The sequence below is a fragment of the Petrotoga sp. DB-2 genome, from assembly GCF_054051725.1.
Genome location: NZ_JBSVZD010000012.1, coordinates 1 through 49,343, shown reverse-complemented (window position 1 = coordinate 49,343; position 49,343 = coordinate 1). Strand labels below are relative to the sequence as shown.

The window sequence follows — 49,343 nt, the reverse complement described above, 5'->3', positions numbered from 1 at the left end:
GAACAAGTAAAACAAGCGGTAGGGATAAACGAAGAAGCGAAAGAGTTGAGTGAGTTAGCCACAGAGTTAAAAGGATTAGTTGGAAGTTTTAAAATATAAAATTTTGCTGGGTTGTGCAAAAAGATTTTTAATTGAACAAAGATTTTGGATTTGGGGATCTTAAGGGGTTTACCCCTTAATGCTAACAAATAAAGTGAAAAGGTTGAAAAGTGATTGTTCCTAATATTAGTTGATTGGATAAACTTACTATTGACAATGCTGAATAGAATATTTTAAAATGGATGTAGTTAGATGTGGATTTTACCATTAGTACTAATGGTAAAAAAACAAAAAAGAGGAGGTTAGTAAAATGAAGAAAGTTCTTTTGGTTTTTCTGGTGTTTTTATTGACATTTGGTGGTGCTGTACTCGCGAAGGATGAGGTATTGATAGGGCTTTCTGTTGCTAATTTGCAACTTGAAAGGTGGCAAAAAGATAGAGATATTTTTGTCGATACCGCCGAAAAACTTGGTGCAAAGGTTATTGTACAATCGGCCAATAACGATGATTTACTACAAGTTTCTCAGGTAGAAAATATGATGAATCAGGGAGCTGATGTATTAGTTATTATTGCACATGATGGTTATATTATGGGAAGTGTGGTTGAAGAGGCTCATGCCAATGGAATTCCAGTGATTGCGTATGATCGTCTTTTAATGGAATGTGATTTGGATTATTACATTACTTTCGATCCAATAAGAATCGGAGAAATTCAAGCACAATATTTGGTTGATAAGAAACCAAAAGGTAATTATTTCCTACTCGGAGGATCTCCAACCGATATGAATGCACATTTTGTTAGGGAAGGTCAAATGAAGGTTCTTCAGCCTTATATTGATAGTGGAGCAATAGAAATAGTAGGAGACCAATGGGCAAAAGACTGGTCAGCACAAGAAGCTATGAAAATTGTGGAAAATGCATTAACCGCAACTCAAAATCAAATTGATGCTATTGTTGCTTCCAATGATAGTACAGCTGGAGGAGCGGTAGAAGCATTAAAGGAACAGGGACTAGCAGGAAAAGTTTTAGTATCTGGTCAAGATGCAGATTTGGTTGCCTGCCAGAGAGTAGTTGAAGGTACACAAACAGTGACTGTCTATAAACCTATAAAGGATATCGCTACTATGGCTGCTATTATGGCTGTTTCAGCGGCTAAGGATATTCATATTCCAACAAATGGAACAATTAACAATGAGTATAAAGAGGTATCTACTTTCTTCTTGGAACCTATTCCTGTTGATAAGACTAACATTGTAGAAACAGTTGTAAAAGATGGTTTTCATAAGTTAGAAGATGTATATAAAAATGTTCCCAGATCTCAATGGCCGAAAGTAGATTAAACAAAATTTTGAATATTTGGGTTAGGGGTCAATCCCTAACCCTCTCAGTCTAATTTCTATGACGTATAACAATTGAGGTGATTAAATGGCCACTCTTTTAGAATTGAAAAACATATCAAAAGAGTTTCCTGGAGTAAAAGCTCTTGAAAATATCAATTTAAAAATAGAAGAAAATACGATCCATGCTCTTTGTGGCGAAAATGGAGCAGGGAAGTCTACTTTGATAAGTATTTTAGGTGGAATATATCCATTAGGAACATATGAAGGTGAAATTTATTTACATGGTGAAAGAGTGAAATTTAGAAATCCTAAAGAGGCTGAAGAAGCTGGGATAGCTGTTGTTCACCAAGAATTGAGTCTATTTGATGAATTAAATATCGTTGAAAACATCTTTATGGGAAAAGCTATTGTAAAAGGTGTTTCGATAGATTGGAATGAAATGATCAAGGAAACTCAGAAATGGTTAAAAAAATTGAAGATGGAGAATGAAAATGTTCTTACTAAAGTAAAATACTTAGGTTCCGCAAAACAACAGTTAATTGAAATTGCTAAAGCGTTAGTTAAAAATTGCAACATTTTAATTTTGGATGAACCAACTTCCTCTTTAACAGAAAATGAAACAAAGATATTATTTGATATTTTGAAAGAGTTGAAATCTGAAGGGATCACCTCTATTTATATTTCACATAAGCTTGACGAAATTTTTGAGTTAGCTGACACAGTCAGCGTTTTAAGAGATGGTAAATTAATTGACACAAAGCCGATTAGTGAAGTAAAAGAAAGTGATCTCATAAAAATGATGGTGGGGAGAGAAATAAATCAAATGTTCCCCAAAAGGAGTTATATTCCCAACGAAATAGTATTTGAAGTGAGTAATTATACACTTTATGAGAAATATGATCCTCAAAGAAAAGTCGTTGAAGATGTTAGTTTTAACCTTAGAAAAGGAGAAATATTAGGTCTTTTCGGATTAGTTGGTGCCGGTAGGACAGAATTAATGACTAGTATAATAGGATTCAATTCGAGTAATAAAAGAGGAAAGATATTTTTGAACGCTAAAGAATTAGAAATAAGTTCACCAAGGCAAGCGTTAGAACTAGGAATAGCTTATTTATCCGAAAATAGGAAAAATTTGGGGATATTTCCCAATTTATCTGTAAGGCAAAACCTTTCAATTACTTTTATTAAAGAGTTCGGTAGTTATTTTAAAATATCTGAAGAAGACGAAATAGTAGAAGCTCTTAGAATGATCAAACAATTAAATATTAAAGCTTCTTCTCCAGAAGCGAATATCACTACTTTAAGTGGGGGAAATCAACAAAAAGTTTTACTTGGTAGAAATTTGATAAGGACACCAAAAATATTGATTATGGATGAACCTACAAAAGGAATAGACGTTGGGGCTAAACAAGAAATATATTCATTAATGAATGATTTAACATCTCAAGGTATATCAATAATTATGATTTCTTCTGAATTACCAGAAATAATAGGTATGAGCGATAGGGTAATAGTTATGCATGAAGGTAAATTTATGGGAGAATTAGAAAATATTAATCACGATTTAACCCAAGAAGAAGTTATGTACCTTGCAACTGCGACTGAAGGAGGAGGGGTATTTTGAAAAAGAAAAAGATTAATTTAAATTTAAGATCATACATGATGATAATAGCTTTAATAGTAATTTGGGTTTTTTTTGCCATCTTGACCGAAGGTTCTTTTTTAAGCGCTAGGAATATTTCTAATTTGTTTAGACAATCAGTGTTTCTATCGGTATTAGCAATGGGGATGGTATTTGTTATAATATTAGGGCAAATAGATCTTTCGGTTGGTTCTATTGTAGGACTAACAGGAGGCATTGTAGCAATTTTGCATGTATGGTTCGGAATGGATCCCTTAATTTCTATCCTCATTACTTTAGGTATTGGACTTTTGATAGGTTTATGGAATGGATATTGGGTAGCTTATCGAGGAGTTCCAGCCTTTGTTGTTACATTAGGTGGTATGCTCATTTTCAGAGGAATACTATTAGGAATTACAAAAGGTACTACTATTGGTCCAATGAGAGGTTTTTTTGAGTTTCTAGGGAAGGGCTATCTGTCCAATATTATAGGGATAATAATAGGAGTTATCGGTGCTATTTTTATAATTTTAGCAGAACTTAATTCATGGAAAAAGAAAAAATCTCATGGATTAAATGCTCCTTCTTTAAAAGTGGAATTTTTAAAGTTATTAGCTTATACTTTATTAATAGCTATTTTTATTCTAATTTTTAATTCTTATCGAGGAGTTCCTTTTCCCGTATTAATAACTCTTATTCTTTTAATATTTTTTACTTATATTTCTCAAAATACAGTTTTTGGAAGATATATATATGCAATTGGTGGTAATAGTCAGGCGGCAACTTTGTCTGGGATAGACGTAAAAAAGATTACACTTATAGTTTTTATGATTAATGGATTGTTAGCAGCTTTTGGAGGTATTTTTTTAACTTCTCGACTTAATGCTGCATCAGTTTCAGGCGGAGAAGGAGCGGAGTTAGATACAATAGCTGCGTGTGTTATAGGTGGTACAAGCTTAATGGGTGGAATTGGTACTGTTGTTGGTGCAGTAATTGGAGCGATTGTTATGGCAAGTTTAGACAATGGAATGAGTCTTATGAATGTCCCTGTGTTTTGGCAGTCTATTATAAAAGGGTTAGTATTAATATTTGCAGTATGGTTTGATGTTGCAAGTAAAAAGAAAGAGGCATAACTATTTGCAAAATAACATATAGGAGGTCTTAAAATGGCAGAATACTTCAAAGATATTAAAAAGGTTGAGTATGTAGGTAAGGAATCAAAGGATCCACTAGCTTTTCATTATTATGATCCCGAGAGAAAAATTGGTAATAAAACTATGGAAGAACACTTGAGATTTTCTGTGGCATATTGGCACACTTTCACTGCAGAAGGAAGGGACATGTTCGGGGTCGAAAGTGCCAACAGAGAATGGAACAAATTTTCGGATCCGTTAGATAAAGCTTACGCAAGATGTGATGCAGCATTTGAGTTCATGAGCAAATTAGGGGTTAAGTATTTTTGTACCCATGACAGAGACTTAGTTGATGAACAAGAAACGTTGAGAGAAACAAATAAGTTATTAGATAAAGTAGTAGAAAGAATAAAGGAGAGAATGAAAGAAACAGGTATAAAGCTTCTTTGGGGAACGTCAAATCTTTTCACTCATCCAAGGTTTATGCAGGGTGCAGCTACATCTTGTGATGCAGATATATATGCATATGCCGCTGCACAGGTGAAAAAAGCACTTGAAATAACTAAGGAATTAAATGGTGAAAATTACGTTTTCTGGGGTGGAAGAGAAGGATATGAAACCCTTTTAAACACTAATATGGAGTTGGAATTGAACAATTTGGCTAATTTTTTACACATGGCTGTAGATTACGCCAAAGAAATTGGTTTTGATGGCCAATTTTTGATAGAACCCAAACCAAAAGAGCCCACAAAACATCAATATGATTTTGATGTTGCGAACTCTTATGCATTTTTACAAAAGTACGATCTTGATAAGTATTTCAAGTTCAATATAGAAGCAAATCATGCCACTCTTGCTGGTCATACTTTTCAACATGAATTAAGGTATGCAAGGATAAATAATATATTGGGAAGCGTTGATGCTAACATGGGTGATCTATTGTTGGGATGGGATACAGATCAATTCCCAACAAACGTATTTGAAAACGTTTTGGCAATGTATGAAATACTTAAGAATGGAGGAATAGCTCCGGGTGGTTTGAACTTTGACTCACATGTTAGAAGACCTTCTTACGAAAATATTGATCTGTTTTACGCTCATATAGCAGGAATGGATGCATTTGCGTTAGGATTGATATTAGCCAATAAGATTTTAGAAGACAAAGTTTTGGAAGACTTTGTAGAAAAAAGGTATAATAGTTTTAATGAAGGAATGGGTAAAAAGATAGTAGATGGACGAACTAATTTCAAAGAACTCGAAGAGTATGTACTAGATAAAAAAGTGGGAGTACCAAAATCGGGAAGACAAGAATATTTGGAAAACTTATTAAATTTGTATATCTACGAATAGACAATAAATCAGGAGGCTTTGTTTTGAAGATAAAGAAAATCAATGCAGAAAGAATGGGATATTCAAACAAATTAATGGTTTTCAATTTAATCAGATATTATTCTGGAATTTCAAGAAATGAGATTTCTAAGCTTACAGGTTTGGATAAAAGTACTGTGACAAAGATAACGTATGATTTAATTTCTAAAAAATTAATAGAAGAAGGAGATAGAAAATCTTCTAAAGGGGTTGGAAGGAAACCTATAAAACTGGAAGCAGCAAAAGGTGTTGCTGCTTCCATTATCGTTAAGGTTGGAGTTGAAAAAACAGTCGTAGGTCTTGGATATATGAACAATTCAATAAATAAGATTGTTGAATTTGAAACCCCAAAAAATTTTAATGTTTTTATTGGTAAATTAGCTGTTGAGATAAAAAGAATATATGAAAATGCTAATGGGAATAATATAGTAGGCCTTTCTTTTTCTCTTCCAGGAATGATCGATAGGAAAAACTTGATTATCGAATACGTACCCCATTTTAATTGGAGTGAGATCGATCTTAGAGGAGCAATTTTGAAAGAACTACCTCAATGTGACAAACCAATTTTCGCTGCAAATGAGGCAAAGTTAGCTCTACAAGCAGAGATGTATTTTAACAAAAATATCGCAAACCTAAACAATGGAGTCTATGTTTTCATATCTCAGGGAATAGGAGGAGCTTTGCTTATAGATGGTCAAATTCATTTGGGACCTAATTACACAGCGGGTGAATTTGGTCACATGAGCATCGATGAAGATGGAGAAAAATGTTTTTGCAATAATCAAGGATGTTGGGAAACGTTTGCCTCAATTGATACCGTTTCTAAGATATACGAATACAGCAATGGACGATTGGAAGGCAACAATTACGAAGAAAAATTCAGGAATCTTCTTTTAAAAGCCGAAAAGAAGGAAGGAAACGCCAATGAAATAATTAAACAGATGTTGTATTATTTAGGAGTAGGAACAGTTAATTTAATAAATATCTTGAATCCTGAGTTTGTAATTTTTGGGGGGTATGGGTATCTTTTTCCTGATGATTATTTCACAGAGATTGAAAATATTATAAGGACGCGAACTCTGAAACCAGCATTAAAATCTTTTAAAAAACCTTTGAGACCATTTTTTGATATAGATACAGCATGTCTAACGGGAGCAAATTTAAGGGTAATGGATGATTTTGCAGAAAAAGCTGTTATTTAGAATGAGGTGATCAGTTTGCACAAATATTTAGGAATAGATGTTGGAACAACCGGATTGAAGGGTTTAGTTGTATCTGAAGAAGGAGAAGTTTTGGATAGTTATTCCTATCCATTAGAAATGAAAGTTCCCAAACCCGCATGGGCTGAACAAGACCCTGAAGATTGGTGGATTGGTGTATACGAAATATTAAAAAAAGTGTCCAGAACGCATCAAATAGATGTAATAGGGTTTTCCGGACAAATGCATAGCTTAGTGGTTTTGGATGAAAATAATAAACCTATTAGGCCCGCAATCCTTTGGTGTGATCAAAGAACCACTCCCCAATGCAAAGAAGCTACAGAAGCTTTTGGTGGTGAAGAAAAGGTTATCTCCAAAATAGGCAATCCCTTTTTGGAGGGTTTCACTTTCCCAAAAATACTGTGGTTAAAAGAAAATGAAACAGATAATTTTAAAAAAATAAAGAAGATTCTTCTACCTAAGGATTATATAGTTTTTAAGCTAACAGGAACCATTGGTATAGACTACTCCGATGCATCTGGAACAGCTTGTTTTAATGTAAAAACAAATTATTGGGATGAAGAGATATTTGAAACTTTTGGTATTAATATGGATATAATGCCTGAATTGTATCCTTCCTATGGGATTCGAGGTGAAATAAAAGAAAACCTACAAAAAGAATTAGGATGGAAGAACACAAAAGTTGTTTCAGGAGGAGCAGATAATGCATCAGCTGCGTTTGGAATAGGTATATCGAAAGCAGGAGAGTCGATGGTTAGTATTGGAACTTCGGGTACTGTTCTAACTCTTACTGATAAAAAGGAACCTGATTTATCAGGAAAAATACATTACTTTAACTATGTAATAAAAGATAAATATTATTACATGGGTGTAACGCTTTCAGCTGCTCATTCTCTAAATTGGGTAAAAAATCGATTTTTTCCCAGTTCGGATTGGGCAGAAATAGAAGAAAGAATAAACCAATCAGTACCAGGTTCAAACGGTGTTATTTTTCTTCCTTACTTAAACGGAGAAAGAACCCCACATAGAGACCCTAATGCAAGAGGTGTGTTCTTTGGAATTTCTTCTTTGAATACTGAAAACGACATACTAAGGGCAACGATGGAAGGTATAACCTTTGGCCTTAGGGATTCCTTTGAACTTATAAAAGAAAAAACCGAGATAAAAGATATTAGAATAGTTGGGGGAGGAGCCAAAAATAAAAGTTGGGCAAAGATTGTTGCAACAAATTTCAAAATACCCGTTAAAATGCCTAAAATTGATGAAGGCGGTGCGTATGGAGCAGCTATGTTGGCTGCAGTAGGAGATGGCCAAAAGCTTGAAGATGTTTTAAAATGGGTAAAATTCAAAGAAATTATTGAACCTAATTATCAAGATACAAAGGTTTACGATGATTATTATGGGATTTATAAGAATTTGTATAAATCGTTGAAAGGAAATTTCGAAGAGTTGGTAAAAATTCAAAAATGATATATAAAAGAGCGGCTTTAGCCGCTTTTAAAATTTTTAGTTTAATTCCGACTTTTTTTGTGATATAATTATTGTTGATTATTAAACAGTAAGGGGTACATGGCGAAGCCCGTTTCGATTCAGCTAGGTAAAGGATTATAACTTTCTTCCTTAGATGGGTGGGCTGCGGGGCGAAGGGGCGCTATGTATAAAGTTTTAGAATCTCTAAAGACTGTAAAATTAATCACTTTGAGGGGGCATTAGAAAAAATTGAAAGTATTATTTATGAACAAGTTAAATTCGTACTGGAAAGAAAAGATTAGTGAATTGAAGAAATTATTTCCCAACGATGAATTTCTAGATAGTGAAGAAATCAGCAATGTAGAAAATGCTATGGAAGTTACAGATGCAATAGTGTTTGGTGGAGACTTGGATGAGAATATATTGGAGAAGTCAAAGAATTTGAAAATGATTTTTGTTCCATATGCTGGGGTGAACCAATTACCCTTAGAAATACTAAAAGAAAAAGGCATTAGCGTTGCAAATAGTCATGGTAACGCTAGAATAGTGGCAGAAAGGGCATTTGCCCTTGCTTTAGCTCTTCTTGGGAAAGTTGTGCCTTATCATAACGATTTAAAAGAAGGAATTTGGCATGGATTTAGTGCTGGAGAAAGTGTTAAAGATTCATGGGTATCTATTCAGAACAAAAGTTGTGCAATATTGGGATTAGGCAATATAGGGAAAAATCTTGCACAAATGCTTAAAACTTTTGACTGTAAAATTGTGGGCTATAAAAGAAATGCAAATATAGATATTGAAAATGTGGATGAGATTAGTTCTGATTTAGATTATGTAATAGAAGAAAGTGAAATTGTATTCGTAACTCTACCTTTGACGAAATATACAAAAGGGCTTATCGATGAAAAGGTGTTTAATAAAATGACTGGCAAGTACATAATAAACGTTGGAAGAGGTGATGTTATAGATCAAAGGGCACTATACGAAGCTTTGAAATCTAAAAAATTAGCTGGAGCCGCTATAGATGTTTGGTATAATTATCCCTCCAAAGAAAAACCATCAATTTTGCCAGCCAATTACCCAATTCATACCTTTGATAACGTTGTTTTGTCTCCACATGTTGGAGGCTATAACACTGAAGCTACAAGGTATAGTATCGATGAAACCATAGAAAATATAAAAGGCTTTCTAAAAGGTGGTACGGCAAAAGACTTAATTGATTTAGAATTTGGATATTGAATTTAAAGCATAAGTGTTGAACGCAGGTACTTTATAGAATGGCAAGCAAAAGGGCTCCGATAAAAAATAAGATTTTTAATATGTCTGAAGCCTTAGAGTAAAACGAGATATTATCGTTTGGGTTGACAAAAAAGATCCCCGTTTTTTCCTCTTTGGCTTCAAATATGTTGGTGATTCTTCCATATTTATCGATTGAGCCGGTTAAGCCAGTATTTGAAACTTGAATGAAATCTCTTCTCGTTTCTACTGCTCTAAAAACGCCCTGACTGAAGTGTTGAAACAGGCCGGTTTTTGAATTAAACCAACCGTCGTTAGATATTGCAACCAATAAATTTGCTCCATTCTTAGCTTGATTAATTGAAACTTCAGGAAAATAAGTTTCAAAACATATTTGTACACCAAAATTAGTTCCGTCTAATGAAAAGGTTGAGTATTCTTCCCCAGGAGTATAATAGTTTAATAATCTAAAAACATCAAAGTTTCCAAATATAGTTTCATATGGTAAAAATTCGGCAAATGGTGTTAATTTAACCTTATCGTAGATACCCTCAATACTCCCATGTTGGTTATATACCCAGGCAGAGTTAAAATGGTTATCGTTTTCTATCCTTGGGTGTCCTAATATTACAGGTTTGTATAAGTTTTGAATGTCTCTTACCATTTGACTTTCTATTTCTGATTTTGAGATGTCTTCAAGAAAAGTTGATTCTGGAAAAACTACTACATCCACATCCCTATTTTTAAATTCGTCGATATTCTTAGAAAAAGTTGAATAATCTTGTATTGGATTTGAGGAGTACTTGATCTCTTGAGGAACATCCGTTTGAACGACTCCAACCTTTATGGAATCGTTTGTGCCATTGATAGGAGGTAGATACCTCACTATAGCAAAGTTAGAAATGTATATAGTAGTAAATATGGCAAGAATTTTAAATACCTTGTCACGTGAATTATCGAAAGCTATCAAGGCATTGACGAAAACTACGATAAAAGTGAGACCAAAAGACCCTATAATAGAGGCGATTTGTATTATTCCAGTATGATCGTAAAGGGCGTATGATAAATTTCCTCCCATAAAAGCCAAATCTCCAAAACCCCTCAAAATTTCCGCAACAGTGTAGGCAAAAGAATAGAAAAAGACCAATGAAAGATAATTGTATTGTCTATCTTTTCGATGATAAAGTTCTGATAAAAGCCAAATGATGAGATAAGGTATCATTAAAAGTACTATCATTCCAACGTATCCAAAAAAACCAACGATTGGAGAATAATTTTTTAAAATTTGGGGTATATTTTTGGATAAAGTAGGAAGCAGCCACCAAAGAGTAGTTACAAGCATGGAAGAGGAATATATTATCGTATGGAGTAATCTTTCATAGTGAGTTTTTGATCTGGTCATATTCCTCAGAAAGAAAACCAATGAAAACCAAATGAAAAAAGAAAATAAATTACCTGGCATAGCCAAACCGGTTAAAACACCTGAAATTAAAGTAAGTAGATAATTCATAACTACCCCCTGAATTATATTTTGAAAATCTTGTTTCTTGTATAATTATGCTGTCGTTACAATATTATACAGCAAACTTTGTGATAGTTCAAGAAATCTGATATAATTAGGATAACTAACAAAATCTGTATAGCTGCTTTATCCTTAGAGGGTGGGGAGCGGGGCAAAAGGTAAAGAATTTTTATCCTTATGGGCGCTATATATAAAGTTTTAGAATTTCTAAAGATAGAAAAATCTGTATAAGAGGGGGTAAAAAAGATGTCTAAATTGGAAGAATTTAAAGAATTTCAAGCCAAAATTTCAAGATACAGTCAAGCTATTGCACTAATGCACTGGGATTTAGAAACTAACGCTCCAAACAATGCTTTTGAGTATCGTTCTAAAGCTTTAGGAGAACTTATGGAGTCACTGTTTAGAATGTCCGTTTCCGATCAGATGGGTGAATTTTTGGATTATTTTTCAAAGAAGGAAAATTATGATGAATTAAGTGATATTGATCAAGCAATGGTAAGGGTAACCAAGAAAGATTTCGATAAGTTTAAAAAGTTGCCTCCACAACTTATCCGACAATTAGCCGAAACGACTTCAAAAGCAGGTCATTTTTGGAAAAAAGCCAGGGAAGAAAATAACTTTTCTTTGTTTGAACCTTATTTGCAAGAAGTCGTATCTTTAGAAAAAGAACAAGCAGAGGCTTTAGGATATGAAAAAAATAGATATGATGCTCTTTTAGACTTATTCGAGCCTGGAATGAAAACAGAAACGTTGAAAGGCACAATAAATTACTTAAAAGAGCATCTCCTACCCTTTATGAAAGAGCTTTTAGAAAAGGGAAAAGAACCAAGGTGCGATTTTTTTGAAGGTGATTTCGACGTAAATAAGCAGAAAGAGTTATCTCTGGAAGCGTTAAAATTTATGAATTTCGATTTCGATTCTGGACGTATGGACATGTCTGCTCATCCTTTCACTACAAAAATTGGTCCAAAAGACGTTAGAATTACAACAAGATACAACAATAAAGATTTGAGATATTCTTTATTTTCAACTATGCACGAAGGTGGACACGCTTTATACGAACTTCATATCCCTGAAGAATTTTTTGAAACTTCTTTGGATGAAGGTGCTTCTATGGCTGTGCATGAATCCCAATCAAGATTTTGGGAAAATATTATAGGAAGAGGTCCTCATTTTTGGGTGTTCTTTTCTAAAAAGTTGAAAGATATTTTCCCATCTTTTGAGGGAATAAGCAGTGATGAACTTTATAAAGGTGTCAATATAGTTAAAAAAGATTTCATCAGGACTGAGGCAGATGAAGTAACTTACAACTTTCATATTATGTTGAGATTTGAAATCGAAGAAGCACTGATCAACGATAGAATAAAGGTAAATGAATTACCAACCGTCTGGAACGATAAAATGAAAGAATATTTAGGTATCGTGCCACCAAACAACGCCGTAGGTGTTTTGCAAGATGTTCATTGGTCAAATGGGCAATTTGGTTATTTTCCTTCATACATGTTGGGCAATCTTTATAGTGCTCAATTGTTCTCAAAATTGAAAAAAGATTTAAAAGATTATCCATCTCAAATAGAAAAAGGAGATTCAAAAGAAGTTTTGAACTGGATGGTTGAGAATGTCCATAAGTACGGTAAAATGTACGAACCAGAAGAACTTTTGAAAAAGGTTACAGGTGAGACTCTTAATCCCAAATATTTTGTTGACTATATAAAAGAGAAGTTTTCTGCAATTTATGGATTATAATTAAAATCCCCCATCTATATACGATGGGGGTTTTAAAATTGATCTGGCTTATTTGTTATTTTTTTTCGTCTTTTTCTTTTTTCTCTTCCTTTGATAATTTCTTGAGGTTTTTACTCACATAATAATAAAATGTGCCTTCTTCGTATTCTCCATTTTCATTTGGTATACCTGCTTTGTAATCTGTCATTAGTTCGATCGCTTCGTCTATATTATCAATAGCCCAAATATGGAACTTTCCATTTTGTATATCTTCGTTTATTTCATCTTTTAATACAATATTATCGATATTCTTATTTGGAATAATTACCCCTTGGTCTCCTGTAAAATTGAGATTTTTACAAGCGTCGTAAAATCCTTCTATTTTTTCGATTATTCCTCCAACTGGTAAAACCTCTCCACTTTGATTCATAGATCCGGTGATGGCAATATTTTGTTTCAATGGAATGTTAGCTATAGAAGACATTAAAGCCAGAGTTTCTGCTATTGTAGCGCTGTCTCCTTCAATGATAGAGTAAACTTGTTCAAAATTTAAAGAAACGCCGAAGCCTGTTTCTATGAAAGAAGAAAATTTATGTTTGAAATAGTTTTCTATTATCAATGAAGATTTTTTGTATATTTTCCCGCTTAAATCAATATCCCTGTGTATATTTATGATTTTTTCAGAAGAGGATCTGTAACTTTTTGCTGTTATTTTCACTGGATGCCCAAAGGTGAAATCTCCTGTATCCAAAACAGTTAATCCATTTATTTGTCCGACTTCAGAGCCTTCAGTTCTTATGTCAATCTTTTGTTCTTTAATTGCATTAAATAATTTTTTCTTATGAAAGGAAAACATTTTTTCTCTAAACTTTATAGTATCTTTTATATCTTTGGAGGTTATATATGGGCTTGTTCCATTTTTTCTAGAAATGTTGCAAGAGTCTATTAGTAGATTCTTAATTTCCCCCAATTTTAAAGAGAACCTTTTGTTATTTCCATTCATCCTACAACTGTACTTGATTATCTCTTCAATCGCATCTTTTGTAAAATGTGAGATATCGTTTTCTTCCACTGTGTTGCTTAAGAAAGCTAAAAATTTATTTAAATTCTCGTTACTTAACGCTGCCTCATAGTCAAATTGTGATTTTATAGGAAAAAGTTTTTCGAATTCGCTATCGTAAACTCTTAATAAATCGTACACCCATTCTTCTCCAATGAGTACTACTTTAACGGTTAAAGATAAAGGTTCTGGTTCCAAACTTTCAACGTTCGAATAGCCTTCAGCAGTTTGAATATTTTCAATTTTTACTTCTTTTTCAGATAAAACCCTTTTAATTACCTCCCAAGCGTAAGGTTTTCTTAAAACTTTTTCCGCTTCCATGATTAAATAACCACCATTTGCCCTGTGGAAAGCCCCCGATTTTATCATTGTAAAATCAGTTTGGAGAAGTCCCATTTGGGAATAATACTCTATTCTACCAACCAAATTTGAAAAAGTGGGGTTATCTTCTTCTATCACAGGAGCACCTTGTAGATAAGAATTATCTACTACAATGTTGACATTGTATCTTTTTTCTTTAAGATAAGTTATTAGGTTTTGATTTTCAGAAGTTAATTGGGATAAATGAGAAGCTATGTCTTCTTTTAAGTTTTGAAGGTATTCAAAAACATCTGAATATTTGAGATATTTCTTTTCAAGGGGTTCAAAAAGCTTAGCTAAGCTAAATGCAGCCCAATAGCGTCGTAAGTTTTTAACTTCTTCCCAGTATTCTTTATCCATCTCCGTGATCTTTACCATAGTTTTTTCAATTAATTCTCGCAACTTCTCTGAATTTTTTCTAAAATACTCCTTTATCTCTTCGGGAAGATTTTCAAACTCAGAGCTGCTTATTTTTTTGCCATCGTAAACAGGAACACTCACTATACCTTTTTCAGAAGCCTCAAGTATAAAGCCAAGAGTTTGAGCCTGTTTTCTTAGATCGGACCACAATTTTTCCCTCTGCTCGTTGTATTCTTTTTCTAATGAACTTAATCTTTGTTGGAATTCTTCCGTCTGCATAGTTTTATTTAAAACTTGTACAGACGAATTAATAATAGATTGCAATTCAGATTTGAAATTTTTGGCCTCTCCGGCGGGTAGTTTCAACAGCTTGGGTTTCTTTTCTTCTTTGAAATTAAAAACATACAGAAGATCTTGAGGAGCTTTTTGAGTTAATGAAATTCTTTCGATGATCTTTCGAGTCATACCTCTTCTACCACTACGATTTGGACCAACAATGAAAACATTGTTTGAATCGTTACTGCTTTCCAAGGCAAATTGTAGGATTTCACAGGCATCCGTTTGTATGGTGTAATCTTGATAAGAACCAATTTTTATTTCTGAAGTGTTATCGATGTTGATATCTGGGATTTTAATTTCAAAATCACTTAAAGTAAGTTTCATGATTCATGCCTCCTTTATTTGCACTTTTACCACTTTTAGAAATTCTAAAAACTTGATTAATAGCGCCCCTTCGCCCCGCTCCCCACCCATAAGGATAAAAGTTCTTTGTCCTTCGCTCCGCTCTCCACCTATAAGGATAAAAGTTCTTTGCCTTTTGCCCCGCTCCCCACCCTTAAAGTTCAAACCTTTCGTAAATTTTGTTTATATTTTTTAGATAATAATCAGGCGAAAATATATCTTCAAAGGCTTCTTTTTCAGAAAATTTTGTATTTACTCTGTTATCTTCCAATAAAATTGCTTTAAAATCACGCCTTTCATTCCAAGCTTTCATAGCGTTTTCTTGAACTATTTTATAAGCTTCCTCCCTACTTACCCCTAATTCAACTAATTTCAGCAACACCCGTTGAGAATAAATTAAATTATACGATTTTTCTATGTTTTCTTTCATTCTATCTTTGTGAACAACTAAGTTTTCAACTAAGTAATTTGCTTTATTCAACATGTAGTAAGTAAGCATTGTTGCATCCGGTATAAACACTCTTTCTACAGACGAATGAGAAATATCTCTTTCGTGCCATAAGGAGATATTTTCATAAGCAGAAGATAAGTAAGATCTTAGCATTCTTGACATCCCCGTCAACCTTTCACACAATATGGGGTTTTTCTTATGGGGCATCGCTGAAGAACCCCGTTGCCCTTTTTTAAAAGGTTCTTCTATTTCCAGGACCTCTGTTTTTTGAAGGTGCCTGATTTCTATAGCAAGTCTTTCTATACCGCTTCCTATCATAGCTAAAACACTGAAAAATTCAGCGTGAAGATCCCTTGGTAAAACTTGAGTAGATACTTTACAAGGTCTGAGGTTGAGTTTTTTCAAAGCGATTTCCTCTACTTTTGGTTCTATGTTAGCATAATTTCCAACCGCTCCGCTGAGTTTTCCTTGGGAAATGTTATCTATAGCCTTTTCTAATCTTTCTTTGTTTCTTTCTTCTTCCGCAACAAATCCTAAAATTTTTAATCCAAAAGATGTTGGCTCAGCGTGCACCCCATGGGTTCTTCCAACTATAATAGTATACTTGTGATCTACAGCTAGTTTTTTGAGATTAGCTATGTATTTAGTTAGCTCATCAAGAATAATCTCTCCCGCTCTTTTTATAGCTAACGATAAAGCTGTATCGACAACATCCGACGATGTTAAGCCTTTGTGAAAGTATCTTGCCTCATCTCCCATATCTTCAGTTACCACTTTTATAAAGGCTATCACGTCATGATCCACTATTTTTTCTGTGTTTAATATTTTTTGAACGTCTAATTTTGCTTTTTGTCGAATATTTTGGGATGTACCTTTGGGAGCAAGGTTCAGTTCTTCAAAGGCTTCTGTTACAGCTACTTCTACTTCAAGCCATCTTTCGTATTGGGCATCTAAAGTCCAAATGTCTTTAATTGGAGAAAGAGAGTACCTTTCAATCAATATCAACACCTCTTTGTGAATTCAGTTCTTTTGACCGTATAGTTGCTTCTTTTACAGCGTCCATAAGGATGCCTCGTAAACCATGAGATTCTAAAACTTCTATTCCTCTTATTGATGTACCTCCTGGGGAAGTAACCATATCTTTTAATTCTCCAGGGTGTTTCTGTGTTTCTAAAACCATTCTTGCAGCGCCAAGTAAAGTTCTTGCGGCAAATTCAGTGGAAAGCTCTCTAGGTAAACCCATTAGAACACCACCGTCGGATAAAGCCTCTATCATAATATAGACATATGCCGGTCCGCTCCCACTTAAAGCTGTTATCGCGTCCATCATATATTCTTCAACCAAATATACCTTTCCAACACTTTCCAAAATCTTCTTAACCGTTCTCAAATCATTTTCGTCAACGTTCTTCTTTTTACTTATAGCAATAACGCCTTCACCAACTAAAATAGGGGTGTTGGGCATGGCTCTTATTATCTTTGATGAAACTGGTAAAGCTTTATCCAAATGGCGCAAACTTACTCCTGCAGCTATTGATATAACTATCTTGTTTTCACAAAAAGGACTTATTTCTTCCAATACTTTATCTATTACTTGCGGTTTCACAGCTAAAAGAACGATGTCAGATTCTTTCACCGCTTTTGCATTATCGGACATAGTTTTTATGTCACAGTAATTAGAATTTCTTTCAGAATCGTATTCAAAGACATCTGTTCCGATTATTTGTTCTCTTTTAAGTGTTTTTGTTTGGATTAAACCTTTTACTAACGTGCTTCCCATTTTTCCCAAACCTATCACACACAGTTTTTCATCCATACTATCTAACCTGCCCGTTTCCCAAGATAATGTATTTGGTGGTTGTTAACTCGTTGATTCCAATCGGTCCTCGAACATGCAATTTTTGTGTACTTATCCCCATTTCCGCGCCGAAGCCGAACTCTTCACCATCGGTAAATCTCGTTGAAGCATTGACGTAAACGGCTGCAGAATCTATTTCGTTTAGGAATTTTTGCGCGGTAGTATAATTCTCGGTTATAATTGCTTCAGAATGCTTCGTGCTGTACTTGTTTATTTGATTTATGGCTTCTTCAGTACTATCAACTATTTTAACTGCCATTATGTAATCTAAATATTCAGTTGACCAATCTTCTTCTTGTGCCGGTTTCATTTGAGGTATTATTTTCAAGGTTTTTTCGCAGCCTCTTAATTCTACTTTCTTTTCAAAGATTGAGTATATTTTTGGTAGAAACTCTTCTGCGATATCTTTGTGGACCAATAATTTTTCTGCTGCGTTACAGACGGAGGGTCTGCTCATTTTAGCGTTTTCAACGATTTTAAGTGCCTTTTCAAGATCGGCTTGTTTATCAACATACACGTGACAGTTCCCCGCCCCCGTTTGTATAACAGGGATCATAGAATTTTCAACCGTATTTTTAATTAAAGATGGACCGCCTCGAGGTATCAGCACATCGATGTATTCGTATAGCTTCATCAATTCATCAACAGCTTTTCTATCTATAATCTCAATGAACTGCACTATATCCTTTGAAAAACCGGCTTTTTCAATAGCTTGATGGATAATCTTCACCAAAGCGTTGTTAGAATGAATCGCTTCAGAACCACCTCTTAATACCACACAGTTACCCGATTTTATACATAATGCTGCTGCATCTACTGTTACATTTGGCCTGCTTTCATATATGATGGCGATTACCCCTAAAGGGACTACCATCTTTCCAATCATCAATCCGTTTGGCCTTTTCCACATTTGAGAGATGTTACCAACACTACTTTGAAGTTGTGCCACTTTTTGCACACCTTTAGCCATTTTGGTGATTCTTTCCTCGTTCAGTAACAGCCTATCTAAAAGACTGCTTGACATCCCAGTGTTTTTAGCAACTTCGACATCCTTTTGGTTTTCTGATATTATATAGTTTTTATTGGCCATTAGCTCTTCCGAAATATAGTTAAGAATTTTGATCTTATCCGTTTCAGAAGTTGAGCTAAAGTTTCTTGAAGTATCTTTAGCCTTTTTTGCCTTGCTTAAAACATACTCCTGTAAATTCACAATTTTGCCCTCCCTCTCTTGATTTTCTCCCCGTTTTTTTTTATGTTTTTTAATTATATCATAACTTTTTGACTGTGAACGTAAAGGCAAAGCTCACCTTTTTTATATAATTATATTATTTCATGAAATAGTTCTTTTACTTTTGCTTTTAATTCCTTTAATAGGTTTTCTCCTTGGCTTGTAATAGAGTAATATATCCTTTTTTTACCTTCTACTATTTCAGTTCTTTTAGTGAGAAGATTTTCTTTTTCCATCTTGTGTAGTAAGGGATACAAAGTACCTGGGCTTATATTGTAACCGTGCCTTTTTAACTCAGAAATCATCCAGCTTCCATAGATTGGAGATTTTTGTGCATGGTGCAATATATGTATTTGAATTAAACCATTCAAGATTTTATTTAAATATTTATTCATTTTAATACGATCGTTTGATTCTTTTATGACTATTTTCCTCCTTTCGTTTTATTTAACTGCATTACCAAGTTTTGATTTGAGAAGGAAAAGGGTAAAAACAGCGGCACTTTCTACTATCATGGAAAAGATAACCAAACTAACGATTGTATGATCATACAAGACCCCCATAATCGCACTACCTATGAACCAAAAAAAGCCGAAGATAGCGTTAAAAAAACCATATGCGGTTCCTCTTTTCTCAGGGGTGACAATATCGGCTACAACAGATTTTAAAATCGATTCTTGGGCTCCCATTCCGATTCCCCACAAAATAACGCCTAAGATCACTACCAATGAAGAGTTAGATAAAAATGAAAAGGGAGAAAAAAATATTGAGAGACTGGAAGCAATTATGAGGCTGGTAACTCCTACTTTATCGTAAAACAAACCAAAGATCAATGCAGAAACAGCATCAACTCCCATAGCTATCGCATACATAAAAGGTATCATAGTTGGGCTGAAAATATCAATTCTTTGAAAATGGAACGCCAACAAAGGAAAATCTGCGAAACCTGCTGCAATTAAGGAGATGGCTACTAAGTACAACCAGTACGATTTTGAGATCCCCTCAAAGTTAATCGTCTCCTCTTTCACTTCAAATTTCTCGGGTTGTGGAAAGTTCAATCTACTAATTAACAGCAAGATTAAAGTAATCAATGCAGGTATCAATAATATTGCAAATGCGAATCGGTAGTTTGCTAACTCATCCCCTGACTTGAATAATAGAATCAAACTTAAAATAACAGGTCCTGAGACAGCTCCAATTTGATCAAGGACCTCTGCTATGGCAAATCCTTTACCACTTCCCACATTTCGCGCTGCATAAGACATAAGGGTATCTTTCGAAGGCTTTCTTATAGCTTTTCCTGTTCTTTCCATAATTATTAGCATAGCTGCTATTTCCCATCTTCCGGCAAGAGCCAATAAAGGAACCGCGAATAAATCCATCCCATACCCTAAAAAAGTGAAAAGCCAATATCTACGAGTTTTATCACTTAAATAACCAGTTAACAACCTCAAACCGTAACCTATGAACTCGCCTAAACCTGAAATGATTCCCACCGCAGTTGCACTCGCTCCTAATAAACCTAAATACGGACCGATTAAACTTCTTGCCCCTTCATGTGTGATATCTGCAAATAAACTCACAATTCCCATAGCAACTATAAAACCGATAGCCGTTTTTTTCGTTTTAGAGCACCTTCCTTTGTTTATTTTTTAAAGATATCTTCGCGAAGTATCCCATACTCATCGAAGCTACTTTTCATTGTGAATAATATTGTTAGGGTTACGGAAAGAGAGACCGACGTTAAAATAGCTACATATATGGCGATTTGGTATTTTATAGCTGTTTGTGGAGACGCCCCTCCCAAAATCTGACCTGTCATCATTCCAGGTAGATACACGATTCCAACTGTAGCCATGCTTGCTATGGTTGGTCTAAGAGCAGATATCAATGCGTTCCTTAAATATGGAAGTGTGGCTTCATAAACGGTAGCCCCATTTCCCAAAGCAAAAAAATATCTCTGTTTATTTCTTTCTATATCTTTGTAAAAATTACTAATTCCAATAATATCTCCTGTTAAAGCGTTACCTAAGAGCATTCCGCCAAGGACAACGAAATATCTTGCTGTGAAAATGTTGTCCAATCTTAAAATTATAAAATCAAAGTAAAAAAGTACAATAAAATTTGAAATAGCAAGGGCAAAGAATACAGGCCAAATGAACCTTTTGAAATTTAAACCACTACTACCAATCACTCGAAATACAGCAAAAGAGATCATAAAAAATAGCCAACCTATATTCAACCATGTATAATCAAATTGGAAAAGATATACTAAAATTAAAGACATGATGAAAAGCTGGATGCTCATCCTGATCGTTGAAATTAAAGTATCTCGAGTTATTTTTAAATTAAAAATATAACTCAAGATAATGGGGAAAAATATTAATAAATAAGCCATTGCAAGTGAAAATAAAGAAATATCAGTTGTAGGTTCCATTATTATTCCCTCCCATCTCTATTATATTCAAACCTTCTTTATTTAACCATTCTTGATCATGAGATATTGCAATCAAAGTCCACTCTTTTTTTGATAGTAAATATTCTATGACTTTATTTTTCATCTCTCTATCCAGAGAAGAGGTAATCTCATCTAGTAAGTATAACTTTTTGTTTAAAAATGTAAAGATAGATATCAAAACTCTTTGTTTTTCTCCACCTGAAAGTGATTGGAAATCTTTATCTAAAATATTTTCGTGTAGTTCAAAAAAATCGAATAATTTTAGTAATTCTGATTCATTGAAAGATTTTTTAAGATTTATTTTATAATTCAATATAGTACGAATTATTTCTCTTACGGTTCCATCAGCGATATCTAATTCCTGCCCAATATACACAGCATCTCTTCTTAAATCCCATACATTTTTACCATTCAACTCTTCATTTTTGTATAGTAATTGTCCTTCGTCTGGTTTTATGAATCCTAAAAGTAGTCTAAAAATAGTGGTCTTTCCAATTCCAGATTTTCCAAAAATAAGTGTTTTACTCCTTTCTTGAACTTTGAGATTAAAATTTCTTAGGATGTACTTATCTTGGAATTTTTTTGAAACATTTTTAAATTCAATCAAAATTATTCCCTCCATATATCTAATATCGATATCGAAAGACGATATTTATATTATAACTCTTTTTTTCAAATTGTCAATAAAAATGTCAGATTTTTCTATTGTTATGGTATAATTTTCTTCTGGAGGGATAAGTGTGAATATTAATCGATTCAGTGAAAATATCGTTATGCCTGTGTGCTTGGTCACTATTAAGAGTGGTTCTTTTGTTAATTCGATGACTGTGGCTTGGAGTACACCCCTTTCGTCAAATCCACCTCTGTTTGGATTTGCTATTAAAAAACAAAGATATACTTACCCCATGTTAATTAAGGAAAAAGAATTTACAGTCAGTTTTTTACCGTATGAGAAATCGGAGTTATCCGTAAAAGTTGGACGGATTTCTGCAAGAGAAGGTGATAAGCTCTCGGCAGCAGGAGTTAAGGTGAAAGATTCTGAATTCGTAAATTCCCCCTATATTGTTGATGGTTATTTTTCAATGGAATGCACGTTAGAAAATTCTTTTACTGTCGGAGATCATGAATTAGTTGTTGGAAAAGTGATTGCTTTGCACAAAAATGAAGGATCATTAGAAAATTTAAAACCCTTGTTGTATCTAAGTAACGATACTTTTTCGACTCTTGATGCGACTAAAATTGAAAAGATCGATACTAAGAAAGTAATCGACGAGATTCGAAAAACAATAAAAAGAGGTGTGCAAGGTGATTGAAGAAGAAATTTCAAATAGCATCATTTTAGATATTGTAAAACCTTCTATCACCTTCCCAGAAATTAAGTTGGAAAAAGGGAATTCGTTAGGGTTATATACCACTAATACGGAATTAATGACCTCATATTTCTTTAAGTTAATTTCAGAACCTGAAAAGTACGCAAAAGAAGTTAAAATAAATGGATTTCTTGCAAACGGAATAAATTGGGTGGGAAGATCTTTTACACATATAGTGGTTCCTCAAATTTGGAAAGATAGCATATACAACATACTTAAAAACAAACCTAAAAGGCGTCATTTGATATTTATAGGAGCTAGAAAGTGTGATATTAACTACGATGAGCTTTCTGACATTTCAATGATTATTTCTTATTATAAAAAGGATTGCAGTATATTGGTGATAAGTGATTCTGTGGAACTATTACAAGCAACCACTGACAAGGTAGTTAATATGTTGGGAGAACCTATCGTATATGAATCAAAAGATTTTTTCAATTAATATTTTAGAAAAAAGCGATTTTTTGAAATAAGATTTTGATTTTAAAAGGGCTACAGGGCAACAGCTAGATTTTTAAAATTTAGGAGGATTTTGATGGCTTTAATAATAGACAAAGATGAAATCATAGGTACTTTAAAAAGAGAACTACAAGAAATAACAAATATGCAAGAATTTCAAAATCTAAAATCTAAATATTTAGGTAAAAAAGGTTTAATCAAGTCTCTAATGAACAATCTTAAAGATATCGACGATGTAGAATTAAAAAAAGAGTATGGTAAAAGTGTAAATGAATTGAAAGAAGAATTAGGAACTATTTTTGATGAAAAGTTGAGTGAGTTGGAAGAAAAGGAAAGGGAAGAAAAGGAGAAAAAAAACTGGGTTGATATTACGATTCCTGGGGCTCGTAGAAAGGTTGGGAAAGAAAATTTAATCACAAAAACAAGGAAAGAAATAGAAGAAATATTCATTGGAATGGGTTTTTCAGTAGCTGAAGGTCCAGAAATAGAGAATTCTTGGTACAATTTTGATGCGCTTAATACCCCTGAATGGCATCCTGCCAGAGAAATGCAGGATACTTTTTATTTATCTTTGGACAAAGAAAAGCTATTAAGAACGCATACTTCTCCCGTTCAAGTGAGAACTATGTTGAAAAGCAAACCGCCTTTGGCCATAATATCCCCTGGAAGGGTATACAGAAAAGATGAACTAGACGCCACGCATTCCCCCGTTTTTCATCAGGTAGAAGGGTTGTATGTTGATAGAAATGTTTCCGTTTCCCATCTAAAAATGTATCTTGAAGTTTTTGCTCAAAAATTTTTTGGGAATAAAGTTTCGATATTGTTACGCCCAAGCTATTTCCCTTTTACCGAACCGAGTTTTGAGGTAGATATCAGTTGTATCTTTTGTGGAGGAAAAGGGTGTAATGTTTGTAAAAATACTGGTTGGATAGAAATATTAGGAGCCGGTTTAGTTCATCCAAACGTTTTTCGAAGTGTTAATTACGATCCAAAAGTATGGCAAGGTTTTGCTTTTGGAATGGGAATTGAAAGAGTGGCGATGTTGAAATATAACATTCCAGATATAAGAGAATTTTATAAAAATGATGCAAGATTTATTGAAAGTTTATAATCAACTATCCATCATTGACAAGCAAAATTTTAGAGGGAGGTAACAATGAAAGTATCTTTAAATTGGCTTGAAGATTATATAAAAGTCACAAAAAATATCGAAGAATTAGTAAAAGAGATAAAACTTCACTCTGTAGATGTAGAAGGTTTTGAAAAAATGGGGAATGATCTTAACAATATAACAGTTGGAGAGATTAAGGAAATAGCTCCACTTGAAAATGCTGATAATTTAGTAATTTGTAAGATAGACGTGGGGAAAGAGATCAAAAATATAGTCACTGGGGACCTTACGGTTAAGGTTGGAGAAAAAGTTCCAGTTGCACTTCCTGGGGCAACTTTAGCAAACAATATAAAAATAGAAGAACGAGAGTTCAAGGGAGTAATCTCTCAGGGAATGATGTGTTCTTTGAAGGAATTAGGTATATCTAGTGATGCGGATAAAATTTACAGAATAATAGATGATGTTCCGAATGGAACAGATTTTGTAAAATTTTTTGATCTGTATGACCACGTTTTAGAGATAGAGATACTTCCCAATAGACCTGATTTACTTTCTTATTTAGGTGTTGCCAAAGAGTTAGAAACGATAGATTGTGGTGTAGGATTTAAATTACCTGAGTATATAAAAATTAGTAAAGGTGAGGGGTTTCCCGTAAGAATAGAATATGAAAAATGTAATCGATATATGGCAACAGTTGTAAAAGATGTAAAAGTTGGACCATCCCCAATGTGGCTTGTTAAAAGGTTGGGAAGATCAGGAATAAGAAGTATAAACAATATTGTAGATATAACGAACTATGTAATGTTAGAAACAGGTCATCCTATCCATGCATTTGATTTAGATCTTATAGGGGATCAAATAATTGTTAGAAAAGCTAAAAAAGGTGAAAAAATCCTTCTTTTAGATGGTAAAGAGTACACCATGGAAGGAGCAGAAACACTTATAACCGACGGTGATAACATAATTGCACTTGGAGGCATAATGGGGGGAGAATTAAGCGGTATCAACGAAAATACGAAAGATATCTTACTAGAAGTTGCCCATTTTGATCCTGTTAATATAAGAAGGTCTTCCACTTACCATAAGATAACTTCTGATTCTTCGTATCGTTTTGAAAGAGGAGTTGATCCAAACGATAGTGAGATGGTAATGGGTAGATTGATTAAATTGATTAACGAATTGGCAGGGGGAAAAGTAGGCGGACCTACAACGGATATTTATCCCGAACCTATAAAAAATAAAGAAATATCGATTAAAAAAAGTTATATAAACAATAGGTTGGGAAAAGAATTAGCAGAAAAAGAAATTGAACAAATATTAAAAAAATTAGATTTCCCTTTCACAAAAGTGGAAAAAAGTTCGCACCAGAAGGAAATGGAAGATGTAAACAAGAAAACGAATTTATCCTTTGATACAATAGATGAAGAATGGAAGGTTTCTATTCCTACAAAAAGGCCAGATATTACCCAAGAAATTGATCTTGTTGAAGAAGTTGGTAGAGTTTATGGCTACTCAAAAATACAGTCTGCTTTCCCAAATCTAAATGGAATGATAGGAAGTAAGGGAGATTTTGTTTCTTTTAAAGAGAAGGTAGCGGATATTATGTTGGCTAACGGTTATCATGAGGCAAAGACCTTTCCATTGAACAATGGCAATAGAATGTGGATGGAAAGCGAATTGGATTTAAAATTGATTAATCCTATCTCCTCAGAATTAGAATACATGTCATCCAAATTGATATATGGTTTATTGGATTCAGCTTCATTTAATTATAGAAATCAAATAAAAGATATAAAAATGTTCGAAATTGATAAAGTTTTCCAAGCAGAGAAAGGTAGTGAGACAGGTGCCAAGGAATTTACTAACCTTGCCTTTGTGGCTACGGGAAGAGAAAATAATGATGATTTCACAGATAAGAGAGAGGTTACATTTTATTCTGTAAAAGGTGCTTTAGAAAACTTGTTGAATGAATTCCATGTAAAAGTAGAATACGTAAGAAACGATCAATCTGGTTTTTTGAAAGCACAAAGTGCTCTTTTATTTATTAACAGTGAAGAAGTTGGCTTTTTAGGTTTACTTGATCCAGTGATAGCCGATAATTATTACGAAATAAAAGACCCAATATATATCTGTGAGATCAACTTAGACAAAATATTTGAAGGTAAGAAGGAAATAAAAAGAGAATTCAGAAAAGTCGATTTTCCTGCTATCAAAAGAGAGTATTCTATGATTGTTCCACTAAACATTGAATTTAAAGAGATTCAAGAAATAATAATAAATGTGGCAGATATTGTAGAAGATTTTAAAATTTTTGATGTTTACAGAGGAAAAAACATAGAAGAAGATAAAACAAGTATAACCGTTTCAATAGTTTATAGATCAGAAAATAAAACTTTGACGGAAGAAGAAGTCAATCAAGTCGAAAGATCTATTTTAGAAAGTTTGAACAATAAAGGGATCAAACTTCGAGAAAGCTAGGCATAAGATTGACCTAGATATAGATAATAGACACTTTAGTAATAAAAAGATTTTCAAAAATAAAATTTTGATTTTTAAAGGGTTACAGGGCGGAGCCCTCCCATCCAATTGTGGGTGGGATGCAGGGCGAAGGGGTGCTAAAGTAAGTTTTAGAATTTATAAAGACATTAATAGATAAAGAAAGGAGAAAGAGATGCAAAGAAATGTCACAAGTTACTTAATAATGTTGAATGTTTTAATATTTATAATGATGTTTTTATTTGGTGGTATAAGCGCTTTTTCTAACCCACGTATATACATACTTTTTGGTGCCCAACTAGGTAATTTAATCACAGCTGGAGAATGGTTCAGACTGATTACTTCAATGTTTGTTCATGGTGGCTTATTTCACATATTTTTCAATATGATCGCCTTATTTTACGTGGGTAACTTAGTTGAAAGGGCTTATGGAAAAGAAAGATTCATTTCTATATACATGTTATCAGGTATTTTTGGTAATCTTTTAACCCACTTATTTTTACCCAGTGCAATCTCTGTAGGAGCATCAGGTGCAATATTCGGATTGATAGGCCTACTTTTTGGAGCGGGATTTAGACACGATACCCCTACTATATTAAGACCTGTAACAGGTACCGCTCTACTCCCAATTATCTTAATAAACGTGATCTGGGGATTCTTACCGGGTGCTAATATAAACAATTTTGCCCATTTAGGAGGATTAGGGATAGGTTTTACCTTTGGCTGGTTAACACCTATAAGATACACGAAGAGGAGTTACCAAACATGGAGAACGCTTTCTTACTTGTCTTACGGATTAATTATTGCAAGTTTTATTTTACTTTTGATATTCGATTTTAGATATTACATATTTTAATTAAAACTCTTTTTTGAGGTGATATATTTGACCATAGACGATTTGGTTGGCAAAAATGTTATAGAAGACAGTATCAAAAGGATTTATGAAAAAGATAAAGAAATAAATTCGGTTTTAAGAATAGAAAAGGTAGAAGGCAACAAAGATGGTGATTATTTTGGCATACCTTTCTTGGTCAAGGATAACATTTTAGTTGAAGGAACTAAAACAACAAACGGTTCTAAAATCCTTGAAAATTATAGTTCCCCTTATACCGCAACTGCCGTTGAAAAACTTTTAAAAGCAGGTTTTACAGTAGTAGGGAAAACTAATATGGACGAGTTTGCCATGGGTAATACCAATGAACATTCAGCCTTTGGACCTGTAAAAAATCCTAAGGATTTGACAAGAGTTCCAGGGGGTAGTAGTGGAGGTTCAGCTGCAGCGGTAGCAGCAGGGTACGTTCCATTTTCTTTGGGATCTGATACAGGAGGCTCGGTAAGACAACCTGCTGCTTTTTGCGGTGTTGTTGGATTTAAGCCGTCATACGGTATGATATCTCGACACGGTTTAACAGCCTTTTCATCTTCATTGGATCAGATAGGTGTTTTTGCAAATAATGTAAAGGACGTCAGAACGGTTACAGAAATTATGAAAGGAAAAGATCCCAAAGATCCAACCACGTTGGAGCACGATAAAGATCTCGTAAAAGATGTAGATATTGATTTATCCAAAACCAAAATCTGCGTTCCAAAGGTTGTTTACCATGAAAATGCAGATGATAATGTAATAAAACAATTTGAAAGGGTTATTAACTTTTTGAGAAGTAAAGGAGCAAAAGTTGATATAAAAGATATACCAGAATTGGAATATTCAGTAGCTATTTATTATATAATAGCTCCTGCTGAAGCCTCATCCAATCTTTCAAGATACGACGGAGTCAAATACGGATTGAGGAACCATGCCTTAGGTTTAAATAAAATGTATAAAGCTACCAGAGAGGTTGGCTTAGGAATAGAGGTAAAAAGGAGAATAATGATGGGGACTTTTAACCTTTCTTCTCTTTATTATGATCAATATTACTCAAAGGCCTCAAAAGTAAGAAAATTGTTGAGTAACAAAATGAAGGAAATTTTGAATGATTATCATTTGATAATGACCCCCACATCTCCTGTTCTTCCACCAAAGATAGGGGAAAAGTTAAAACCTTTAGACTATTATTTAATGGATATTTTTACAATTCCTGCGAATTTAACTGGGTCACCTGCCATAAGTATTCCCTTTGGTGATGTCCAAGGGTTACCTTTTGGTATACAATTCATTGGTCGCTACATGAAAGATGAGGAACTATTAACTATAGCAGACAATTTCTTTAAAGAGACCCCTAGGGAGTTGAAAAATTATGTATAAAACCATTATAGGATTGGAAATACACGCCCAATTACTAACAAAATCTAAAGCCTTTTGTTCATGCAGTACAGAACATTTTGAAGCTGAGCCGAATATTAATATTTGCCCAGTGTGTACGGGGCAACCTGGAACATTGCCGGTATTAAACGAAGAAGCGCTTAAACTTGCGATAAAAACTGGATTAATACTAAATGGGCAGATAAATAAGTTTTCTAGGTTTGATAGAAAGAATTATTTTTACCCTGATTTGCCAAAAGGTTATCAAATTACACAATATTTTCATCCCATAGTAAGTGGTGGATACATCGACGTTGAAGGCAAAAAGATAAGAATAAGAAGGATGCATTTGGAAGAAGACACCGCTAAGATGCTTCATGAAGGTGATCAAATTTCCTCTGCTCAAGAAAGTTTAATAGATTTTAATAGAGCAGGTATACCTCTTTTAGAGATTGTAACAGAACCGGATATTGAGACTCCTAAACAGGCAAGGATTTTTATGGAGAAATTAAGAAATTTGCTTAGGTACGCTGATGTTTCAACGGGTGATATGGAAAAAGGAGCCTTGAGATGTGATGCAAATATTTCTATTCTCAACCAAGAAAACAAAGAAATAAGTAAAAGGGTAGAGATTAAGAATATAAACTCATTCAAATTTGTAGAAAAAGCGTTAGAATATGAAAGAGATAGAATTATCAATAATTTAGAAAAAGGTGGAGAGTTAATACAAGAAACGAGAGGTTGGGATGCCAACAAAAAAGAGACATTTTCAATGAGAACAAAAGAAGAGGAAATGGACTACAGGTATTTTCCCGAACCAGATCTCCCTATACTGATTCTGAACGACGAACTTATTGAAACCGTTAGAAAACTCATTCCGGAAATGACAGAAGAGAAGGCTAAAAGGTTTGTTTCACAGTACAATATACCTGAATATGATGCACAAATTCTCTCTTCAGACAAAGAATTAGCTGATTATTATGAAAGATGTGTAGAATTGGCTAAGGATGCCAAATTTGTTAGTAATTTTATCTTAACTGAGTTATTAAGAGAGATGAAAGAAAATGAGGATAGTATTCAAACTGTAAAAATTAAACCCGAACATTTTGCAGAATTAAAAATGCTTTTAGATACGAATACAATTTCAACAAAGATCGCCAAAGATATATTTCCCGAGATGTATAGAACGGGTGATAGCCCTAAACAGATTGTTGAAAAGAAAGGTTTAAAGCAAATAGAAAACGAAGATGAACTAAGAAAAATAATTGAAAATGTCTTAAAAGAAAATACCGATAGTGTTGAAAAATATAAAAATGGGAAAAAGAAGCTGTTGGGATTTTTTGTCGGCCAAGTTATGAAAGAGACGAAAGGTAAAGCTAACCCCCAAAAAACAAACGAAATACTCAAAGAATTACTTGAAGATAATTGATAATCACCACGAGGTGATGAACCTTGAGAAAATTGTATTTTATCTGGTTTTTTATGTTTATTTCGACAGTAATCTTATCTTATGTAGGTTACACTCCTTTTGAACCAGAGATAGAGAATAAAGGAGCAACCTTTTCACTGTCCACGTCATCTTTTGAAGATTTTGGATTAGAGATCGGTTATTCCGATTACAACTCTTTATATATAGAAAATAAACTCTTTAACAGGACGATAAAATTGAAAAGTGGAGAATCTTTTTTTAAAATGTTTGTGAATGTACCAGTATACAACAGTGAATTTGGTGTGGGATACGAGTACAAACTTGAAAATAATTTTTTAGGAGTTTTGACAGTAAAAAATTTTCAAAGAGTTGAGGTTAAAAATGTCGACCATGATATATATAACTTCATTCAAGCTAAGTTCAATGCCCCTTCATATGCTATAGGAAATCTATTTCTTTTTAACAATAAAAATATAAATCTATTTGAAGTAAAAGCTCAAATATTTAGGCCTGTAGAAATACCTATTAGTTTAGGTTATTCAAATGGTTTGTATTTAAATATTCCTCTTGTTAACCTAGATAGTTACTATGTCGATACGATAGACATAGGAGCATCACTGATACAACAAAAATGGTATCCAAATATTGGATTCTCAATTCCTATGAATGTATTCGGTCAACAGTTGCATCTTGGTACAAGAATAGCTTTCGGTCAAGACTTTTTTTACGAATTTTATCTGTATAACGAAAATCTTAAGTTGCCTCTACTTTTTTCGTTCAACGAAAAAGGAGGAAGTTTGTTTTTTGAATTCTAATTATATTGCAGTATATTTACACATACCTTTTTGTGTGAAGAGATGCCTTTATTGTGATTATGTGTCTACAACTGATTTTTCCTTAAAAGAAGAATATTTTAATGCATTATACAAAGAAATAGCTTTGAAAGGTGAAAAATTAAAAGATAGGAAGGTTAGAACGGTTTATTTTGGAGGCGGAACCCCATCTTTTGTTGAGAAAGAATTTATTTTGCAAACCTTTCGTTCATTACAAGAACATATGGATCTATCTGATTTAGAGGAATTCACGATAGAGGTAAATCCCGAAAGTGTTGATGAGAAAAAAGTACAACTTTACAAGGAAATTGGGATTAACAGAATATCTATGGGGTTCCAAAGTACTTCTGATAAGATATTAAAAACCGTAGGAAGAGCCCATGATTTTAATAAAGGGTTAGAATCTTATGAACTTTTGAAATCTTTTTATGATAATATAAATGTGGATTTTATTCTTGGATTACCTTATGAAAATTTTGAGACGGTTAATAGTAATTTAGAGTTTATAGAAAAGATGAAACCCTCTCATATTTCTTATTATTTATTGGATTCTTCACACAATACTCCTTTAAAACATTTTCTTGAAATCAAGGAAATGAAACTTCCGGAAGATGACTTAGTAGATGAACTTCTTGATTATATCTATGATCAATTGGAAAAATTAGAATATAACAGATATGAAATTTCAAGTTGGTCCCTACCCAACAAAGAATGTATTCACAATCAATTTTATTGGTATAACTTAGATTATGTAGGATTTGGAGTTTCTGCAGGAGGGCATATCAACAACGAGAGATATGTGAATACCTCAGATGTTAAAGTGTATATTACAAAATTAAATGATGATGAACTTCCATACGATACAAAAAATGTGAATGATGAGTTTACTGAATTGTTAGAGACCCTTTTTATGTCTTTGAGACTAACAAGAGGAATAACTTATGACTCTTTGGTAAAAAGGTTTTCTAAAAGTTTGGTTGATAATGTCTTAAGTCAGACAAAAAATAATTTGGACGGGTATATATCTATTGATGATTCTATTAAATTAACTACAAAAGGCTTAAATTTTTCAAGGTATGTTTTTGAGAAGTTATTAGAGATATCTTCAATTTAAGGGAGGCTTTTTCTTGGGTAAGAAGGACGAAGTTGAAAGTTATTTGAAAAATAAAAATTTTAATGATCCCAATTTATTCAAAGAAAGGAAAGACTGGGACAAATATTTTATGGAAGTGGCGGATTTGGTAAGTAAAAGGTCTACCTGTTTGCATAGAAAGGTTGGAGCCGTAATAGTAAAAGAAAAAAGGATCTTAGCGACTGGTTACAATCAACCACCATCTGGTTTTCCTCACTGCGATGATATAGGTTGTATAAGAGACGACTTAGGTATAAAAAGTGGGGAAAACCAAGAAATTTGTTACGGTCTTCATGCAGAACAAAATGCCTTGATGCAAGCCGCTAAATTTGGGATTAGTACTGATAACGCATCAATTTATATCACGCATCAACCTTGTTCCGTATGTGCCAGGTTGATAATAAATGCCGGCATCAAGAAGGTTTATTATAGAGAAGGCTATCCAGATAGTCTAACACAATTGTTTTTTAATACGTGCAACATACAAACAAAAATTATCGAATGATCAAAATCAAATACCAAAGTTGAAAGGTGGGATAAAATGCCTATAGAGAGATATTTTAAGTATTTAAGAAAAGACAGAATGACTCATGTGTGGTGTCCCGGATGTGGTAATGGAATAATAATGAAAAATTTTGTGGAAGCAGTGGATAATTTAAGTTTAGATAAAAACAAGGTGGCAGTTATATCGGGAATAGGATGTTCTTCAAGAGTGACTGGGTACCTTGATTTTAACACTATGCACACACTCCATGGAAGGGCTGTTGCCTTTGCAACTGGAGTTAAATTAGCAAAACCAGAGTTTAATGTGGTAGTAATGGGAGGAGATGGAGATATACTAGCAATAGGTGGGAATCATTTCATTCATGCTTGCCGTAGAAATATGGATCTAACAGTTATTATCTTCAACAATTCTATTTATGGCATGACAGGCGGACAATATTCCCCTGAAACTCCTACTGGAACCTACGCTTCAACTTCTCCTTATGGGAATTTAGAAAACAATTTTGATGCAGTTAATCTTGCAATAACTTCTGGTGCCACTTACGTCGCTAGATCCACCGTTTTTCATTACATGTTATCAGTTAAATACATAGAAAACGCCTTAAAACACAAAGGTATGTCAGTTGTTGAGATAGTCACAAATTGTCATACTTATTATGGAAGATACAACAAAATGACAAGCCCTACTCAAATGTTGCAATATTTCAAAGATAACTCTGTTATGTTGAGCAAAGCCAAAAATATGAATGAAAATGACTTGAAAGATAAGATAATAATAGGTGAATTTCTGAATGTTGAAAAAGAAGGCTACATTGATAGGTATGAAAAATTAAGGAAAAAATTGGTTTCACAGGAGGTATCACCGAAATGAGTAGTTTAATAAGTACGCCTAATTCGGTGAGATTCAGCGGAGAAGCCGGTCAAGGTAACATCTTAATGGGAATAATATTTGCAAAAGCACTGGTAAAAGAAGGATTTTGGGTTGTTCAATCTCAACATTATGGTGCACAGGTGAGAGGTGGACTTTCTTATTGTGATGTGCTCTTTGATCAAGAACCTATAGATTATCCCGAGGCTAAAAATTTTGATATATTGTATTTGATGCATAATGTTGGTTTAAATCATATTGGGAATCTCAAAAGAAATGGTATTTTATTCTACGATGAAAAATTTGTTGAAAATATACCCCAGTATGTAGAAAGAATCACCAAAAAAATAATCAAAGTTCCAGCTTCACAAATAGCTATAGAAGAATTATCAAACAAAAATGTGGCAAATATGATAGGGTTAGGGGTTCTTTGCTCAGTAACTCAGATAATAAGTTTGGAAAGTCTTATAGAAGAAGTCAAATCGAACGTATCAAAAAATTACATAGAAATTGATGAAAAAGCCATCAAAATTGGCTATGATTTATGCAAAAAAAGGTATCCGTTAGAGTCAACTAAAATGTATAAAAAATTAGGGAAAGGTTATGAATAGAAATAATGAAAACAGGAGTCTAAAAAGTAGTTTTTCTTATGCTTTGAAAGGGCTCATCGAAATTTATAAATCTCAAAGAAATTTTAGAATACAAAGTTTAATAGGACTAATAGTATTAATTGTTGCTATTTTTGCCAACTTAACTGAAGTTGAGTTTATACTTTTAATATTCACAGTTATGCTAGTGTTGATTATGGAAACAGTGAATACCGTAGCAGAGAAACTGTTGGATTTTCTTCATCCTTTTTATAGCTCTTCAGTAAAGATAATTAAGGATGTTTCTGCTGCATCGGTTTTTATAACTTCTATCTTCGCAGTTGCAATTGGAATAATTATCTTCGGTCATGCTTTTTTCAATCTGAACCCTAAATATGGTATAATTTTAGCAATAGTTTTTTTGCTTTTTTTGAATTTATGTGGCTTTATATATAAAAAAACAGAAAAATAATGAGGAGGAAGATACTTGGATCAAATAAGGGTCTTAATAGTTGATGACTCTGCTTTCATGCGAATGGTCCTAAAAGATATTATAGACAAGGAACCTGACATGAAAGTAGTTGGATTAGCCAAAGATGGAATTGAAGCGGTAGAAAAAGCTTTGTCTTTAAATCCAGACGTGATTACTTTAGATGTTGAAATGCCTAAAAAAAACGGGCTCGATGCTTTAAGTGAGATAATGTTAAAATCTCCAACAAGAGTTATTATGGTAAGCAGTTTGACTTCAAAAGAAGCCTCTATTACAATAGAATGTTTAGAAAAGGGAGCTTTTGATTTCATTCAAAAACCGGCTGGAAGTACCTCTTGGACTATAAGAGACGTTCAAGATGAATTGCTGATAAAGATAAGAGAAAGTATGAATGTCTCTATCGAAAAATTGAAAAGTATCCATTTTGTTGGAAGCAAGAAGATAAAGAAAAGTGCAAGAGTAAATATATTGGGAGAAAAAGTTGTGTTGATAGCAAGTTCAACGGGAGGACCTCGTTCTTTAGATGTTATAATTCCGCAACTACCTGAAAATTTGAATGTTCCAATAATTATTGTTCAACACATGCCGGCAGGTTTCACAGCTTCTTTAGCTTATAGATTGGATAAAATTTCAAATTTGAAGGTAAAAGAAGCTGAGGAGGGAGAATTTTTACAAAAGAATGTTGTATACATTGCTCCAGGGGATTTTCATTTGGGTTTAAAACAGGAGGACCATAAAATAAAGTTGTTTTTAGATAAAAGCGATAAAATTAATAATGTACGACCTTCTGCTGATTTCACTTTTGATCTGGCTGCTGAAATTTTTAAAGAAAACTCATTGGCAGTTATTCTGACAGGAATGGGAAGAGACGGTGCGAAAGGGTCATTTAAAGTTAAACATTACGGTGGAAAGGTTATAGCAGAGTCGAAAGAAACTTCCGTGGTTTATGGAATGCCAAAAATTGTTGCCCAAGAAGGTTATGCGGATTTTGTTCTTCCAAATTACGATATTGCAGAAAAGATATTAGAAATTTTAACTGATCAATCAAGGGGGATAAAAAGATGAATAAAAGGGTAATTCAGCTGTTAATAATTTTTGGCTTTTTATTTCTCTCTTTTACTACCTTTGCAAAAACGCTTTATTTTCAATGGAGAGAGGTAGATCCGGCTTACTATTTTGAAGATGGAGAAAATCTATATGTTAGTTTAAAAGTTATTTCTGAAAAGAGTGGAAGAACTTTAGATGTATATAACGATACTTTGATTTACGTAAAAGACAGCAAATGGAACGTTTTTATTTTTCCCCAGAATAGTTTAGCAATTATTAACAGCACCGAATCCATTCGTTTCGATCCAAATGATCTAAAAGTGGTTGATGGAGAAATTTATATAACTACAGAGTTGATAACGAAGTTGATCAACTTAGAACTCATTTCTAATGATTCTTCTGTTTACTTGAATCTGCCACTAACTCAAGTAAGTTCAATAAAAACGATCATACAAAAAACTGATGCCAGAATAATAATAGAGCTTTCTTCAAGCCCTGAAGATGTTGGAATATACCCATTAGTTAATAAATCCGGATATTTAATTAAGATAAAAGGTGCCGAAATTCCTGATTCTTATTACTATGAAGAATACAACAACAAGATCAATTACATAAAGGCATATCACTATTCACCAACAGAAGTTTGGATACAAGTAAAACTGAACAACTCCGCTGATTTGGAAGAATTAATTGAAGAAAATAGAATCATATTAGACCTTTCTTTTAAAGATACAATCACCTTGCCTGTTTTGGTCTTGGATCCAGGTCATGGAGGGATAGATCCGGGAGCTGTTGGTCCTAACCAAACTTTTGAAAAAGACATTGCTTTAAAAGTAGCAAAAAGAGCTCAAGAACTTTTGAAACCTTACAGTATTAACGTTTATCTGACTAGAACAAACGATGTATACGTTGATTTACACGATAGAGCAGTTTTTTCTAATGAAAAAGGTGCAGATTTATTCATTAGTTTACACTTGAATGATTATCCTCAAGATTCTTCAGTTTACGGATCAGAGGTTTACTATTTTGATTTTTCAGAAAGCGCATATGCAAGAAGAATAGCCTACCGGGAAAATTTAGATTTGAATACTGATAAAAATCTTATAGAAACATGGGTGACGGATAAAGAAAACAGTCTAGATGAAAGTGAGAAGTTTGCCAATATATTGGCAAGTTATTTGAATGTAAATGGGGTTAAATTTAGGGGCGTTCATACGGCGGAGTTCGCTGTTTTGGCTTATACTAGGAGTCCCGCAGTTTTATTTGAAATGGAATTTATCAGTAATCCTCAAGTAGTAGATGAATTTACGAATGGGGACTATGTGGAAGTTTTTGCAGAAATTATTAAAAACGCAGTTATTGACTTTTTTGGTCTAAAATAGGGCGTTGGGGGTGGGCCCCCAACCCAAACGTTGGGGTAAACCCCAAGCCCCTAAAACCTTTTTAAAAACCGTAAAACAATTAAAAAACATCGTTTAGAAAACCGGCAAACCAAACCCCCAGAAGAATTTTAAATCTATTTTGATTAATTGGTTCGCACAAACCGGCGAACCAAAAAGGAGGTTAATTTATTTGCAAGAGAAGGCAAAAATTCCTACTGATATATTGATTTTTCTTGTTTTGTTTGCTTTAATACCTTTTTTAATGGTACCCAATTTGGTTTATGAGTACTCTACTCAAAAACATTTGGTTTTTTCTTTATTCATGGTTTTTATTTTAATTTATTATTTGTTTAAATACTTTTCTAAACCTATTTCAATAAAGTTCACTTATTCACACATTTTTTTATCTTTTTTCAGTATTTCTGCCTTTTTATCTTTGATATCAGTTTACATAGAGAATAAATATTACCTACCTACGTCAGCTGGAGTAGCCTTCTACATAGTGCTTATTGCTTTTTTTTCGTATGTAGTTACAACGCGTTTTGGGAAGGATTTTAAATTCATCGAATATGGTCTTTTTATTTTTATGGTTACGGGAACTGTTATAGCCATAGATGGGCTTTTGAACAAGTTTTTAGGCTTTGATTTGTTCTTTGGTAAGTATGGAGACCCTTCTCAAAGAATAGCCTTAAGAACGACTATCGGGAACCCTAATTTTGTTTCAGACTATTTGGCACAGCTATTACCAATTTCTATATATTTTACTTTGAGAAAGAATACGAGTATCTACATTAGAATATATGCTTTAGCGAATGTTTTTATAATGTATTGGGTTGTTTTGTTAGCACAAACTCGTTCTATTTACCTTGCCACCTTTGTTGGATTAGGATTCACTATAATATCTTTTCTCATTTCCAATAAAAAAGATACCTTGAAAAATTATGTAAAAAGTAAAGAGTTTAAAATATGGATAATTCTGGTTTTATCTGTTTTAGCCTTTTTATTCCTTATGTTTAATTTTGAAACGCCATTCAACAGGGGTGGAGAGGTGATAGCGGCAGACCGCTTCGCAGCTATGGCTTCTGTTTCTTCTTGGGATGAAAGAAGTTTGTCCTGGCTCTCCGCTGTAAAACAATTTGCAGATGAGAATCATAAAAACCATTTTATAATCGGAAGTGGAATAAATACATATCCCGTTTATGCAGTTCATTACCTAGCTGAGGTACAAGCGGAAAATCCTGAGAGATTTTTATATGCATGGAATAACTTCAAAAGAGCTCACAACGATTATCTACAAGTGTTGGGAGAGACAGGTATTTTAGGTTTCTCTTCAATATTGTTAATGCTCGTAAGTTTAATGGTGATATATTTTAAAGTTCTAAAACTTGAAAAAGATGATGACAACAAGAGCCTTTTATTCCCCTTATTTGGATGGAGCGCCGCAGTCATGGCAATCCATGCATTCACAGAGTTTGCATTTCACATGCATCCAAACCTTATATTAAGTGTATTTATCCTCTCAAGTGCTGTATCAGAACAGTTCAATTCACATGTGAAAAGCTTTAATATCAAAAATAGTCAGGTTGTGATTATTCCTTTAGTTTTGGTTGGAATAGTGGCGTCGTATTACAAAATAAACGAAGTTACATCAGAAGCTTTTTTCGTTAAAGGAAATCGTGAATACAATTCAATGGTATCTCTTATTAACGCTACTGAAAGTCAAATACCAAATATTATAAGCCAACTTGAAGCTCAAAAATCCAGTCTTCAAAAACAATTGATGAATTACACTCCAGGGAGTGTGAATTTTCAAAGGATAACTCAAAGTATAAACCAGATAGACACACAGATAGAAGATTATAAAAATATGCAGTTATCATACGAGAATAGAGCAGAACAAAGCTATAAGAATGCCTTTGAATATTTCCAGAAATCATTAAAATGGAATCCGAATTTCGGCAAATCGGCATTTTACCTGTCTCAACTTTTGACGTCTAGCATTCGGCAGAATTCCCTTACTTATGAAGATTTACCTAAAATATTTGAAAAAGAAATCGACGGTTACGATTTTATGATCGAAGAGTTCGAAGGTGCAATGGATTTAATGCCATTTCCTGATAATATTTTAAGAGACACCGTAGAACCGATTTATTCCACCGATACAAACAACAACGCCAAACAAATTACTTTAAAAATTCAAACCCTATACGATGGAATAAATCAGTTGGAATATTCATATTTATCATTCAATGAAAAGAATGCCTATAGATTAATAGGCAGAATATATTATAACATCGTAATTCTATACGAACAGCTAAAGGATTACATTCCACTAGATAAGTTAAAGACAGTAGAAAAACTTCAAGACGAGGCTTACAATAATTTTCATCATTGGGAGCAGCAAGCTATATACATCCTTCCTGGGGGTTGGAATAGGTTTCCTGAATGGGAAGATGTTTATTATGAATATTTGCTGTTAACCGTAAGGCTGATAAATATATATCCACAAGATGAATTAATAAACAAAATAGTTTTCATTACTCAAAAAGAGGGAGAAGCAGATTATTACATGGCCCAAAAATCTAGAGGGATACCAGATAGTTCATTAAAATTGTTATCTGAGTTATATTCAACTTTGAGAGATGAAAATTTAAAAAATCAACTAGTAGAAAACATTGTTAGCAATTATAAAGCTGTTTATAACTATTACAAGAGTTTAAAAGAAGAAGGATCACCCAATTATTCTAGATATCAAGATAGAATCGAAAGTTTCTTCAGTGATTACGAATTTTTCACAAGAAGGATGGTAAAGTAATGATCAAAGTAATGACGTTTTTGTTGTTGATATCTTTGAGTTGGTTTTTGATTGTATTTTCTGCTTATTTGAAAATAAACTCTTATGGATACACACTTGAAGGTAGCCTGAAGGATTTCTACGTTGAAAATTCTTCTTTGATGAAAGTTATACCTTTTATAGAAGATGACCAAATTGAAGAAGCTGAATTGAATGGATATGAAATTTATAAGAAAGATAAGAAAATCATTATAAAGAAAGTTATAGAGTAACTTTGAAAAATATTTTTTCAAAGAATAGGAGTTTTCAAGAGCAATGATTGAAGAAGTTATAAATTCTTTTGATTATGTAGTTCAATTGAAAGAAAAGGGAATGATAACTTGGGAAGAGATCTTCCCAAGTTTTTATAGCATCGCAAAAAATAATTTCAAAATAATTAAAGAAAATGGCCTTTTGGAAGATGTTAAGAAGATTCTGGCTTATATAAAACCTCTTGAAACATTGCCAGAAAAACGCAAGGAAAAACGTCTAGAAGGTTTAAAAGACTCTTTAAAGATTTTAAAAGAGCGGTATTTAGTTGATGAAGTCTCAGTAAAACCAGAAAAAAAATTGGCGCCACTCACCGATATAAAATATATAAAAAAGGTAGGAGCGAAAAGGGCCTTAATTTTAAATAAATTAGGTATTTATTCATTAAAAGATTTCTTTTACTATCCACCTCGGGATTACGAAGACAGAAGAAAGGTTGTTAAAATATTTAACGCCAAAGAGAATGAAAAAGTCGTAATAATAGGAAACGTAGTGAAAAGTGAAGAAGTAAAAATAAATAAGGGTTTAACTATTTACAACTTTTCAGTGGAAGATGACACTGGGGTCATAATTGTTACTTTTTTCAACCAGGATTATGTTAAATCTTATTTAAAAAGAGGTGTGAAGTCTGCTTTTTATGGGAGGATAGAGTATTCATATGGTATGAAACAGATGAAGTCTCCAGATTTTCAAGTGATCAAAAGTGAGGAGGATTTCAAAAGAGAAATTCTGCCAGTTTATCCATTGACGTCTGGTATCTTCCAAACAATTATGCGAAAAATAGCAAAAGAAGCTATTCAACAGACATATTTTTTAGAGGAATTTTTACCTGAAGAATTCGTTCAAGGGTTCAACTTATTAGATTTGAAAAAGCGAATAAAAGGAATCCATTTTCCTTTAAGCATTTATCATAAAGAAAGGGCTTGGTACTCTTTAAAATACGAAGAGGCAATTTTATTTGAGCTAGCAATGATCTATCTGAAATTAAAGATGAAAGAAATGAAAAAAGGTGAGAAGAAGGAGATAAAAGGAGAATTATCAAAAAAATTTCTCAAGACTTTAAATTTTGAACTCACTCAAGCCCAAAAAAGAAGTTATGAGGAAATTAGAAAAGATTTAATTTCCCCATATCCTATGAACAGACTTTTACAAGGGGATGTTGGTTCTGGTAAAACCGTTGTTTCAGAACTAGCGATTATAGATGTCTGTGAATCTGGTTATCAAGCGGCGGTTATGAACCCCACCTCTGTTTTATCAAAACAACAGTTTAAAAGACTATCAAAAGATTTAGAGTCGTTAGGTTTAAAAGTAGCTTTGTTAACGGGAGATACCAAGGAAAGCGATAAAGTATTAATTAAAGAAAAGTTAAAGACAGGAGAAATTAATGTTGTAGTTGGTACCCATGCAATTATTCAACAAGATGTAGAATTTAAAAAACTAGGGTTGGTGGTTATTGATGAACAACATAGATTTGGAGTGAATCAAAGACTGGAACTCATTAAAAAAGGGAATCATCCTGATATTTTGGTTATGACTGCTACTCCTATTCCTAGAACTTTAGCAATGACTTTTTATGGTGACTTAGATGTTAGCTTAATTGATGAAATGCCTAAAGGAAGAAGGCCTATTAAAACAATACTTGTAGCTGAATCCAACAGGAAAAGTTTGTATGAGTTCGTTAAAGAAGAATTAGATCAGGGGAATCAAGTTTTTTTCGTGTATCCTTTGATAGAAGAATCTGAAGCCTTAGAATTAAAAAACGCGATAAGTATGTATGAAGAGTTAAATAAAGTATTTGAAAAATATAAAGTGGGACTTTTACATGGGAGGCTTTCATCTTCAGAAAAAAATGACGTTATGGACAAATTTGTTCAAAAAGAATATGATATATTAGTTTCGACATCGGTAGTAGAAGTGGGGATAGATATCCCTGATGCAACGGTAATGGTCATAGAACATCCGGATCGTTTTGGATTATCTCAATTGCATCAGCTCAGAGGAAGAGTGGGCAGAAGTGATAAACAGTCTTATTGCTTTTTAGTAATAGATGATGATGCCAACAATGAGATAAAAAGTAAAATGAACTCCTTTTCTAAGACGTTAGATGGTTTTGAAGTAGCAGAAATTGACTTAAAATGGAGGGGACCAGGCAAATTCTTTGGAGTGGAACAGCATGGGATGCCGGAATTTAAATTTTTAGATTTAGTCGAAGATATGAATATTATAGAAAGTTCAAGAAAAACGGTAGAACTTTTTTTATCTTCTATCCAAAGTTTCGATAGATATCCTAATTTAAAACACGAATTGCAAGCAAGATATGGAGATTCAATACATTTGGTCAATGTACTATAGAGATTTTTAGTTTTGGAAGGCTTTAGGAGGATGAATATGAAAAAGGATAAAGTCTTTTTAAACACTTTGTGGGTTTCGATAACCTCTTTTTTAGTTATTTGTATAGTTGTTTTACCAAAGAGTTTTTCTGGGGAATGGTATTTCAGTCCAGTTTTAGTTACGGTTGGTCCATTAGAAATAAGATGGTATGGACTGTTAATCGCTTCATCGATACTGTTGGCAACATTTATTGCTCAGAAAGAAGCTGAAAGAGAAAAAATAAACGAAGACGATCTTTTCACCGCAGTTTCTTTGGGAATTATATTTGGTATTATAGGAGCAAGATTATATTATGTTCTTTTTAATTTTGAATACTTCTCTCGAAATCCTTCAGAAATTTTTAAGATATGGCATGGAGGAATGGCTATACATGGAGCGATACTGGCTGCTTTTTTAGTAGTTTTTTTGTATACGCAGTTGAAAAAAAAATGTACCTTTACCTTCCTGCAAGGGTTAGATTTATTCACTTTTGTTTTACCGTTAGCTCAAGCTATTGGAAGATGGGGCAATTTTTTCAACCATGAAGCATATGGTTCACCGACAAATCTTCCATGGAAGATGTACATTTCTTTACCTGATCGAATGCCAGGGTATGAAGCCTATGAATATTTTCATCCAACATTCTTATATGAATCTGCCTGGAATTTGTTAGTATTTCTAATATTGTTTTATTTTATTAGAAATAAGAGAAAAACATATGGAGAAGTCACCGCTCTGTATTTAATTCTTTATTCTATCGGGCGAATCCCGATTGAAAGGTTAAGAACGGATAGTCTCTACATTGGGGATTTTCGCGTTGCAGTAGTTATAAGCTTAATATTGATAGTATTAGGTTCTTTGCTTTTTGTATACCTAAGAAACAAAAGAGAAATCGTTGAAAAAAGGAGTGAATATTGATTGATAAATATTCTATTAATAGCTTTAGGTATTTTTCTCTTAATAAGAGGGGCAGATAGGTTAATAGAAGGAGCCCTTGGATTAACAAGAAAAGTAGGTGTTTCTGAGCTGTTTGCAGGTTTGACGGTGGTGGCATTTGGTACCAGTGCGCCTGAATTAGTTGTTACAATTTCTTCGTCAATAAAAGGGGCTAGTGTAGGATTAGGAAATGTTCTTGGATCCAACGTCGCGAATATTGGATTAATTTTAGGAATCTCTTTTTTAATCTCCCCAACAAAAGTTCAAAAATCTACAGTAAATATAGAAATGCCTTTTTTAGTCATTATTTCAGTGGTTATATTTGCAATGATAATGGAAGGGAATAGTGTTTTAACTAGATACGATGGTATGATACTGATAACCTTTCTGCTTATTTTTATGGCTTATCTCTATTATATGGCAAAAAATGATCAACAAATGAGGAAACAACTTGTCGAAAGCGACGAAATGAAAAAAGTCGAAAAGGAAGAGTCTTGGGCTAAAATAATTACTTTCTCTGCATTAGGGTTGGCTATGTTGATAATAGGAGGAGAATTGACGGTAAACAATTCAGTTATATTTGCTAAAAATATTGGAATCTCAGAATCTTTGATAGGGGTAACTATAGTTGCGATTGGGACTTCTCTTCCAGAATTAGTTACCGCTATTGTTGCAGCGATCAAACATTCAGATGATATAGTGATGGGAAATATAGTTGGTTCTAATACATTCAACGTCGCTGCCATATTAGGTATATCAGCACTAATAAATGGCGCCAAGGCAGATAGACCAGTTACTTTTGATGTTTCTTATGGGCTGTTACTGGCATTGGTCTTGTTGCTTGGTACGATGATGAAAAAAGATAGAAAAGTTGGAAGAGGTTTAGGTTCCATACTATTTTCTTTGTATGTAATCTACATAATAATTAGCATAAGAATTGGATAATTTTTAAAGTGTGAAGAAAGGAATTAAGATGGGCATCGATAATAAGAAAAGGACTTTACTTGTCATTTTTGTTTTTATTTTATTTCTATTTTTTTTCTTTTATCCGGTTACTTTAGTTGATGAAGAAGATAACAATATTAGAATTTTTTCAACAGGTTTAACAAAGGTAATTTTCTATGATGACATTCAATATACCTTTAAAGAGAAAACTATCTTTTTTTACGAAGAAATACCTTTTGAGGAGTTTATTTTGTTAAATGTACAAAACGGTTTTTTATCGCGACAAAATGGAGATTCTTTAGTTCAAAAACAGAGCAACGATTTGTCGGCAATAGTTTATTTAAAAAACAAAAATACTCTTTATAACTTAGATAATGTTTTCTATAACGAAAAATGGTTAGAGAAATGGATTGTTGAATCTAAAGATTTTTTGGAAAATGTTTCAGAGATCAATGAACCCTTGTATATTCTTTATATGAATCAAAGTAGGTCTTTTCAAGTTTTGCCAAGTATTTACGTTGTTAATTCTATCAAGGATTTAGTTCATGAGTTATCCCATTATTTTTTCGGTTACAAGGTGAAAGCCTCCCCAAAGGATACTTGGCACGAAATCTTAGCAGAAACCAATTCATTATTGTTTCTTAGAGAGGTTTCTTCAGAGCAGTATTTTGAAGAACTTGAACTAAAAAAAACAGGTTTTTATGATGAGCCTTATGGAGAAAGTGTAATATCCTTCCTGGAAAGATTGGATTTTGACAAAGAAAAAATATTTGATATAGAAAGATATATTTTAAATAATTTTGATAGATTAGATGATAAAAGTTTTGAAAATTTATTTGAAAACATTAATTAAACAATGAAGGTGTTAAAAGTGAAAAAAATTTTGTTGGTTTTTCTCATTACTCTTTTAGTTTATCTTTCTTTTTCATTTGACTATGTTTTTTTGTTTATAGCTGATGGAATGGGAATTCCACACATGCAGTTATCTAATATGTATAAGCAATATTTATACACAGATCAACTACACATCCTAGAATTACCTTACTATGGAATGGTTGAAACTTCTTCGATGAATGGTGTAACGGATTCAGCAGCAGCCATAACAGCAATTTTATCTAAAGAAAAAACCTACAACGATAGAATAAACATTAATCCTGATGATGAAAAAATACTTCCCATTACTTATGAACTAAAAAAACAAGGGTACAAAATTGGTGTCATAACAACCAACACCATCATTGATGCTACCCCGGCGGGTGCTTATGCTTTCGTTGAAAATAGAAAAGATTACCAAAAGATAACGCAAGATCTTTTAGAAAGTAATTTTGATCTTTTCATAGGGGGAGGAAAAGCTTATCTTAAGGATAGCAACACAAAAGAGTACGGATATTTTTACACAGAAACACTTGATAGGATTCCGTCTCTTGATGATGAAATTGTTATGTTATATTATGGGAATTTCCCCTTTTTAACGGATGATCCAAACAGAGTAACGTTAGAAGAAACGTTAAATTATGCATTGAGTAAATTTAATGGTTCTCCTTTTTTCATTTTAATAGAAGGGGGAAGAATCGATCACGCTGCACATGCACATGATACTTATTCAATGATAAACGAAATATTAGATTTTGACAAGGCAGTGAAGGTTGCTATCGATTTTTATAAGCAATATCCTCAAGATACCTTGATCATAGTGACTGCAGATCATTCAACGGGTGGGTTGAGTTTAGGTGATGGTTTTTTAGCTCTTAATAAGTTTCAACCCAGTGCTTTTTCTTATGAAAAGATGATAAGTACATTTAACCAATCTAAGAATTATGAAGAGTTTCAAGAAAAATTAGGGTTAAAACTTGATTTAGAAAAAGAATTTTACTATACAAAGAATTCAGGAAAAAATGTAAGTTATCAATCGTCTGTGGTTAGAAGTTTTTATGATGTATTAAACGATCCTGTAGGTGTAAATTGGGGCACTTTTGGACATACATTAGATTATGTACCTCTTTTTTCCAACGTTCCCTTTGATAAAAATATAATATCAAATAATGAGATTTTTTCAATTTTTGAGATTTATTGACTTAAATGGAGTTAAACGGCTTTAATCGCTATTAATTGAAAGTAATTGCCTATAATTGGGTTTTGAGAAAAAAATTTCATGATGTATAATATCTCTACAGAGCACTTTTGTAGGTTACCCTCCCTCCTGGAGTGTTCTGTCCCCGGAAGAATTCATTTCCAAATTAGGGCCTTATTAAGGCCCTTTTTTTAAGATTTAAAAAAGATTAGAATTTCAATATCACCGTAATCTCTTACTTCTTCCCTAATCAAATTTTTGGGTATATAATCAATTTTTTCATTTTTATGTTTTTCAATAATGATATAGCCCCTTTTTCTAATTAAAGATATATTTGAATCTATGAATTTCAAAAACTCTTGGACATAATGATTGTTAAATGGTGGATCAGCAAATATGTAATCAAACTGTTCGGCTGAAAGTTTTGTAATAGATTTTCTAAAATCTGATTTTATAACTTTTATATTACTTAGTACCCCTAAAGATTCAGCGTTTTTTAAAATCGAGCTCACCGCTTTAGACGAAATATCCACCATTGTGGAGCTTTTTGCCCCATTACTTAAAACTTCAAAACTCATTATGCCGCTACCTGCAAAAAACTCCAAAAAGTTAGCACCTGAAAAATCAAAAATGCTCATTAAAGCCCTTCTTAAAGTAGCAGGCGTGTATCTTGTCCTACGATCATCAACTGTTTCTATAGTAATATTCTTAAATTTGCCACTTTCAATCTTCAAAGCCATCTTTACACCTCATTCAAACAAAAAAGGAGCTTCATTTAGCCCCTTTCAATTTTTGGAGCGGATGACGGGACTCGAACCCGCGACTCCCAGCTTGGGAAGCTGGAGCTCTACCAACTGAGCCACATCCGCATCTGACATTCTTTACTTTTGATCAAATATATTATACCAATAATTATAAAGAAAATCAATATTTCATATTTTGATTATATTTTTTCCTTGTTAACATCATAAAATAATTTATGAAAGAATTTTTGTAAATTATTTTGAGAAAGATTTTTTGTTTCTAATTCCTTAATTATATCAAATAAGTCATTATCTAGATCATCTTCAAATGATAATTCTTTTTCTTCTTTTTCCATTATCGAAGAAAAGTTATTTTTTATCTCAGAATCAGGTTTTATAGCATCTTCCAAGTGAGAATATTCTTCTTGGTTTTTTTCATTACTTTCCTCTTCAAGAGTATCTGCTTCTTGAATGCTATTTTTTTCACCATTACCTTCTAACTCATTTAGAATTTCCTCTATCTCTTCAAGGTTTGATTCTTTTAAGATATCGTTTATATCTTTATCAAGTTTGTTTTCAAGGTTTTCTATCTCATTTAGTTTTCCTTCCTTGGGACCTTTCGATACGTTATTTTCATTTGGAGAAACATCTTCATTTGAAGTTATCCCTATAAGTTTTTTTAAAGGGGATGATACTTTCCAAACTTTTTTTATGTGTGGTTCATCAAATTGGTCTATTGTTTTGTATTTGATTTCTTGGGTTTCAACTTTGTCTATATTGGTTAGTATTTTCAAATCATTTAACTCATTTTCTTTTTTTTCAAAAGAGACATGTTTACGTATCAAAAAAACGGTAAAAAATGAGGCCGCCAAGGAAATAACAAATATTATTAACATTATAGTAAAAAAGGTTAAAAAATTAAAATTTTGCTGTTCTTTTTCAGGAGATTGAGTATTGTTGATTTTTAGATTTGAAGCGTCGAAAGCATCTGATTCGGAGGGTAAAGATTCAATAACTCTTAGAGCTTCATCCACAATAGGAATATCCTTAAATGGCTGCAAATATATTTTAGCTGTAGCGTAATCTTTGTTGTGAAATGCAGATAACCCTAAATACAATTTTATATCGGGTATTTCACTTTCTAATCTAGGTGATAGTTGCAAAGCTTCTTCAAAAAAATCTTGAGCCAAATCATATTGGGCATTTCTATAGTACTTTAAGCCATTCATATAGTATTCGTAGGCAACTTCGTAATTATCAGCAAATATCAACATTATTTGGAGCAGAATTATCAACAGAGTGAGTACTTTCTTAACGATGATTCACCTCACAAAGAAAATGTAATTATTTCAATTCGGTTATTTTTGGTGACTATCCATCCTTTGCCGTTTTTATCGATAAGGACATCAATTATGTGTCTTTCAAATCTTTGGAAAAAACCAGGAAAAGTAGCTTCTTTTAAAAGTATGTAGCTCACATAATCTTTTCCGAAAACAAATAATTTATCATTAAATATTTGTAATTTTAATCTTCCTATATTTCCGTCTTCTATAAGTTGTAATCCATTTTTTGAACTATTCCAAAGAACTAATTTATAATTTGAAAATAAAATAAAATAATTGTTGTTATATAAAGCAAAATCAGTAATCTCCCCAAACTGAGTTTCTAAAACTTCTTGAATGGTGGAAGTATTTATTAATTCTACGACATCTTTATTTTGTAGTTTTGTTATTTTATCCTCAAAGATGACATATATTTCCCCATTTATTACTTTTAAAGATATAAAATTGCTGCCTTGATTTATCAAGGAATCGTTGAGATAAACGTTACAATTGTTTGATTCATATTCTACACTTAAAAACTCTATACTTGGTAAATAGTAAATTTCGGTACCTTTAGAAGGTATTTCTGAATTAATTTTATCAATTTTGCCGTTTTCATTCAAAATGTATATACCATCAATGGTAGATATATAGTATTTGTTGTTAAATAGTAATCCTCCCATAATTTTGTTTGAAAATATGGTTCTCTTCCAAAAAGTGTGGGTAGAAAAAATGAAATATGAACAAATGATTAAATAATCTGGTATCATGTAAGAA

Annotated in this window: 42 protein-coding genes and 1 tRNA gene; 30 read left to right on the top strand and 13 right to left on the bottom strand. The window is 33.0% G+C overall.

The window, feature by feature from the left end:
* Positions 1-349: 349 nt before the first annotated feature.
* The 7 genes from xylF (at position 350) to ACW9JY_RS05730 (ending at position 9,426) form a co-directional block, all read left to right on the top strand.
* Complete coding sequence (gene xylF, locus ACW9JY_RS05760) at positions 350-1,378, top strand: D-xylose ABC transporter substrate-binding protein (protein ID WP_103077033.1); 1,029 nt, start codon at positions 350-352, stop codon at positions 1,376-1,378.
* An 85-nt stretch (positions 1,379-1,463) separates the two neighbouring features.
* Positions 1,464-3,002: a sugar ABC transporter ATP-binding protein gene (locus ACW9JY_RS05755; RefSeq protein ID WP_103078981.1), complete on the top strand. Its 1,539-nt coding sequence runs from the start codon at positions 1,464-1,466 to the stop codon at positions 3,000-3,002.
* 35 nt (positions 3,003-3,037) lie between these two features.
* Positions 3,038-4,132, top strand: a complete 1,095-nt coding sequence (locus ACW9JY_RS05750; RefSeq protein WP_457283673.1) for a sugar ABC transporter permease — start codon at positions 3,038-3,040, stop codon at positions 4,130-4,132.
* Between the two features lie 33 nt (positions 4,133-4,165).
* Complete coding sequence (gene xylA / locus ACW9JY_RS05745) at positions 4,166-5,482, top strand: xylose isomerase (RefSeq protein WP_457283670.1); 1,317 nt, start codon at positions 4,166-4,168, stop codon at positions 5,480-5,482.
* A gap of 23 nt (positions 5,483-5,505) precedes the next feature.
* Positions 5,506-6,702: an ROK family transcriptional regulator gene (locus tag ACW9JY_RS05740; protein WP_457283669.1), complete on the top strand. Its 1,197-nt coding sequence runs from the start codon at positions 5,506-5,508 to the stop codon at positions 6,700-6,702.
* 15 nt (positions 6,703-6,717) lie between these two features.
* On the top strand, positions 6,718-8,190 hold the full coding sequence (gene xylB / locus ACW9JY_RS05735; protein ID WP_457283668.1) for a xylulokinase: 1,473 nt from the start codon (positions 6,718-6,720) through the stop codon (positions 8,188-8,190).
* A 249-nt stretch (positions 8,191-8,439) separates the two neighbouring features.
* Positions 8,440-9,426, top strand: a complete 987-nt coding sequence (locus ACW9JY_RS05730; RefSeq protein ID WP_457283667.1) for a 2-hydroxyacid dehydrogenase — start codon at positions 8,440-8,442, stop codon at positions 9,424-9,426.
* 31 nt (positions 9,427-9,457) lie between these two features.
* Here the strand turns inward: ACW9JY_RS05730 and lnt are convergent, their stop codons facing one another.
* Positions 9,458-10,933, bottom strand: coding sequence for an apolipoprotein N-acyltransferase (lnt, locus tag ACW9JY_RS05725; RefSeq protein ID WP_457283666.1), 1,476 nt, complete (start codon positions 10,931-10,933; stop codon positions 9,458-9,460).
* Positions 10,934-11,191: 258 nt separating this feature from the next.
* Here lnt and ACW9JY_RS05720 point away from each other — a divergent pair, with 258 nt between their 5' ends.
* A complete protein-coding gene (locus ACW9JY_RS05720) occupies positions 11,192-12,691 on the top strand; it encodes a carboxypeptidase M32 (protein WP_457283665.1) in 1,500 nt (499 codons plus the stop codon).
* Between the two features lie 55 nt (positions 12,692-12,746).
* Here ACW9JY_RS05720 and ACW9JY_RS05715 read toward each other — a convergent pair whose 3' ends face one another.
* From ACW9JY_RS05715 to ACW9JY_RS05680, 8 genes are all read right to left on the bottom strand, one after another.
* A complete protein-coding gene (locus ACW9JY_RS05715; protein ID WP_457283664.1) occupies positions 12,747-15,113 on the bottom strand; it encodes a Lon protease family protein in 2,367 nt (788 codons plus the stop codon).
* Between the two features lie 172 nt (positions 15,114-15,285).
* Positions 15,286-16,581, bottom strand: a complete 1,296-nt coding sequence (gene purB, locus ACW9JY_RS05710) for an adenylosuccinate lyase (RefSeq protein WP_457283663.1) — start codon at positions 16,579-16,581, stop codon at positions 15,286-15,288.
* Positions 16,574-17,398: a pyrroline-5-carboxylate reductase gene (proC, locus tag ACW9JY_RS05705; protein WP_457283662.1), complete on the bottom strand. Its 825-nt coding sequence runs from the start codon at positions 17,396-17,398 to the stop codon at positions 16,574-16,576. Before proC ends, purB begins: the two co-directional genes overlap by 8 nt.
* 1 nt (position 17,399) lies before the next feature.
* On the bottom strand, positions 17,400-18,650 hold the full coding sequence (locus ACW9JY_RS05700; RefSeq protein WP_457283661.1) for a glutamate-5-semialdehyde dehydrogenase: 1,251 nt from the start codon (positions 18,648-18,650) through the stop codon (positions 17,400-17,402).
* 110 nt (positions 18,651-18,760) lie between these two features.
* Entirely contained in the window at positions 18,761-19,063 is a 303-nt protein-coding gene (locus ACW9JY_RS05695; protein WP_457283660.1) for a PadR family transcriptional regulator, read from the bottom strand.
* Between the two features lie 48 nt (positions 19,064-19,111).
* Positions 19,112-20,260 carry an MFS transporter gene (locus ACW9JY_RS05690; protein WP_457283659.1) on the bottom strand — a complete coding sequence of 383 codons (1,149 nt, stop codon included), beginning with the start codon at positions 20,258-20,260 and terminating at the stop codon, positions 19,112-19,114.
* 53 nt (positions 20,261-20,313) lie between these two features.
* Entirely contained in the window at positions 20,314-21,105 is a 792-nt protein-coding gene (locus tag ACW9JY_RS05685) for an ABC transporter permease (protein ID WP_457283658.1), read from the bottom strand.
* Positions 21,089-21,733 (bottom strand): ABC transporter ATP-binding protein, encoded by a 645-nt coding sequence (locus ACW9JY_RS05680; RefSeq protein WP_169925099.1) that lies wholly within the window; start codon positions 21,731-21,733, stop codon positions 21,089-21,091. Before ACW9JY_RS05680 ends, ACW9JY_RS05685 begins: the two co-directional genes overlap by 17 nt.
* 133 nt (positions 21,734-21,866) lie before the next feature.
* Between ACW9JY_RS05680 and ACW9JY_RS05675 the strand changes: the two genes are divergently transcribed.
* From ACW9JY_RS05675 to ACW9JY_RS05570, 22 genes are all read left to right on the top strand, one after another.
* Positions 21,867-22,439, top strand: coding sequence for a flavin reductase family protein (locus ACW9JY_RS05675; protein WP_103076517.1), 573 nt, complete (start codon positions 21,867-21,869; stop codon positions 22,437-22,439).
* Positions 22,432-22,938 carry a hypothetical protein gene (locus tag ACW9JY_RS05670; protein ID WP_103076516.1) on the top strand — a complete coding sequence of 169 codons (507 nt, stop codon included), beginning with the start codon at positions 22,432-22,434 and terminating at the stop codon, positions 22,936-22,938. Before ACW9JY_RS05675 ends, ACW9JY_RS05670 begins: the two co-directional genes overlap by 8 nt.
* 93 nt (positions 22,939-23,031) lie before the next feature.
* Complete coding sequence (locus ACW9JY_RS05665) at positions 23,032-24,066, top strand: phenylalanine--tRNA ligase subunit alpha (RefSeq protein ID WP_103076515.1); 1,035 nt, start codon at positions 23,032-23,034, stop codon at positions 24,064-24,066.
* Positions 24,067-24,111: 45 nt separating this feature from the next.
* Positions 24,112-26,544, top strand: coding sequence for a phenylalanine--tRNA ligase subunit beta (pheT, locus tag ACW9JY_RS05660; protein ID WP_457283657.1), 2,433 nt, complete (start codon positions 24,112-24,114; stop codon positions 26,542-26,544).
* Between the two features lie 193 nt (positions 26,545-26,737).
* Positions 26,738-27,418, top strand: a complete 681-nt coding sequence (locus ACW9JY_RS05655; protein ID WP_103076513.1) for a rhomboid family intramembrane serine protease — start codon at positions 26,738-26,740, stop codon at positions 27,416-27,418.
* A gap of 18 nt (positions 27,419-27,436) precedes the next feature.
* Positions 27,437-28,807, top strand: a complete 1,371-nt coding sequence (gene gatA / locus ACW9JY_RS05650; protein ID WP_457283656.1) for an Asp-tRNA(Asn)/Glu-tRNA(Gln) amidotransferase subunit GatA — start codon at positions 27,437-27,439, stop codon at positions 28,805-28,807.
* On the top strand, positions 28,797-30,233 hold the full coding sequence (gatB, locus tag ACW9JY_RS05645) for an Asp-tRNA(Asn)/Glu-tRNA(Gln) amidotransferase subunit GatB (protein WP_457283672.1): 1,437 nt from the start codon (positions 28,797-28,799) through the stop codon (positions 30,231-30,233). The genes gatA and gatB overlap by 11 nt, the downstream gene beginning before the upstream one ends.
* A 53-nt stretch (positions 30,234-30,286) precedes the next feature.
* A complete protein-coding gene (locus ACW9JY_RS05640) occupies positions 30,287-31,048 on the top strand; it encodes a hypothetical protein (protein ID WP_457283655.1) in 762 nt (253 codons plus the stop codon).
* Entirely contained in the window at positions 31,038-32,180 is a 1,143-nt protein-coding gene (gene hemW / locus ACW9JY_RS05635; RefSeq protein WP_457283654.1) for a radical SAM family heme chaperone HemW, read from the top strand. Before ACW9JY_RS05640 ends, hemW begins: the two co-directional genes overlap by 11 nt.
* A gap of 13 nt (positions 32,181-32,193) precedes the next feature.
* Positions 32,194-32,703: a deoxycytidylate deaminase gene (locus ACW9JY_RS05630; RefSeq protein WP_211287791.1), complete on the top strand. Its 510-nt coding sequence runs from the start codon at positions 32,194-32,196 to the stop codon at positions 32,701-32,703.
* Positions 32,704-32,739: 36 nt separating this feature from the next.
* Positions 32,740-33,573, top strand: a complete 834-nt coding sequence (locus ACW9JY_RS05625; RefSeq protein WP_103076508.1) for a 2-oxoacid:ferredoxin oxidoreductase subunit beta — start codon at positions 32,740-32,742, stop codon at positions 33,571-33,573.
* A complete protein-coding gene (locus ACW9JY_RS05620) occupies positions 33,570-34,181 on the top strand; it encodes a 2-oxoacid:acceptor oxidoreductase family protein (RefSeq protein ID WP_103076507.1) in 612 nt (203 codons plus the stop codon). The genes ACW9JY_RS05625 and ACW9JY_RS05620 overlap by 4 nt, the downstream gene beginning before the upstream one ends.
* Positions 34,174-34,629 (top strand): diacylglycerol kinase family protein, encoded by a 456-nt coding sequence (locus ACW9JY_RS05615; RefSeq protein ID WP_103076506.1) that lies wholly within the window; start codon positions 34,174-34,176, stop codon positions 34,627-34,629. Before ACW9JY_RS05620 ends, ACW9JY_RS05615 begins: the two co-directional genes overlap by 8 nt.
* A gap of 57 nt (positions 34,630-34,686) precedes the next feature.
* Entirely contained in the window at positions 34,687-35,712 is a 1,026-nt protein-coding gene (locus ACW9JY_RS05610; protein ID WP_457283671.1) for a protein-glutamate methylesterase/protein-glutamine glutaminase, read from the top strand.
* The gene (locus ACW9JY_RS05605) at positions 35,709-37,076 is read left to right on the top strand and encodes an N-acetylmuramoyl-L-alanine amidase family protein (RefSeq protein WP_457283653.1); all 1,368 of its coding nucleotides are present in this window, start codon (positions 35,709-35,711) and stop codon (positions 37,074-37,076) included. The genes ACW9JY_RS05610 and ACW9JY_RS05605 overlap by 4 nt, the downstream gene beginning before the upstream one ends.
* Before the next feature lie 190 nt (positions 37,077-37,266).
* Positions 37,267-39,891 (top strand): O-antigen ligase family protein, encoded by a 2,625-nt coding sequence (locus tag ACW9JY_RS05600; protein ID WP_457283652.1) that lies wholly within the window; start codon positions 37,267-37,269, stop codon positions 39,889-39,891.
* Complete coding sequence (locus ACW9JY_RS05595) at positions 39,891-40,142, top strand: hypothetical protein (protein WP_103076502.1); 252 nt, start codon at positions 39,891-39,893, stop codon at positions 40,140-40,142. Before ACW9JY_RS05600 ends, ACW9JY_RS05595 begins: the two co-directional genes overlap by 1 nt.
* 43 nt (positions 40,143-40,185) lie before the next feature.
* Positions 40,186-42,531 (top strand): ATP-dependent DNA helicase RecG, encoded by a 2,346-nt coding sequence (gene recG / locus ACW9JY_RS05590; RefSeq protein WP_457283651.1) that lies wholly within the window; start codon positions 40,186-40,188, stop codon positions 42,529-42,531.
* A gap of 36 nt (positions 42,532-42,567) precedes the next feature.
* Positions 42,568-43,467: a prolipoprotein diacylglyceryl transferase gene (lgt, locus tag ACW9JY_RS05585; protein WP_103076500.1), complete on the top strand. Its 900-nt coding sequence runs from the start codon at positions 42,568-42,570 to the stop codon at positions 43,465-43,467.
* The gene (locus ACW9JY_RS05580) at positions 43,468-44,430 is read left to right on the top strand and encodes a calcium/sodium antiporter (protein ID WP_457283650.1); all 963 of its coding nucleotides are present in this window, start codon (positions 43,468-43,470) and stop codon (positions 44,428-44,430) included.
* Positions 44,431-44,440: 10 nt separating this feature from the next.
* Entirely contained in the window at positions 44,441-45,283 is an 843-nt protein-coding gene (locus tag ACW9JY_RS05575) for a hypothetical protein (protein ID WP_457283649.1), read from the top strand.
* Positions 45,284-45,301: 18 nt separating this feature from the next.
* Entirely contained in the window at positions 45,302-46,504 is a 1,203-nt protein-coding gene (locus tag ACW9JY_RS05570) for an alkaline phosphatase (protein ID WP_457283648.1), read from the top strand.
* 188 nt (positions 46,505-46,692) lie between these two features.
* Here the strand turns inward: ACW9JY_RS05570 and ACW9JY_RS05565 are convergent, their stop codons facing one another.
* From ACW9JY_RS05565 to ACW9JY_RS05550, 4 genes are all read right to left on the bottom strand, one after another.
* The gene (locus tag ACW9JY_RS05565) at positions 46,693-47,241 is read right to left on the bottom strand and encodes an RsmD family RNA methyltransferase (protein ID WP_457283647.1); all 549 of its coding nucleotides are present in this window, start codon (positions 47,239-47,241) and stop codon (positions 46,693-46,695) included.
* Positions 47,242-47,294: 53 nt separating this feature from the next.
* Positions 47,295-47,370: transfer RNA gene (locus ACW9JY_RS05560), tRNA-Gly, on the bottom strand.
* Between the two features lie 74 nt (positions 47,371-47,444).
* Positions 47,445-48,518, bottom strand: coding sequence for a tetratricopeptide repeat protein (locus ACW9JY_RS05555; protein ID WP_457283646.1), 1,074 nt, complete (start codon positions 48,516-48,518; stop codon positions 47,445-47,447).
* Between the two features lie 53 nt (positions 48,519-48,571).
* A partial coding sequence (locus tag ACW9JY_RS05550; protein WP_457283645.1) for a hypothetical protein occupies positions 48,572-49,343 on the bottom strand: 772 nt, incomplete at its 5' end.

Excerpts from the sequence above, each read along its gene's own strand:
- xylF (WP_103077033.1), top strand. The coding sequence starts at position 350 with ATGAAGAAAGTTCTTTTGGTTTTTCTGGTGTTTTTATTGACATTTGGT.
- ACW9JY_RS05755 (WP_103078981.1), top strand. The coding sequence starts at position 1,464 with ATGGCCACTCTTTTAGAATTGAAAAACATATCAAAAGAGTTTCCTGGA.
- ACW9JY_RS05750 (WP_457283673.1), top strand. The coding sequence starts at position 3,038 with ATGATGATAATAGCTTTAATAGTAATTTGGGTTTTTTTTGCCATCTTG.
- xylA (WP_457283670.1), top strand. The coding sequence starts at position 4,166 with ATGGCAGAATACTTCAAAGATATTAAAAAGGTTGAGTATGTAGGTAAG.
- lnt (WP_457283666.1), bottom strand. The coding sequence starts at position 10,933 with ATGAATTATCTACTTACTTTAATTTCAGGTGTTTTAACCGGTTTGGCT.
- ACW9JY_RS05720 (WP_457283665.1), top strand. The coding sequence starts at position 11,192 with ATGTCTAAATTGGAAGAATTTAAAGAATTTCAAGCCAAAATTTCAAGA.
- ACW9JY_RS05715 (WP_457283664.1), bottom strand. The coding sequence starts at position 15,113 with ATGAAACTTACTTTAAGTGATTTTGAAATTAAAATCCCAGATATCAAC.
- proC (WP_457283662.1), bottom strand. The coding sequence starts at position 17,398 with ATGGATGAAAAACTGTGTGTGATAGGTTTGGGAAAAATGGGAAGCACG.
- ACW9JY_RS05695 (WP_457283660.1), bottom strand. The coding sequence starts at position 19,063 with ATGAATAAATATTTAAATAAAATCTTGAATGGTTTAATTCAAATACAT.
- ACW9JY_RS05690 (WP_457283659.1), bottom strand. The coding sequence starts at position 20,260 with ATGGGAATTGTGAGTTTATTTGCAGATATCACACATGAAGGGGCAAGA.
- ACW9JY_RS05685 (WP_457283658.1), bottom strand. The coding sequence starts at position 21,105 with ATGGAACCTACAACTGATATTTCTTTATTTTCACTTGCAATGGCTTAT.
- ACW9JY_RS05665 (WP_103076515.1), top strand. The coding sequence starts at position 23,032 with ATGGCTTTAATAATAGACAAAGATGAAATCATAGGTACTTTAAAAAGA.
- pheT (WP_457283657.1), top strand. The coding sequence starts at position 24,112 with ATGAAAGTATCTTTAAATTGGCTTGAAGATTATATAAAAGTCACAAAA.
- ACW9JY_RS05655 (WP_103076513.1), top strand. The coding sequence starts at position 26,738 with ATGCAAAGAAATGTCACAAGTTACTTAATAATGTTGAATGTTTTAATA.
- ACW9JY_RS05640 (WP_457283655.1), top strand. The coding sequence starts at position 30,287 with ATGTTTATTTCGACAGTAATCTTATCTTATGTAGGTTACACTCCTTTT.
- ACW9JY_RS05625 (WP_103076508.1), top strand. The coding sequence starts at position 32,740 with ATGCCTATAGAGAGATATTTTAAGTATTTAAGAAAAGACAGAATGACT.
- ACW9JY_RS05620 (WP_103076507.1), top strand. The coding sequence starts at position 33,570 with ATGAGTAGTTTAATAAGTACGCCTAATTCGGTGAGATTCAGCGGAGAA.
- ACW9JY_RS05615 (WP_103076506.1), top strand. The coding sequence starts at position 34,174 with ATGAATAGAAATAATGAAAACAGGAGTCTAAAAAGTAGTTTTTCTTAT.
- ACW9JY_RS05610 (WP_457283671.1), top strand. The coding sequence starts at position 34,687 with ATGCGAATGGTCCTAAAAGATATTATAGACAAGGAACCTGACATGAAA.
- ACW9JY_RS05605 (WP_457283653.1), top strand. The coding sequence starts at position 35,709 with ATGAATAAAAGGGTAATTCAGCTGTTAATAATTTTTGGCTTTTTATTT.
- ACW9JY_RS05595 (WP_103076502.1), top strand. The coding sequence starts at position 39,891 with ATGATCAAAGTAATGACGTTTTTGTTGTTGATATCTTTGAGTTGGTTT.
- recG (WP_457283651.1), top strand. The coding sequence starts at position 40,186 with ATGATTGAAGAAGTTATAAATTCTTTTGATTATGTAGTTCAATTGAAA.
- lgt (WP_103076500.1), top strand. The coding sequence starts at position 42,568 with ATGAAAAAGGATAAAGTCTTTTTAAACACTTTGTGGGTTTCGATAACC.
- ACW9JY_RS05565 (WP_457283647.1), bottom strand. The coding sequence starts at position 47,241 with ATGGCTTTGAAGATTGAAAGTGGCAAATTTAAGAATATTACTATAGAA.
- ACW9JY_RS05555 (WP_457283646.1), bottom strand. The coding sequence starts at position 48,518 with ATGTTGATATTTGCTGATAATTACGAAGTTGCCTACGAATACTATATG.